Source organism: Arthrobacter sp. ISL-72, assembly GCF_018613755.1.
In the GTDB taxonomy this organism is placed as follows: Bacteria; Actinomycetota; Actinomycetes; order Actinomycetales; family Micrococcaceae; genus Arthrobacter.
Genome location: NZ_JAGGPP010000008.1, coordinates 56,057 through 113,727, shown reverse-complemented (window position 1 = coordinate 113,727; position 57,671 = coordinate 56,057). Strand labels below are relative to the sequence as shown.

The 57,671-nt window shown below is 66.4% G+C and carries 55 protein-coding genes and 1 pseudogene (2 of these 56 running past the window's edge); 45 read left to right on the top strand and 11 right to left on the bottom strand.

Annotation, left to right across the window (positions count from 1 at the left end):
* Both J7I92_RS08710 and J7I92_RS08705 read left to right on the top strand, forming a co-directional pair.
* Nucleotides 1-677: the final stretch of a sensor histidine kinase gene (locus J7I92_RS08710; protein ID WP_214840141.1), read on the top strand. Its footprint begins 931 nt before the window's first position; only the last 677 of its 1,608 coding nucleotides appear in the window; the start codon falls outside the window, past its left edge; its stop codon occupies nt 675-677.
* Complete coding sequence (locus J7I92_RS08705) at nt 674-1,360, top strand: response regulator (RefSeq protein ID WP_214839517.1); 687 nt, start codon at nt 674-676, stop codon at nt 1,358-1,360. The genes J7I92_RS08710 and J7I92_RS08705 overlap by 4 nt, the downstream gene beginning before the upstream one ends.
* A 27-nt stretch (nt 1,361-1,387) precedes the next feature.
* On the opposite strand, the gene J7I92_RS08700 is transcribed toward J7I92_RS08705, so the two are convergent.
* Nucleotides 1,388-2,851: a lipase maturation factor family protein gene (locus J7I92_RS08700; protein WP_214840132.1), complete on the bottom strand. Its 1,464-nt coding sequence runs from the start codon at nt 2,849-2,851 to the stop codon at nt 1,388-1,390.
* A 143-nt stretch (nt 2,852-2,994) separates the two neighbouring features.
* Between J7I92_RS08700 and J7I92_RS08695 the strand changes: the two genes are divergently transcribed.
* From J7I92_RS08695 to J7I92_RS08645, 11 genes are all read left to right on the top strand, one after another.
* A complete protein-coding gene (locus tag J7I92_RS08695) occupies nt 2,995-3,738 on the top strand; it encodes a sulfite exporter TauE/SafE family protein (protein WP_214839515.1) in 744 nt (247 codons plus the stop codon).
* A gap of 47 nt (nt 3,739-3,785) precedes the next feature.
* Nucleotides 3,786-4,970 carry a 1-deoxy-D-xylulose-5-phosphate reductoisomerase gene (gene dxr, locus J7I92_RS08690; RefSeq protein WP_214839513.1) on the top strand — a complete coding sequence of 395 codons (1,185 nt, stop codon included), beginning with the start codon at nt 3,786-3,788 and terminating at the stop codon, nt 4,968-4,970.
* A gap of 18 nt (nt 4,971-4,988) precedes the next feature.
* Nucleotides 4,989-6,320 carry an RIP metalloprotease gene (locus J7I92_RS08685; RefSeq protein ID WP_214839511.1) on the top strand — a complete coding sequence of 444 codons (1,332 nt, stop codon included), beginning with the start codon at nt 4,989-4,991 and terminating at the stop codon, nt 6,318-6,320.
* Nucleotides 6,321-6,413: 93 nt separating this feature from the next.
* The gene (locus J7I92_RS08680; RefSeq protein WP_214839509.1) at nt 6,414-7,088 is read left to right on the top strand and encodes a MarR family transcriptional regulator; all 675 of its coding nucleotides are present in this window, start codon (nt 6,414-6,416) and stop codon (nt 7,086-7,088) included.
* Nucleotides 7,085-7,687: a hypothetical protein gene (locus tag J7I92_RS08675; RefSeq protein WP_214839507.1), complete on the top strand. Its 603-nt coding sequence runs from the start codon at nt 7,085-7,087 to the stop codon at nt 7,685-7,687. The genes J7I92_RS08680 and J7I92_RS08675 overlap by 4 nt, the downstream gene beginning before the upstream one ends.
* A gap of 46 nt (nt 7,688-7,733) precedes the next feature.
* Nucleotides 7,734-8,027 carry a YciI family protein gene (locus tag J7I92_RS08670; protein WP_214839505.1) on the top strand — a complete coding sequence of 98 codons (294 nt, stop codon included), beginning with the start codon at nt 7,734-7,736 and terminating at the stop codon, nt 8,025-8,027.
* 49 nt (nt 8,028-8,076) lie between these two features.
* Nucleotides 8,077-9,243 carry a flavodoxin-dependent (E)-4-hydroxy-3-methylbut-2-enyl-diphosphate synthase gene (gene ispG / locus J7I92_RS08665; RefSeq protein ID WP_214839503.1) on the top strand — a complete coding sequence of 389 codons (1,167 nt, stop codon included), beginning with the start codon at nt 8,077-8,079 and terminating at the stop codon, nt 9,241-9,243.
* On the top strand, nt 9,206-10,093 hold the full coding sequence (locus J7I92_RS08660) for a DUF4081 domain-containing GNAT family N-acetyltransferase (RefSeq protein ID WP_214840131.1): 888 nt from the start codon (nt 9,206-9,208) through the stop codon (nt 10,091-10,093). The genes ispG and J7I92_RS08660 overlap by 38 nt, the downstream gene beginning before the upstream one ends.
* Before the next feature lie 424 nt (nt 10,094-10,517).
* Nucleotides 10,518-12,329, top strand: coding sequence for a proline--tRNA ligase (locus J7I92_RS08655; protein ID WP_214839501.1), 1,812 nt, complete (start codon nt 10,518-10,520; stop codon nt 12,327-12,329).
* Between the two features lie 15 nt (nt 12,330-12,344).
* Nucleotides 12,345-13,139: a TSUP family transporter gene (locus tag J7I92_RS08650; RefSeq protein ID WP_214839499.1), complete on the top strand. Its 795-nt coding sequence runs from the start codon at nt 12,345-12,347 to the stop codon at nt 13,137-13,139.
* A gap of 63 nt (nt 13,140-13,202) precedes the next feature.
* Complete coding sequence (locus J7I92_RS08645; protein ID WP_214839498.1) at nt 13,203-14,615, top strand: pyridoxal-dependent decarboxylase; 1,413 nt, start codon at nt 13,203-13,205, stop codon at nt 14,613-14,615.
* On the opposite strand, the gene J7I92_RS08640 is transcribed toward J7I92_RS08645, so the two are convergent.
* From J7I92_RS08640 to J7I92_RS24350, 3 genes are all read right to left on the bottom strand, one after another.
* Complete coding sequence (locus tag J7I92_RS08640; protein WP_214839496.1) at nt 14,612-15,649, bottom strand: aminoglycoside phosphotransferase family protein; 1,038 nt, start codon at nt 15,647-15,649, stop codon at nt 14,612-14,614. The two genes, J7I92_RS08645 and J7I92_RS08640, sit on opposite strands and share 4 nt — an antisense overlap.
* A 41-nt stretch (nt 15,650-15,690) precedes the next feature.
* A complete protein-coding gene (locus tag J7I92_RS08635) occupies nt 15,691-16,419 on the bottom strand; it encodes a VIT1/CCC1 transporter family protein (protein WP_214839494.1) in 729 nt (242 codons plus the stop codon).
* An 88-nt stretch (nt 16,420-16,507) separates the two neighbouring features.
* A complete protein-coding gene (locus J7I92_RS24350; RefSeq protein WP_214839492.1) occupies nt 16,508-17,692 on the bottom strand; it encodes a ferritin-like domain-containing protein in 1,185 nt (394 codons plus the stop codon).
* Between the two features lie 105 nt (nt 17,693-17,797).
* Here J7I92_RS24350 and rimP point away from each other — a divergent pair, with 105 nt between their 5' ends.
* The 5 genes from rimP to rbfA all read left to right on the top strand — a co-directional run bounded on the left by rimP (nt 17,798) and on the right by rbfA (nt 23,825).
* Nucleotides 17,798-18,415 (top strand): ribosome maturation factor RimP, encoded by a 618-nt coding sequence (gene rimP / locus J7I92_RS08625; protein WP_214839490.1) that lies wholly within the window; start codon nt 17,798-17,800, stop codon nt 18,413-18,415.
* Nucleotides 18,415-19,395, top strand: coding sequence for a transcription termination factor NusA (gene nusA, locus J7I92_RS08620; protein WP_214839488.1), 981 nt, complete (start codon nt 18,415-18,417; stop codon nt 19,393-19,395). The genes rimP and nusA overlap by 1 nt, the downstream gene beginning before the upstream one ends.
* 265 nt (nt 19,396-19,660) lie before the next feature.
* On the top strand, nt 19,661-20,002 hold the full coding sequence (locus J7I92_RS08615) for a YlxR family protein (protein WP_214839486.1): 342 nt from the start codon (nt 19,661-19,663) through the stop codon (nt 20,000-20,002).
* 152 nt (nt 20,003-20,154) lie between these two features.
* Entirely contained in the window at nt 20,155-23,070 is a 2,916-nt protein-coding gene (gene infB / locus J7I92_RS08610; RefSeq protein WP_214839484.1) for a translation initiation factor IF-2, read from the top strand.
* Nucleotides 23,071-23,315: 245 nt separating this feature from the next.
* Entirely contained in the window at nt 23,316-23,825 is a 510-nt protein-coding gene (gene rbfA / locus J7I92_RS08605) for a 30S ribosome-binding factor RbfA (protein ID WP_214839482.1), read from the top strand.
* 103 nt (nt 23,826-23,928) lie between these two features.
* On the opposite strand, the gene J7I92_RS08600 is transcribed toward rbfA, so the two are convergent.
* On the bottom strand, nt 23,929-25,044 hold the full coding sequence (locus tag J7I92_RS08600) for a ScyD/ScyE family protein (protein ID WP_214839480.1): 1,116 nt from the start codon (nt 25,042-25,044) through the stop codon (nt 23,929-23,931).
* Between the two features lie 183 nt (nt 25,045-25,227).
* Here J7I92_RS08600 and J7I92_RS08595 point away from each other — a divergent pair, with 183 nt between their 5' ends.
* Together J7I92_RS08595 and J7I92_RS08590 are read left to right on the top strand one after the other, a co-directional pair.
* Complete coding sequence (locus tag J7I92_RS08595) at nt 25,228-25,713, top strand: nucleoside deaminase (RefSeq protein WP_214839478.1); 486 nt, start codon at nt 25,228-25,230, stop codon at nt 25,711-25,713.
* A 107-nt stretch (nt 25,714-25,820) separates the two neighbouring features.
* Nucleotides 25,821-26,258, top strand: coding sequence for a thioredoxin domain-containing protein (locus J7I92_RS08590; RefSeq protein WP_214839476.1), 438 nt, complete (start codon nt 25,821-25,823; stop codon nt 26,256-26,258).
* A 62-nt stretch (nt 26,259-26,320) separates the two neighbouring features.
* Here J7I92_RS08590 and J7I92_RS08585 read toward each other — a convergent pair whose 3' ends face one another.
* On the bottom strand, nt 26,321-26,533 hold the full coding sequence (locus tag J7I92_RS08585) for a hypothetical protein (RefSeq protein WP_214839474.1): 213 nt from the start codon (nt 26,531-26,533) through the stop codon (nt 26,321-26,323).
* A 34-nt stretch (nt 26,534-26,567) separates the two neighbouring features.
* A complete protein-coding gene (locus tag J7I92_RS08580; protein WP_214839472.1) occupies nt 26,568-27,821 on the bottom strand; it encodes a pyridoxal phosphate-dependent aminotransferase in 1,254 nt (417 codons plus the stop codon).
* Nucleotides 27,822-27,985: 164 nt separating this feature from the next.
* Between J7I92_RS08580 and truB the strand changes: the two genes are divergently transcribed.
* The 5 genes and pseudogenes from truB (at nt 27,986) to J7I92_RS24545 (ending at nt 31,505) form a co-directional block, all read left to right on the top strand.
* Complete coding sequence (gene truB / locus J7I92_RS08575) at nt 27,986-28,921, top strand: tRNA pseudouridine(55) synthase TruB (RefSeq protein WP_214839470.1); 936 nt, start codon at nt 27,986-27,988, stop codon at nt 28,919-28,921.
* Between the two features lies 1 nt (nt 28,922).
* On the top strand, nt 28,923-29,276 hold the full coding sequence (locus tag J7I92_RS08570; RefSeq protein ID WP_214839467.1) for a hypothetical protein: 354 nt from the start codon (nt 28,923-28,925) through the stop codon (nt 29,274-29,276).
* A gap of 18 nt (nt 29,277-29,294) precedes the next feature.
* Nucleotides 29,295-29,747 carry a hypothetical protein gene (locus J7I92_RS08565; protein WP_214839464.1) on the top strand — a complete coding sequence of 151 codons (453 nt, stop codon included), beginning with the start codon at nt 29,295-29,297 and terminating at the stop codon, nt 29,745-29,747.
* Between the two features lie 74 nt (nt 29,748-29,821).
* Nucleotides 29,822-31,150: pseudogene (locus J7I92_RS24550) on the top strand (DUF222 domain-containing protein); the annotation flags it as partial.
* On the top strand, nt 31,047-31,505 hold the full coding sequence (locus J7I92_RS24545) for an HNH endonuclease signature motif containing protein (RefSeq protein ID WP_396020368.1): 459 nt from the start codon (nt 31,047-31,049) through the stop codon (nt 31,503-31,505). The pseudogene J7I92_RS24550 and the gene J7I92_RS24545, both read left to right, overlap by 104 nt.
* Before the next feature lie 886 nt (nt 31,506-32,391).
* Here J7I92_RS24545 and J7I92_RS24200 read toward each other — a convergent pair.
* Nucleotides 32,392-33,243, bottom strand: a complete 852-nt coding sequence (locus tag J7I92_RS24200; protein WP_214839460.1) for a DUF937 domain-containing protein — start codon at nt 33,241-33,243, stop codon at nt 32,392-32,394.
* Nucleotides 33,244-33,475: 232 nt separating this feature from the next.
* Between J7I92_RS24200 and J7I92_RS08545 the strand changes: the two genes are divergently transcribed.
* The 7 genes from J7I92_RS08545 to J7I92_RS08515 all read left to right on the top strand — a co-directional run bounded on the left by J7I92_RS08545 (nt 33,476) and on the right by J7I92_RS08515 (nt 41,637).
* The gene (locus tag J7I92_RS08545) at nt 33,476-34,459 is read left to right on the top strand and encodes a bifunctional riboflavin kinase/FAD synthetase (protein WP_214839458.1); all 984 of its coding nucleotides are present in this window, start codon (nt 33,476-33,478) and stop codon (nt 34,457-34,459) included.
* Between the two features lie 29 nt (nt 34,460-34,488).
* Nucleotides 34,489-35,343 (top strand): tryptophan 2,3-dioxygenase, encoded by an 855-nt coding sequence (kynA, locus tag J7I92_RS08540; RefSeq protein ID WP_214839456.1) that lies wholly within the window; start codon nt 34,489-34,491, stop codon nt 35,341-35,343.
* On the top strand, nt 35,340-36,581 hold the full coding sequence (kynU, locus tag J7I92_RS08535; protein WP_214839454.1) for a kynureninase: 1,242 nt from the start codon (nt 35,340-35,342) through the stop codon (nt 36,579-36,581). Before kynA ends, kynU begins: the two co-directional genes overlap by 4 nt.
* A 249-nt stretch (nt 36,582-36,830) precedes the next feature.
* Entirely contained in the window at nt 36,831-37,100 is a 270-nt protein-coding gene (gene rpsO, locus J7I92_RS08530) for a 30S ribosomal protein S15 (RefSeq protein WP_214839452.1), read from the top strand.
* A gap of 249 nt (nt 37,101-37,349) precedes the next feature.
* Nucleotides 37,350-39,590, top strand: a complete 2,241-nt coding sequence (locus J7I92_RS08525; RefSeq protein WP_214840129.1) for a polyribonucleotide nucleotidyltransferase — start codon at nt 37,350-37,352, stop codon at nt 39,588-39,590.
* 187 nt (nt 39,591-39,777) lie between these two features.
* On the top strand, nt 39,778-41,121 hold the full coding sequence (locus tag J7I92_RS08520; protein ID WP_214839450.1) for a pitrilysin family protein: 1,344 nt from the start codon (nt 39,778-39,780) through the stop codon (nt 41,119-41,121).
* Nucleotides 41,122-41,178: 57 nt separating this feature from the next.
* The gene (locus J7I92_RS08515) at nt 41,179-41,637 is read left to right on the top strand and encodes a DUF1579 family protein (protein WP_214839448.1); all 459 of its coding nucleotides are present in this window, start codon (nt 41,179-41,181) and stop codon (nt 41,635-41,637) included.
* Nucleotides 41,638-41,679: 42 nt separating this feature from the next.
* On the opposite strand, the gene J7I92_RS08510 is transcribed toward J7I92_RS08515, so the two are convergent.
* Both J7I92_RS08510 and moaA read right to left on the bottom strand, forming a co-directional pair.
* Entirely contained in the window at nt 41,680-41,946 is a 267-nt protein-coding gene (locus J7I92_RS08510; protein WP_214839446.1) for a MoaD/ThiS family protein, read from the bottom strand.
* Nucleotides 41,947-41,950: 4 nt separating this feature from the next.
* A complete protein-coding gene (gene moaA, locus J7I92_RS08505) occupies nt 41,951-43,087 on the bottom strand; it encodes a GTP 3',8-cyclase MoaA (protein WP_214839444.1) in 1,137 nt (378 codons plus the stop codon).
* Nucleotides 43,088-43,220: 133 nt separating this feature from the next.
* Here moaA and J7I92_RS08500 point away from each other — a divergent pair, with 133 nt between their 5' ends.
* From J7I92_RS08500 to J7I92_RS08460, 9 genes are read left to right on the top strand one after another with little or no spacing between them, the layout of a single operon-like run.
* A complete protein-coding gene (locus J7I92_RS08500) occupies nt 43,221-43,964 on the top strand; it encodes a response regulator transcription factor (RefSeq protein ID WP_214839442.1) in 744 nt (247 codons plus the stop codon).
* A complete protein-coding gene (locus tag J7I92_RS08495) occupies nt 43,951-45,210 on the top strand; it encodes a cell wall metabolism sensor histidine kinase WalK (RefSeq protein WP_214839441.1) in 1,260 nt (419 codons plus the stop codon). Before J7I92_RS08500 ends, J7I92_RS08495 begins: the two co-directional genes overlap by 14 nt.
* A gap of 40 nt (nt 45,211-45,250) precedes the next feature.
* Nucleotides 45,251-46,840 carry a molybdopterin-dependent oxidoreductase gene (locus tag J7I92_RS08490; protein ID WP_396020367.1) on the top strand — a complete coding sequence of 530 codons (1,590 nt, stop codon included), beginning with the start codon at nt 45,251-45,253 and terminating at the stop codon, nt 46,838-46,840.
* A 33-nt stretch (nt 46,841-46,873) separates the two neighbouring features.
* The gene (gene glp / locus J7I92_RS08485; RefSeq protein ID WP_214839440.1) at nt 46,874-48,199 is read left to right on the top strand and encodes a gephyrin-like molybdotransferase Glp; all 1,326 of its coding nucleotides are present in this window, start codon (nt 46,874-46,876) and stop codon (nt 48,197-48,199) included.
* Complete coding sequence (gene moaC, locus J7I92_RS08480) at nt 48,187-48,681, top strand: cyclic pyranopterin monophosphate synthase MoaC (RefSeq protein WP_214839439.1); 495 nt, start codon at nt 48,187-48,189, stop codon at nt 48,679-48,681. The genes glp and moaC overlap by 13 nt, the downstream gene beginning before the upstream one ends.
* Nucleotides 48,678-49,220: a MogA/MoaB family molybdenum cofactor biosynthesis protein gene (locus J7I92_RS08475; protein WP_214839438.1), complete on the top strand. Its 543-nt coding sequence runs from the start codon at nt 48,678-48,680 to the stop codon at nt 49,218-49,220. The genes moaC and J7I92_RS08475 overlap by 4 nt, the downstream gene beginning before the upstream one ends.
* Nucleotides 49,210-49,809 (top strand): molybdenum cofactor biosynthesis protein MoaE, encoded by a 600-nt coding sequence (locus J7I92_RS08470; protein ID WP_251039666.1) that lies wholly within the window; start codon nt 49,210-49,212, stop codon nt 49,807-49,809. The genes J7I92_RS08475 and J7I92_RS08470 overlap by 11 nt, the downstream gene beginning before the upstream one ends.
* Before the next feature lie 56 nt (nt 49,810-49,865).
* Nucleotides 49,866-50,624, top strand: a complete 759-nt coding sequence (dapB, locus tag J7I92_RS08465; protein ID WP_214839437.1) for a 4-hydroxy-tetrahydrodipicolinate reductase — start codon at nt 49,866-49,868, stop codon at nt 50,622-50,624.
* A gap of 5 nt (nt 50,625-50,629) precedes the next feature.
* Entirely contained in the window at nt 50,630-51,106 is a 477-nt protein-coding gene (locus J7I92_RS08460) for a hypothetical protein (protein WP_214839436.1), read from the top strand.
* A gap of 38 nt (nt 51,107-51,144) precedes the next feature.
* Here the strand turns inward: J7I92_RS08460 and J7I92_RS08455 are convergent, their stop codons facing one another.
* On the bottom strand, nt 51,145-52,380 hold the full coding sequence (locus J7I92_RS08455) for a heparan-alpha-glucosaminide N-acetyltransferase domain-containing protein (RefSeq protein ID WP_214839434.1): 1,236 nt from the start codon (nt 52,378-52,380) through the stop codon (nt 51,145-51,147).
* 169 nt (nt 52,381-52,549) lie between these two features.
* On the opposite strand from J7I92_RS08455, the gene J7I92_RS08450 reads away from it, so the two are divergent.
* The 4 genes from J7I92_RS08450 to J7I92_RS08435 all read left to right on the top strand — a co-directional run.
* On the top strand, nt 52,550-52,939 hold the full coding sequence (locus J7I92_RS08450) for a hypothetical protein (RefSeq protein ID WP_214839432.1): 390 nt from the start codon (nt 52,550-52,552) through the stop codon (nt 52,937-52,939).
* Between the two features lie 63 nt (nt 52,940-53,002).
* On the top strand, nt 53,003-53,911 hold the full coding sequence (gene dapA / locus J7I92_RS08445; protein ID WP_214839429.1) for a 4-hydroxy-tetrahydrodipicolinate synthase: 909 nt from the start codon (nt 53,003-53,005) through the stop codon (nt 53,909-53,911).
* A 41-nt stretch (nt 53,912-53,952) separates the two neighbouring features.
* Nucleotides 53,953-55,644, top strand: a complete 1,692-nt coding sequence (locus J7I92_RS08440; protein WP_214839426.1) for a ribonuclease J — start codon at nt 53,953-53,955, stop codon at nt 55,642-55,644.
* Nucleotides 55,645-55,853: 209 nt separating this feature from the next.
* Nucleotides 55,854-57,671: the 5' portion of a DNA translocase FtsK gene (locus J7I92_RS08435; protein ID WP_214839424.1), read on the top strand. It continues 1,122 nt past the right edge of the window; the window shows 1,818 of its 2,940 coding nt (coding positions 1-1,818); the start codon lies at nt 55,854-55,856; the stop codon falls past the right edge of the window.

Below are 57,671 nucleotides of genomic sequence, written 5' to 3'. Positions count from 1 at the left end.
CCTCCCTGGAACGTGAGCTGGGGGCCACCCGTAGCACAACGGACACGCTGCGGGCCCAGGCCCACGAATTCGCCAACCAGCTGCACGTCATCTCCGGCCTGATCCAGATTGGCGAATACGATTCCGTGGTGCAGTTCGTAAACGGCGCCAGCCTGGACAGGACCCGGCTCAACGACGAAGTGACGAGCCGCATCCACGATCCCGCGCTCGCAGCCCTGCTGATCGCCAAATCCAGCCTCGCCGCGGAACGCGGCGTTCCGTTGCAGCTGGACCCCGACTCGGCGTTGTCGGCCGTGGGGGACGAACTCTCCCGGGACCTCACCACCGTGGTGGGAAACCTCGTTGACAACGCGCTCGACGCCGTTACGGGAACCGCTGAAGCGGCGGTCCGGGTCCTCGTTGAGGACAGCCCCGGGGAAGTGGTGGTCACCGTGCGGGACACAGGCCCGGGCATTGACGCTGCAGCTGCGGATAAGATCTTCCGGCAAGGGTTCAGCACCAAACAACCCGGGCCGGCGGGAAGCAGAGGCTTTGGCCTGGCGCTCTCCCGCGTCGTCTGCCGGCGCACCGGCGGCGACCTGACCGTGGCCAACGACGCGGGCGCGGTGTTTACCGCGCGATTGAAGCGGGTGCCGCTGAAGCGGACGGCGGCAACAGGAAAGGTAACCCAGCCATGATCAACGTCCTGATCGTCGATGATGACTTCATGGTGGCCAAAGTCCACGCCGGCTTCATCCAGCGCACCCCGGGTTTCGCCGTCGTGGGCGTTGCACATACCGGGGCCCAGGCCATCGCCGAAACGGCCCGGCTGCAGCCTGACCTCGTCCTGCTGGACATCCATCTGCCCGACATCAACGGCCTGGACCTGATGGCGAAGCTGAGGGAAACGGCGCCGGAGCTGGACGTGCTGGTGATCAGCGCCGCCCGCGAAGTGGAAACCGTCCGCCGCGCCCTCCGCGGCGGGATTGTCCACTACCTCATCAAGCCTTTTTCCCAGACGGACCTGCAGGAACGGCTGGAGCATTACCGCAGCGCCTACCAGGGCCTGGACCTTGCCAAGGAGGTGGCAGAACAATCCGACGTCAACCGCGTCTTCGGGTTGGAAAGCGCCGAGCCCGGCGAGCGCCAGGAACCCCGCCTGCCCAAGGGATGCAGCCCCGAGACGCTCCGTCTGGTGGTCGACGTGCTGCAATCCGCCGAGGCGGACCTGTCAGCCGCCGAAGTGGCCGACCTCCTGGGCACGTCCCGGGTCAGCGCACGCCGCTACCTTGAATACCTGCACGACGAGTCGAGGGTCGAGGTGCGCCTGAAGTACGGCGCGGGCCGGCCCGAGCGCCGATACGCGCTCAAGCCGGTGTGACACCAGCCCTGCGTATCAGGTCGGACCTCAGCGCCCCCGCGGCAGGGACAGCGGCGGAATGGCCTCGTAGAGCCTGGTCCTGATCCAGCGCTGGCCGTTTTCGCGGTACTCGGCCCGGCTGGCGAAGCGGTACAGGTAGCTGTGGACGCGCACCCAGCGGGGGCGGGCGCCGTCGAACGGGTCCTTGCGCAGCAGCCGCAGCACGGCCCTGTCAGCTTCCAGCAGCTTGGCCAGGAAGGCGTAAAACCACTCCTCGTGCACGGTGCGCAGGGGCAGGAACCACATAAGCCAGTCCAGCCGGAGGTGGTACGGCGCCCACTGGCGCGGCAGCCGGCGTACGTCGCCGGGCTTACCGCGGAAGCCGTACTCTTGCCAGTCGGAGTCGTCGTCCGGCTCGTCGTCGAGGGTTCCTTCCACCACGATCTCGATCCGCATCTTTGTCACCGTGCCGAACGCCCCGTAGGTGTTGCCCAGCTGCCAGCGGTTGAAGCTCGCGTTCATCAGCTGACGGTGCTGGAGCAGGTTCCGTACGGGCCAGTAGCTGAGCACCACCAGGAGAACCGTCACGGCGAGTACGACGGCGAGCCACCACACCGGGGTCTGGCCGTCTTCGGCGCCTGCGCCCGTGGGATGCCAGTCCAGCGGGATGGCGGGCAGCACTGCGTGGGCCACCGGATCGCTGACCGCAGCGAAGGCCAGCAGGATCGCCATCCAGTTCAGCCAGGCAAAGTTCCCGCTCGCCACGAGCCAGAGCTGGGTAAAGATGACGATGCCTGCGGCAATGCTGGCCAGCGGCTGCGGCGCGAACAGGAAGAACGGAACCACCAGCTGTGCGAAATGGTTCCCGAGGACCTCCATCCGGTGCAGCGGCTTGGGGAGAAGGTGCGCCTGCCGGCTTAACGGCCCCGGCATCGGCTGGGTCTCATGGTGGTAGTACAGCGCAGTGAGGTCGCGCCACTCGCTGCCGCCGCGGATCTTGATCATGCCCGCGCCGAATTCCAGGCGGAACAGCAGCCACGCCAGCAGGATCAGGATGGTCCGCGGCGGGGGAACCTGGTCGGAGCCGAGGAACGCCACGATGAAGCCGGCCTCAAGCAGCAGCATCTCCCAGCCGAATCCGTAAAACGTCTGGCCCACGTTGACGATCGACATGTACAGCAGCCACAGGGCCAGGAACGCGATCATCGGGAGCCATGGCGGCCCCAGCTGGGGGAGTCCCAGGATGATCGTCGCCGCAATGGCCATGCCGCACCAGCAAACCGAATGCAGCAGTCGGTCGGAGTAGCGCCACAGGAACAGGCTGGGCCGGCGGCGGCGCCTGAAGCTGTCCAGATAGTCGGGGACCGGCAGGAGGCCGCGCTCGCCGAGCAACGCCGGGAACTGGTTGCGGCAGGAAAGGAACGCCACGAGGAAGATCGCGGCAATGCCACGCTGCAGCACCTGCCGGGCGAACTCATACTCCGGCGCGTCGAACCATGCGGCCCACTCCACGATGTTCACGTTACGCCTGCGGCGCACGGCGTCAACGCCCCCGGCGGCGCGGCTACCCGCCGCCGCACTGCACCAGCCCGGCGCGGCACTGTACCTATCCACCGCGGCACTGCACCCATCCGCCGCGGCACTAGGATCGAACCATGTTTGCTCTGGTGCTCACCGCTGTCGTCGCCGGAGCGTTGGCCCAGCGGATTGCCGGACTCGGCTTCGGCCTCCTGGTGTCACCGGTGCTGGTGGTGCTGCTTGGCCCCTTCGACGGGGTGATGATCATCAACCTCTGCGGCGCGGCTTCGTCCCTGCTGATCCTGACCAGGGTGTGGCGGCACGTCAACTGGCGGCGGTACGCCGGACTGGCCGCTTCCGCTGTGGCGGGAGTGGCGCCCGGCGCCTGGCTGGCCAGCAATGTCCCGGAGGCGCCGCTGGAGATCTGCATCGGTGTGCTGCTGATCATCGCCCTGCTCGCTTCGCAGCGGCTGACGCGGAGTTCGTGGCGCGCCACGGGACCGGTCCCCATGGTGTCCCTGGGCTTTTGCAGCGGCCTTATGAACGCCGCGGCGGGTGTCGGCGGACCGGCGATCACCGCGTATGCGATCGCCACGCGCTGGGACCAGAAGAGCTTCGGCGCCACCCTGCAGCCGTACTTTGTGACCACCGGAATGTCCTCGCTGCTGACCAAGTACTTCTTTTCCGGCGGGCATGTTCCGCCGCTGGAAGGCTGGCAATGGCTTGGCGTGCTGGCCGCCATGGTCACCGGCATCGTGGCAGGGGACCTGCTCTCGGGGCGCGTGCGGCCGGCGGCCGTCCGCCGGATCGTCGTGCTGATCGCCTACACCGGCGCCGTATCAACCATCACCAAGGGCCTGGTCGAGCTGGCCTCCGGGTAGGCGATCGAGGCGCGGGGCGGCCGGCGAACGTGCGGGATACTTAACGGATGCAGCCACGCAGAATCGTTCTCCTCGGATCCACCGGTTCCATCGGCACCCAGGCGATTGACGTCGTCGACGGCGCCCCGCACCTTTTCGAGGTGGTGGCACTCAGTGCCGGCGGCGGCAACCTGGAGCTCCTTGCCCGCCAGGCTGTCCACACGAAGGCGAAGGCCGTGGGTGCAGCAAGCGGCGACGGGGCTGTCCTGCAGGAGCTCATCGACGACGCCGCCCGCGCCGCCGGGCTCACCGGGTACCGCCCCGAAATCATTACCGGCCCGGACGCCTCCACCAGGATGGCGGAGATCGAGGCGGACGTCGTCCTCAACGGCATCACCGGCTCCATCGGGTTGGCACCCACGCTGGCTGCCTTGAAATCCGGCGCAACCCTGGCGCTGGCCAACAAGGAATCATTGATCGTCGGCGGGGCCCTCGTGAAGGCCGCCGCCCGGGAAGGCCAGATCGTCCCGGTGGACTCCGAGCACTCCGCCATTGCCCAATGCCTGCGGTCCGGAACCGCTGCCGAGGTGGACCGGCTCATCCTGACGGCCTCCGGCGGGCCGTTCCGCGGCCGGACCCCCCAGGAGCTGCACGGCGTTTCGCCGGAGGACGCCCTGGCGCACCCCACTTGGGACATGGGCCTGATGGTCACCACCAACTCCGCCAGCCTGGTGAACAAAGGGCTCGAAGTGATCGAGGCGCACCTGCTGTTCGACATCCCGCTGGACCACATCGACGTGGTGGTCCACCCGCAGTCCGTGGTCCATTCCATGGTCCAGTTCGTGGACGGCTCCATCATCGCCCAGGCCTCGCCCCCCGACATGCGCCTGCCCATCGCCCTCGGGCTGGGCTGGCCGGACCGTGTCCCGAACGCGGCCGCGCCGTGCGACTGGACGAAGGCCACCAGCTGGACCTTTGAACCACTCGACGCCGCGGCCTTCCCGGCCGTTGACCTTGCCAAGGACGCCGCCAGGCAGGGGAGCACGTTCCCTGCCGTCTTCAACGCCGCGAATGAAGAAGCCGTAATGGCCTTCCACTCCGGCCGGATCAGGTTCACCGACATTGTGGATACCATCGAAGCAGTGCTCAGCGAACACCCAGGATCTTCCGGGCTGACAGTTGAGTCCGTGCTGGATGCTGAAACGTGGGCACGAGCGCGCACCCACGAACGTTTAGCAGTGAGCAGTCTCTAGGAAGCAGCAGATCTACGCATGAGTCCCGTCATTCTTTTCATCCTCGGTGTCGTCTTTGTGGCGATCGGCATCGCAGTCTCCATCGCGCTGCACGAAGTGGGCCACCTCGTTCCCGCCAAGCTGTTCAAGGTGCGGGTTACCAAGTACATGATCGGCTTCGGCCCCACCCTGTGGTCCAGGCGCAAGGGGGAGACTGAGTACGGGATCAAGGCCGTCCCGCTGGGCGGTTACGTGTCCATGATCGGCATGTACCCACCGAACAAGGACGACGGCACGGTGCGTCCCTCCAGCACCGGAATGTTCCAGACGCTTGCCAGTGAGGCTCGTTCCATGGCCCACGAGGAAGTCGGCCCCGGCGACGAGAAGCGCGTCTTCTACCGCCTTCCCGTCTGGAAAAAAGTCATCGTGATGCTCGGCGGTCCGGCGATGAACCTGCTGATCGGCGTGGCACTGACTGCTGTATTGCTCATGGGATTCGGCATCAGTACACCCACCACCACCATCGCCGAAGTGTCGAAATGCCAGGTCAAGGCAGGGGAGACCGTGGATCCGGATTCCGCGGACTGCAAGCCGACTCCCGCGGCTGCAGCGCAACTCAAGCCCAACGACACCATCACGTCCTTTGACGGCAAGGCCGTTACTGACTGGGCGGAACTCACGGGCTGGATCCGCGCGTCCGCGGGCCGGGAAGTCAGCATCACCGTGGAACGCGCAGGTTCGCCGGTCAGCACCACGGTTACGCCCGTCCTCTCGGCACGGCCCGTCATCGGCGCTGACGGCCGGCAGGCCACTGATTCCAACGGAACCCTCCAGTATCAGGAAGTGGGCTTCCTCGGCATCGGCGCCCAGACAGCGCTGGTGGCGCAACCGGCGTCGTCCGTCCTGCCCATGGCCGGGGAAAACATCCAGCAGGTGGCCGGCGTCGTACTGAATCTCCCCGCAAGGGTGGCTGGCGTTGCCAAGGCAGCCTTCAGCGAAGAGCCCCGCGATCCGAACGGACCCATCAGCGTAGTGGGCGTGGGCCGGGTAGCGGGCGAAGTTGCCGCCATGGAACAGGTTCCGCTGCAATCCAGGCTCGCCGCCCTTGTCGGATTGCTGGCCGGCCTGAACTTCGCACTGGCCGTTTTCAACCTGGTGCCGCTGCTGCCACTGGATGGCGGCCACGTGGCCGGCGCCCTGTATGAGGGCCTCCGACGGCGGGTGGCCAAGCTGTTCGGGCGGCCCGATCCAGGAGCGTTCGACATCGCCAAGCTCCTGCCGGTGACCTACGTGGTGGCCGTGCTGCTGATGGGCATGAGTGCGCTGCTGATCTACGCCGATATCGTCAAACCGGTCAATCTCTTTGGATAGCCTCCCGCCCGCCACATCAGCGCAATCTGGCTGTTATTCATGAATCAGCTGAAAATGATTGATATCGCATAATCAGTCGATTATGTTTGCGGTATGTACGTACTTACCATCGACCAGCGGGGCAGCACGGGCGACAGGGACCGCGTGCCCGGCCTGCTGTCCCAGCTCGATGGAATCACCACCGGCGGACGATTCGAACGCTCCGTCGGGGACGAAGTCCAGGGCGTAGTGGAGCAGCCGGCAGAGGTGGTGGAAATAGCCCTTCACTCCCTGCGCAGCGGCCAGTGGTATGTGGGAATCGGCGTAGGTGCCGTTGATCTTCCCCTTCCCGCCAGCCCGCGGGAAGGGGCAGGTGAAGCCTTCGTCGCCGCGCGATTGGCCGTTGAAAAGGCCAAAGCTGCTGCCGGCCATGTGCCGTTGTCCGTGGTTGCCGGGGGCTTCCGCCGCGGCGGCGCACCGCCGGCCGGCGCCGAGCCGGGCATCAAGGCCTGTGCGAACGCAGAGGCCGTACTGCGCCTCATCGGCCGGCTGGTGCAGGACCGCACGGAAGCCCAATGGAAAGTGGTGGACACCCTCCGCGTACTGCAGCACGACGCGGCAGCCAAGCACGGCAGCCAGAAGCTCGCAGCCGCAAAACTTGGAATCACCGAGCAGTCGGTGAGCCGCGCGGTGCTGAGGTCCGGCTGGCAGGAAGAATGGGCGGCGAGGCCTGCCGCCGAGATGCTCCTGGCCTTTGCCCACGACGCAGTCCTGGAAGGACACAGGTGAACGCTCTCTGGATTACCCTCGCCCTCCTGACGGCCGGCTTCGCCGGCTGGCCTGTCACGGCGCTGGTCTTCCGGCTGGCGCGGACCATCGACGATAAAGCGGACGCAGCGAAGGCCGCCGAAGAACTTGCAGCCGAAGCCCGTGCCGCCGAAGAGCGGGCCAACGATCCCGCCGCCGATGTCACAGTGGACACGCCCGCCGCGGATGACCCTGCAGCGGACAAAGCAGCGGACCGGGCATCGGCCGACCGTGTGGCCGGCGGCGGCGCCGTCGACGGCGAGATCACGGTTGCTGCGGACGTTGCCTCAGGGGATGGAGGGAAAACGCCGGCTGCGGCGGCCGGTTCGCCGGCCCCCACCACACGGATCCTGCGCGGCGGTGCCATCATCGGGGTCCTGGAGAGGCTGGCTGTGTGCCTGGCCATCCTTGGCGGCCAGCCCGTGGCCATCGCCTACGTCGTGGCGATCAAGGGCCTGGGGCGTTTCGCTGAATTGAAGGAGACTCCCGTTGCTGCGGAAAGGTTCATCATCGGCACGCTCGCATCCATGCTGTTGGCTGCCGGAGTCGCCGCCCTCACCAAGATCCTCTTCCTCGGCTGACTGAACCGGATACGTACTACGGCGGGCAGGGCGATAGGGTATCCGTATGACTGTTTTTGCTGTTGAGTACGTATACGCCGCCGAGTCCACCGAAGCACAGAACGCCGCCCGTCCGGCACACCGGGAATGGACCGCAGGGCTGGCCCGTGAAGGCGCGCTCCTGGCCAGCGGACCGTATGGAGACGGAGCCGGCGCCCTGCTCATTTTCAAGGCCGCTGACGAGAACGCACTGAACGGTCTCCTCAAGCAGGACCCCTTCGCCGCGGCGAACGTCATCGCAGGCACGCGCACCACGGAATGGACTCCGGTGACCGGACTCCTGGCCGAGCACGCCGCCTAGCCTGCCGGAACAACACACCATCGATACAGCGATATAAATAGGAGTCCACGTGACCTCGGTCAGCCTGGGAATGCCGTCAGCACCGCCGCCCGTCCTTGCCCCGCGCAGGAAAACCCGTCAGATCAAGGTGGGTCCGGTGGGAGTGGGCTCGGATTCGCCCATCAGCGTGCAATCGATGACCACAACACCCACAACGGACATCAACGCCACCCTGCAGCAGATTGCTGAGCTGACGGCGTCCGGCTGCGACATTGTGCGCGTGGCCTGCCCGTCCGCGGATGACGCCGAGGCGCTGCCGATCATTGCCCGGAAGTCACAGATCCCCGTGATCGCTGACATCCACTTCCAGCCGAAGTACGTCTTCGCCGCCATCGAAGCCGGCTGCGCGGCCGTGCGTGTAAACCCCGGCAACATCCGCAAGTTCGATGACCAGGTCAAGGAGATCGCCAGGGCCGCCAAGGACCACGGCACGTCCATCCGGATCGGTGTCAATGCCGGCTCGCTCGAACCCGGAATCCTGAAGAAGTACGGCAAGGCGACCCCGGAGGCCCTGGTGGAGTCCGCGGTCTGGGAAGCGTCCCTGTTCGAGGAGCACGGCTTCCACGACTTCAAGATCTCCGTCAAGCACAACGACCCCGTGATCATGGTTGCCGCCTACGAGATGCTGGCCGAAAAAGGCGACTGGCCCCTGCACCTCGGCGTCACCGAGGCGGGCCCGGCCTTCCAGGGCACCATCAAGTCCGCAACCGCCTTCGGAGCACTCCTTTCCCGGGGCATCGGCGACACCATCCGCGTTTCCCTCTCCGCTCCTCCCGTCGAGGAAATCAAGGTGGGCAACCAGATCCTGCAGTCGCTGAACCTGCGCCCCCGGAAGCTCGAAATTGTTTCCTGCCCGTCCTGCGGCCGCGCACAGGTGGACGTCTACACGCTCGCCGAGCAGGTCACTGCCGGCCTTGAGGGCATGGAGATCCCGCTGCGGGTTGCTGTGATGGGCTGCGTCGTCAACGGGCCCGGCGAGGCACGCGAAGCCGACCTGGGCGTGGCCTCCGGCAACGGCAAGGGGCAGATCTTTGTGAAGGGCGAGGTCATCAAGACTGTCCCCGAGAGCGAAATTGTTGAGACACTGATCGAAGAGGCCATGCGTATCGCTGAAGAGATGGGGGAGGCCGATGGCGAAGATGCTGTCAAGGGTAGCCCCGTGGTTAGCGTCTCGTAAGGAGAACGGCGGACCCGGACTGTCAATCCGGGTCCTGTCCGGGCCGGATACGGCCACCCTGCGGGAACTGGCGCGGACGGACGTCGTGGCCAACGTCTTTATCCTGTCGCACCTTGCTGCAACGGGAACCGCGGCGCCCACCGCGGGTGGCGCCAGCATCTTTGGCGTGTTCGACGGCGATTCCCTGCTGGGCGCGTGCTGGGCGGGGGCCAACCTTGTTCCGGTCCAACTGGACCCGGAGCTGGCCGCCCTCGTGGCCGGGCATGCTTACCGCTCCGGCCGCCGCTTTGCCTCCATCTTCGGCCCTGCGGAGACGGTTCTGGCCCTGTACGAACAGCTGGAACAACTTGGGCAGTCCGCCCACGAGGTCCGGGCGGACCAGCCGCTGCTGACCATCGCCGGTCCGCCAGCCGTCCAGGCCAACACGGACCTGGGCTTCGGCCAGCTCGCCGACTTCGACAGGATCCTGCCCGCCTGCGCCGCCATGTTCGAAGAAGAAGTGGGCTATTCCCCGTTCCTGGGCGGCCGGGAGTTCTACAGCAGGCGCGTGGAAGGCCTGATCAGGCAGGGGCACTCGCTGGTGGACCTCGACGACGACGGCCAGGTCACCTTCAAGGCCGAACTCGGCGCCGTGACCCCCGACGTGACACAGGTCCAGGGCGTCTGGATGAACCCGTCCGTCCGCGGACGCGGACTCAGCGCCGGCTACATGGCCGCCGTCGTTGTACTGGCCCAGCAGTTCGCCCCGGTCACCAGCCTGTACGTCAACGACTACAACGAGCGGGCGCGGGCCACCTATAGGCGGGTGGGCTTCCGTCAGGTAGGCACGTTCGCCACAGTGCTGTTCTAGCGACGGCCGGACGCCGACCAAAAGTCAAGTGCGGAAAACCGCGTGACGAGCCTTGTAATGGTGCAGGGGATCACATACGTTCGACGTATGCCGCGCCGAGGGGCGTGTGCGGTCACAGGGGGAATCAGCAGATGGCGTTTAGTGTGTACTTTCCCAGCGGGTACCCGTAGCGCCTCCCCGGACTTCGGCCGGACGGGCCGTAAGAGCCACGCCAAAACAGGATGACCAGCCGGCAACGGCCAGGGGCTTCCTATAGTTCTGGCGTGGCTCTTCTCCGTTTGCCGGCGCTGAGATTACGGGCATCGCCTGCGGACGGCCGCCGCGGAGAACCCGGCACGCGCCGCGCCACGGTAGATTAGTACCCAGACGAATTTGCCCAGCCCGTCATCTGAACAGGCACCTCCCAAGAAACGGATTCCTACCCGTGGTCCTTCGACTTTCCAAGCTGTTCCTGCGCACCCTGCGCGAAGATCCCGCCGACGCCGAGGTGGCGAGCCACAGGCTCCTGGTCCGTGCCGGCTACATCCGCAGGGCGGCGCCGGGCATCTACACCTGGCTGCCGTTGGGCCTCAGCGTGCTGCGCAAGGTGGAGCAGGTCATTCGGGAAGAGATGGCCGCAATCGGCGCCCAGGAAGTCCACTTCCCGGCCCTCCTGCCCAAGGAGCCCTACGAGGCCACCAACCGCTGGACCGAATACGGCGAGGGCATCTTCCGGCTCAAGGACCGCAAGGGCGGGGACTACCTCCTGGCGCCCACGCACGAGGAAGTGTTCACGCTCCTGGTCAAGGACCTGTACTCCTCGTACAAGGACCTTCCGCTGAGCATTTACCAGATCCAGAACAAGTACCGCGACGAGGCACGTCCCCGCGCCGGCCTGCTGCGCGGCCGCGAGTTCATCATGAAGGATTCCTACTCCTTCGACGTGGACGACGCCGGCCTGGACGCCAGCTACAACGCCCACCGCGCCGCCTACCTGAAGATCTTCGAGCGCCTCGGCCTCGATGTGGTCCCGGTGGCTGCCACGGCAGGCGCCATGGGTGGCTCCCGGAGCGAGGAGTTCCTGCACCCCACCGAGATCGGCGAAGACACCTTCGTCCGTTCCGCGGGCGGCTACGCAGCCAACGTTGAGGCGGTGACCACCGTTGTTCCGGCGGAGATTGACTTCACCAATGCTCCGGGCGCCGAGATCAAGGACACTCCGAACACCCCCACCATCGAAACGCTGGTTGACGCGGCCAACCAGCTGGCCCCGCGTGATGAGAACGACGGCGGTGCCTGGACAGCCGCTGACACGCTGAAGAACGTTGTCCTCGCCGTCACCCTCCCCACCGGTGAGCGCCAGATCGTCGTCATCGGCGTACCCGGCGACCGGGGCGTCGACCTGAAGCGGGTCGAGGCCAACATCGGCGCCTACCTGCCGGTAGCCGGCGAAATCACCGTGGAAGCCGCGGGCGAAGAAGACCTTGCCCGCAATCCCCTCATCGTCCGGGGATACCTCGGACCGGGAATGTCGCTCGAGAACCCCCTCCTCGGCCTGGAAGGCGCAGCCAAGCTCCTGTACCTGGTGGATCCCCGCATCGTCAGCGGAACCTCCTGGGTGACCGGCGCCAACATGGCCGGAAAGCACGTCTTCGGGCTCGTCGCGGGCCGTGACTTCGGCTGGGACGGCGTCATCGAGTGCACCGAAGTCCGCGCCGGTGACGAAGCCCCGGACGGTTCCGGTCCGCTGGAGACCGCACGCGGCATCGAGATGGGCCACATTTTCCAGCTCGGCCGCAAGTACGCCGAAGCCTTGGAGCTGAAGGTCCTGGACCAGAACGGCAAGCAGGTTGTGGTCACCATGGGTTCCTACGGCGTCGGTGTTACCCGTGCCGTAGCGGCGCTGGCCGAGTCCAACCACGATGCCAAGGGCCTGATCTGGCCCCGGTCAGTGGCCCCGGCCGATGTCCACGTCGTGGCAGTGGGCCGCGGCGAGGAGATCTTCGCCGCTGCCGAGCAGCTGTCACTCGAGCTCGAGGCCGCAGGACTTGAGGTCATCTACGATGACCGCCCCAAGGTTTCCCCGGGCGTGAAGTTCGGCGACGCTGAGCTGGTCGGTGTCCCCACCATCCTGGCTGTAGGCCGCGGACTGGCGGACGGCGTCGTGGAGATCAAGGACCGCCGGAGCGGCGAAGCGGAGAATGTGGCTGTGGACAAGGCCGTTGACTACGTGGTCAACGCCGTCCGCAGCAAGTAACCGCCGGTCGAGGGAGTGATTTCGGCATTCGAGTCGCTCGAGCCCGCCACGCTGATCCTGATCATCGTGGCGGGCTTCGCTGCAGGATGGATTGACGCCGTCGTGGGCGGCGGAGGACTCATCCAGCTCCCGGCGCTGCTGCTGGTACCGGGCATCAGCCCCGTCCAGGCGCTGGCCACCAACAAACTGGGCTCCATTTTCGGGACGACCACCAGCGCGGTGACGTTCTACCGCCGGGTACGGCCCGACCTGCGGACTGCCATTCCCATGGCGGTCATTGCGCTGGCCGGCAGCTTCGGCGGCGCCGTGCTGGCCGCCACCCTGCCCGCGAGTGTTTTCAAGCCCATCATCGTGGCGGCGCTGGTCGCCGTCGCGCTCTTTACGGCTTTCAAGCCGAACATCGGCGACCTGACAAGCCTCCGCCACGACGGCAGGACGCACTACGTGGTGGCCTGCCTTATCGGCGCGGCCATCGGCTTCTACGACGGCCTGATCGGACCCGGCACGGGCTCGTTCCTCATCATCGCCCTCGTGTCCGCCATGGGATATGCCTTCCTTGAAGCCAGCGCCAAGGCGAAGATCGTCAACATGGCCACCAACGCCGGCGCCCTGATCTTTTTCCTTCCGCACGGCTCGCTGCTGTGGGGAGTGGGGCTGATGCTGGGGATTGCCAACATGGCCGGGGGCTACCTCGGCGCCCGGACAGCGGTGAAGCAGGGCAGCACGTTTATCCGCAACGTTTTCCTCGCCGTCGTCGGCGCACTGATCCTCAAACTGGGCCACGACATCTGGCAGGACACCTTCGCCTAAGCCCCTGCCTGGACCTGCCGCAGGCCCCTGCCGTCCGGGCCGGAGCGGGCGTACTCTACTCCTATGTCAAAAGGCGATGAACCCTACCGGGACGCCTTGGATGCGGCAGTACGGCATACGCATGAATGGCTGGGCAGCCAGCCGACCCGCCACGTTGGACCGCTGGCAACCGCAGGTGAGCTGGCAGCCGTTTTCGGCGGCCCCATGCCGGACCAGGGCATGCCTGCAGCCGAACTAATCAACTTCCTGGCCGCGTCGGCGGAGCCGGGGCTGATGGCGATGCCCTCCGGCCGGTTCTTCGGCTGGGTGATCGGCGGAACGCTGCCCGCCGCCCTGGCGGCTGACTGGCTGGTCAGCGCGTGGGACCAGAACTCCTTCCTGCGCGCCGCCACTCCGGCCACAGCGGCCATCGAGGAGGCGGCCGGCCGCTGGTTCCTGGACCTGCTGGGACTGCCTGGCGAGTCCGACGTGGGCTTCGTCACCGGAGCCACCATGGCCAACTTCACCGGGCTGGCCGCCGCCCGCTGGCGCATCCTTGCGGATGCGGGCTGGGACGTTGATGCTGACGGCCTTGCCGGAGCGCCGGCCATCCGCTGTCTGGTCGGCGAGCAACGCCACGACTCGGTGGACCTCGCCCTGCGGTACCTGGGCCTCGGACGGCCCATCGTGGTGGCATCGGACGAACAGGGGCGGATCAGCCCGGCGGAGCTTGACTGCGCCCTGGACCGGGCCATGATGGGGTCCGATGGATCATCCAGGGTCCCGCTGCTGGTCTGCCTGCAGGCCGGAAACCTGCATTCCGGAGCTTTCGATCCGTTCCAGGCTGCGATCGCCGTTGCAAAGGCACACGGGGCCTGGGTGCATGTGGATGGCGCTTTCGGATTGTGGGCGGCCGCCGTACCTGAACTTTCTGCCCTCACTACCGGGCTAAATGGTGCGGATTCCTGGGCCACTGATGCGCACAAAACCCTGAACGTCCCGTACGACTGCGGTGTCGTGGCAGTCCGTGACACCGAGGCGCTCCGTGCCGCGATGAGCATCAATCCCAGCTACATGATCCGCGACGCCGGGGCGGCAGCGGATCCGTTCCAGCTGGTGCCGGAGCTGTCGCGGCGGGCACGCGGCGTGCCCGTGTGGGCGGCGCTGAAGTCCCTGGGCCGCGAGGGCGTCGCCGCTCAGGTGCGCCTATTGATGGAGCGTGCCGCTGCCCTTGCGGGCAGGCTGTTGGAACTGGACGGCCTCGAAGTGCTCAACGAGGTGGCGTATACGCAGGTCACCGTGGCCTTCGGCGACGATGAAACGACGCGGGCGGTAACGGCACGGATCATTGAGGACGGCATGGTGTGGATGTCTGGCTCCCGGTGGCAGGGACGCGATGTCCTGCGCATTTCGGTGAGCAACTGGACCACTGACGACGGCGACGTCGAGGCGGCCGTCGGGGCCGTGCGGACCGCGCTGGAAGCGGTGCGCGGCTAGGAGGACGCCAGTCCGGCGGCTTCCCCTGGCGCCGGGAGATCACGGGCCGCGGGGAGATCGGCAAGTGTGCGTCCGGCGAGCGTGCTTGCCACCCACAGTGAGCGGGCGAGGTCGCCCCCGTGCCCTGGCCGCGACGCCGACCAGAGCGCATTTTCCACCTCACGGGCCAGGCTCCACTGCCGTGCGACCTCGGCGTCGAGTCCGGCAGCCTGGCTGAAGTCCCGGCAGCGGTCAAGTAAACCCCGTTCAGGAGCCGATCGCGGGAGGTCCTTGATTCGGTTCCACAGCAGCGGTGCCACGGCGAATTCGGCTTCACCGATCATTGGCTGCGGGTCAATGGCTGCAAATCCGTCCGCAGATCCCTCTGCAACTCCCTCCGGGCGGGAGAGGATGTTCAGGTAGTGGAAGTCGGTGTTGACCAGGACGTCAGTCCCGGCCCTGCGGCCGACAGCTCCGCGGGTCTGGCAGACCTCAAGGGCGGCCTCCAGGAGCCACCGCGGAAAAGGCCGGCCCAGCTGCTCCCAGTCCGCCGGAAGATCGTCACTCCAGCGTTCTGCCCGCACGGCCACATGCTCGAACTCCTGCCACTCCGGCCGGGAGTCCGGCGTGAGGCTCAACTCCCGCAGCAGGCTGCCCCAGACCGGGACGGCCGTTTCCAGCGGAACGTCCTGCAGGGAATGCGCAGCATCGAGACGCTCCAGCAACATCGAGCACGTTCCCGCATCGGATTCCAGGAGCCGGACTGCGCCGTGACCATCCCAGAGCCTGAGGGCGTGACGCTCCACTTTTGCTTCGTCGTGGGGGTAGGCAACCTTCAGCGCTGCCGGTGTGCCGGCCCGGAGCACCGGGACCACCATGCCGCCGTGGCCGTTCCACGGCAGCTGCCCGGGGCCGAGGTCGACCTCCAGCTGCCAGTGCTCCAGGCGTCCGCAGACCAGTCCGGGAAGTGATCCAAGCCAGGCGCGTCCCGGGCTGGTGCCGCTGTACCTCCGGATGAGGTCGGGCGGAATCGGGACTTCAGCTGGGCTGCTCATTGACTCCAGCGTAGTTGAGGGAGCGGTTTGCTGGGCGGAAGTCAGACGATGCCCGTGGCGCCCAGAAGATTGCCGATGGCGAATGTTGCGGCGAGCGCCAGGGCACCGCCCACCACCACCCGCACTGCTGCCTTTGCTTTGGAGCTGCCGCCGATCCAGGCGCCAACGGAGCCGGTCGCCGCCAGCGCGACCAATACGGCTGCGAACGTCAGCGGGACCCGGATGTTTTCCGGCGGCAGGAGGATGGCCAGCATCGGCAGGACGGCCCCGGCCACAAAGGCTATTGCCGAAGCGAAGGCAGCGTGCCAGGGGCTGACGATGTCATCCTGGTCGATGTTGAGTTCAGCCGACAGGTGGGCGGACAGTGCGTCATGTTGGGTGAGCTCCCTGGCCACGGCCTCGGCAGTGTCCTGGCTCAAACCCTTGCTTTGGTAGATTGCCGCGAGCTCGGCGAGCTCCTCTTCGGGCTCTTCCTCCAGCTCGCGGCGTTCCTTTTCAATCAGTGCCTTCTGGCTGTCGCTTTGGCTGCTGACGGAGACGTACTCACCCAGCGCCATCGAAATCGCCCCGCCCACCAGTCCGGCGGCGCCGGCGGCCAGGATCGGGCCGGTCTCGGCAGTGGCACCGGCCACGCCCACCACAATCGCTGCAACGGAAACAATTCCGTCGTTGGCGCCCAGGACGCCGGCACGCAGCCAGTTCAGTCTGTGCGCAATGTCATTGCCATGCGGCTCGTTCTCGTGCGGCGCAGGCGCTCCGGCAGTGTCCATGACTACAGCAAACCACCAGCGCGAAGGGCTTGCCAGTAATACGGGGCTAAGGAAGGCAAGGCAGGCTTCACCTTAGGGTGCCATGGCCTCAAGGTGCCGGGGCCGTGCCCGATCCGGGGGACTGCGGAGCCGGCCTGGTTTCCGGCAGCTCCGGAAGCCGTGCAGTGTCCACCACGATGCCCGGCAGGGGACCGGAATCGGCACCCCAGAGTGCGGCGCGCTGTGCCGCGGCCACGAGACCGGAAATAGCCCATTCCCGCGTACTGCCGTTACTGAGTGCTACCAGGTCCCCGTACACGGGCAGCGTTCCTGCTTCGAGGCTGGCCAGGCCGGCCGCCGGGGATTCGAGGAACAACGGGCCGAGCGTATAGCCTGCCTCCCGCGGCGGAATGTCCACACACTGCGCCCGGCCCAGCGCCTCGGCTTCGGCCAGGACAGTTTCATGCCGTGCCAGCAGCTCCGCTGCCGAGCCGGCGGCACTGCCGTCGAGGCGGGCAAGCGCCACCTGGTAGCCATAGACGGTTTCGGCTTCGGTCTTGACGGTCATCGCCAGGGCGGCCGCCGGCGTAGCCGACCCTTCAGGCGGGCCTGGTTGAGCCGTGGCCGACGGACATGACTCGTCCGGTGCAGCGGATGATTCCGCAGCCGAGGATGCGGGCAACGCCGGAGCGGCTGCTCCAACCACGGGTGCGAGGGACGACGCCTCAAGAAGCTGGGCGGTGCCGACGGCGGCAAGCAGCCGTGCCATGCCGCCGTCGGACGCTCCTGCATCCGCGAGCCGCTGCCCGCCGCTGGCGGACAACGCGGCGACGAGTTCGGCCGATGACTCCACCGGGGCTGCCTGCCCGTCAGCGGGGGAGGAGCTGCCCGAAGGAGCACCGCTTGCAGTGCCTGTGTCGCTGCCTGCGGCACCAGCTGTGCCGGTATCTGCGGCGGTGCCCGAAGTGCGGCCTGCGGCAGACGGCGACGGAGTCTGGTCGGGCCCGGTCAGCGCCCGGGCCTGGGTTGTCAGCAAAGTCACAGAGCGAAGCAGCGCCTGGCGCTCGGCACCGGAAACGGAGTCAGCCAGCCTGCTACCGGCCAGCCGCAACTGCATCGTTTCGGCAAGGGCGGCCGCCCGCGCCCGTTCGGAAAAAGCCGGTTCCGGCGCCTGCGGCGGCGGTCCCGGAGTCAGCGCCAGCCCGAGGCTGACGACCAGCACCGCCAATGACGCCAGGAGGCCGTACCGGAAATAGCGGCCCGGCCATCGTTTTTCCTTGGTGTCGTCTTTCACAACAGACCATGTTGTCATGTCCGGCAGCAGGCGGGTGCACCATGGCGCCCATAAAATCGCTACGCTAGTAGTCACAACATCATCTATCGGGAGGCGGCCGGCATCGTGAGCAATGCAGAAGCCACGACTTCATCAGACCGGACCGACGCGGGAAAGGCTGAACCCGCGGCTGTCCACAATCCCGAGGCTGAACGCCTCCGGGCTTTGCTTGAGCCGGTGGTCCTGGCGCACAGGCTGTACCTGGAAGATGTTGCCATCAACATCGCAGGCTCCAACCGCGTGGTCCACGTGGTGGTGGACCTGCCGCAGGAGGAAACCGGCGGAGTCAGCCTCGATGTCATCGCGGACATCTCCAAGGAACTTTCCGACGTTCTGGACAACGACCCCGGCACTGACAGCCGTCCCTATGACCTGGAGGTTTCCTCTCCCGGCGTGGGGCGTCCCCTGACGGAGCCCCGGCACTGGCACCGCGCCCGCGGCCGCATAGTGAACGTCAACGTCATCCAGGGCGACAACGTCACCGGCCGGATCCAGTCCGTGGACGACGCCGGGGTAACGCTAGTGCCGGAAATTGCAGTGAAAAAGGGAATGAAGCCCAAGCAGGGCGAGCCCGTGAAACTTCCTTTCGACAGGATCCGTAATGGAAAAGTCGAGATAGAGTTCAGCCACCTCGACGAGGTCGGTCTGGAAAATGAACACAATGGACCTTCTGAGGAGGCCTGATGGATATTGACATGAGCGCACTGAGACTTCTGGAGCGTGAGCGTGAAATTCCGCTGGATCTCCTGATTCCTACCATTGAGCAGGCGCTCCTGGTGGCCTACCACAAGTCTCCCGGTGCCTTTGAACGGGCACGCGCAGAGCTGGACCGCAAGAGCGGTCACGTGACCATCTGGGCAACGGAAATCGACGACGACGGCGCCCCCATCGGTGAGTTCGAGGACACCCCTGCAGGCTTTGGCCGTATCGCAGCAAGCACCGCCCGGCAGATCATCCTGCAGCGCCTGCGCGACGCTGAAGACGACAACGTCCTGGGCCAGTTCAAGGGCCGCGAGGGCGAGCTGGTGGCCGGCACCATCCAGCAGGGCAACAACCCCCACATGGTCCAGGTGAACCTCGGCACGGTGGAGGCGCTGCTGCCGCCGCCTGAGCAGGTGCCCGGCGAGAAGTACATCCACGGCAACAGGCTGCGCGCGTTCGTGATCGACGTTCACCGCGGCACCAAGGGCCCGTCCATCACGTTGTCCCGCTCGCACCCCGGCCTGGTCCGGAAGCTCTTCGAACTGGAAGTTCCGGAAATCGCCGACCGCTCGGTGGATATCGTTGCACTGGCCCGGGAAGCCGGGCACCGGACCAAGATCGCCGTCAAGGCCAACATGCCCGGCATCAACGCCAAAGGCGCCTGCATCGGTGAAATGGGCTCGCGCGTCCGTGCGGTCATGACCGAACTGAACGACGAAAAGATTGACATCGTCGATTTCAGCGAGGACCCGGCCACGTTCATTGCCAGCGCACTGTCGCCGTCGAGGGTGAATTCCGTCACCATCACCGACGAGGCAACGCGTTCCGCACGTGTTGTGGTGCCGGACTACCAGTTGTCGCTCGCCATTGGCAAGGAGGGCCAGAACGCCCGCCTGGCCGCCAAGCTCACGGGCTGGCGCATCGACATCGTCTCCGACGCCGCGGCTCCGCGCGAAGGCTGAGCTGACCGAAAAACCAATCCGGGCGGAACCCGGCCGGACGGAAACCAGGCCGCTCGGCGGAACACCCCCGGCTTGTCCGGCCCTGCTTCGACCCTTTGTTTCGGGGCCGGGGCACCTGAGGGGCTAGAATAGAGATTGACCGCGCCTGATGGCCGGTATTCGTGCGCCTTGAGCGTGCCCGCGGAATCCGCTTTCGTTTTTTGAATGCGGCGGAAACGGGTGTGTTCCGGGCGGCAGATATGTATGGGCAGGAAAGATACTCACCGTGGCATCAGTGCAACACCTTGAGAATCAGCCACAGCGTACCTGCATCGGATGCCGGAAGAAGGGCCCGCGGTCCGAGTTACTCCGGCTCGTCGCCGAAGGCAGCGGTTCCACCGCTGTCGTGGTGGACGAACGACGCCGGATGGCTGGCCGGGGTGCATGGCTGCACTTCAGCGAAACGTGCCTGGCGCTGGCGATCAAGCGGCGAGCATTCGGACGTGCCCTCCCGGGCGCAACCGGAACTGCCGCTGTGGAACGCCGGATAACGGCAGGCACGAATGCCGTGGACACTCCGGTGGCCGCAGCAACAACCGTCCAACCTGAAAGCGGGTCAGAAAACTGATGGAAACCCGATGAGTTCCCAGCGATGAGTGCGCAACGATGACAACTTTGTTGCGCTCTGCAATGGGCCTTTCAGCTGCTGTAGCGGCGAAGGTCCGCAGTAAGAAGTAGACGGTTCGTGCCTGGCTCGGTGCGGACCGAGACAGGAGAAATGTGGCCAAGGTCCGCGTACATGAGCTTGCTAAAGAGCTCGGTATTACTTCCAAAGATGCAGTAACCAAACTGCAGGAACTGGGCGAATTCGTTCGCTCGGCCTCTTCAACCATTGAGGCCCCCGTTGTGCGGAAACTGCGCAACGCCTACCCCGCCGCCGGCGCTTCGAAGTCCGAAGCTCCCGCTGCAGCCCCCAAGGCTCCCGCCAGCCCCGCGGCTTCCCGTCCGGCGGCCCCTGCGCCCGGCCCGGCAGCCCCCAAGGCTCCGGAACCCAAGGCTGAAGCCCCGGCACCCGCCGTACAGGCTGCACCTGCTCCGGCAGTGGCTCCCGCACCGGCAGCCCCGGCTGCACCGGCTCCCGCTGCTCCCGCAGCCTCGGCTCCGGCTGCACCGTCCACAGGCGCAAAGCCCGGCGCACGCCCGGCCCCCAAGGCTGAAGCTCAGGCTGCCCCGTCCCGCTCCGGCGGACAGGGCAGTTCCGCTCCCCGCCCGGGCGGCCCCCGTCCCGGCAACAACCCCTTCGCCACGTCCCAGGGCATGCCCCGGGGCCGCGGCGGCGACAACGAACGTCCTCCCCGTCCGGGCAACAACCCGTTCGCTACGTCCCAGGGCATGCCCCGTCCGGGCGGAAGCCGTACCGAGGGCGAACGCCCCGGCGGCCCGCGTCCGGCAGCCGGCGCAGGGGGTCCCCGTCCGGGTGCTCCGCGTCCCGGCGGCACCCAGGGTGCCCGTCCCGGCGCCCCGCGTCCGGCCGGTGCCCCCGGCGCACGCCCCGGTGCCGGCGGCGGAAACCGTCCTACTCCGGGCATGATGCCTAACCGCACCGAACGTCCCGCACCCGCTGGTGCAGGCCGTCCCGGTGGCGGAGGCCGCGGTCCCGGACGCCCAGGCGGCGCACCGGGTACCGGTGGCGCTCCGGGTGCCGGTGGCGGTGCTCCGGCAGGCGGCGGCTTCGGCAAGGGCGGCCGCGGTCGCGGCGGCACGCAGGGTGCCTTCGGTAAGGGCGGCGCAGGCCGTGGCAAGCAGCGCAAGTCGAAGCGGGCCAAGCGCCAGGAACTCGAGCAGATGAGTGCTCCGTCGCTGGGTGGCGTAAGCGTGCCCCGCGGCGACGGCAACACCGTTGTCCGGCTCCGCCGCGGCTCGTCCATCACGGACTTTGCCGACAAGATCGAGGCGAACCCCGCAGCACTGGTGACCGTGCTCTTCCACCTCGGCGAAATGGCCACGGCCACGCAGTCGCTGGACGAAGAGACCTTCGCCCTGCTGGGCGAGGAGCTTGGCTACAAGCTCCAGGTCGTGTCGCCGGAGGATGAGGAGCGCGAGCTGCTCAGCACCTTCGACATCGACTTCGACGCCGAACTGGAAGCCGAAGGCGACGAAGTGCTGGAGGCGCGTCCTCCGGTTGTCACCGTCATGGGTCACGTTGACCACGGTAAGACCCGCCTGCTGGATGCCATCCGTAACTCCGACGTTGTCGCGGGCGAACACGGCGGCATCACCCAGCACATCGGTGCCTACCAGATCACCACCGACCACGAAGGCATCGATCGCAAGATCACCTTCATCGATACCCCGGGCCACGAGGCGTTCACCGCCATGCGTGCCCGAGGTGCCAAGGTCACCGACATCGCCATCCTGGTGGTCGCAGCGGACGACGGCGTTATGCCCCAGACCGTTGAAGCACTCAACCACGCCCAGGCGGCCAACGTGCCGATCGTCGTGGCCGTGAACAAGATCGACAAGGAAGGCGCCAACCCGGACAAGGTCCGCGGCCAGCTGACCGAGTACGGACTGGTTCCGGAAGAGTACGGCGGCGACACCATGTTCGTTGAGGTCTCTGCCCGCCAGAACCTCAACATCGACGAGCTGCTCGAGGCCGTCCTGCTCACCGCAGACGCCGCCTTGGACATGCGCGCCAACCCGAACAAGGACGCCCGCGGTATCGCGATTGAAGCCAACCTGGACAAGGGCCGCGGTTCCGTGGCCACCGTCCTGGTCCAGTCCGGAACCCTGAAGGTCGGCGACACGATCGTGGCAGGCACGGCCCACGGCCGTGTCCGTGCGATGTTCGACGACGACGGCAGTGTCCTGACCGAGGCCGGCCCGTCCCGCCCCGTGCAGGTGCTGGGTCTGTCCAACGTCCCGCGTGCAGGCGACACCTTCTTCGTGACCGCTGACGAGCGCACCGCCCGCCAGATCGCCGAGAAGCGTGAAGCAGCTGACCGCAACGCCGCCCTGGCCAAGCGCCGCAAGCGCATCAGCCTGGAAGACTTCGACCAGGCCGTCGCCGAAGGCAAGATCGACACCCTCAACCTCATCCTCAAGGGTGACGTGTCCGGTGCCGTGGAAGCCCTCGAAGACGCGCTGCTCAAGATCGACGTCGGCGAAGGTGTCCAGCTCCGCGTTATCCACCGCGGTGTCGGTGCGATCACGCAGAACGACGTCAACCTGGCAACGGTCGACAGCGCCGTCATCATCGGCTTCAACGTCAAGCCCGCCGAGCGTGTTGCCGAACTGGCAGACCGCGAAGGCGTGGACATGCGCTTCTACTCCGTCATCTACGCAGCAATCGATGACATTGAGATGGCCCTCAAGGGCATGCTCAAGCCGGAGTACGAAGAAGTCCAGCTTGGCACCGCCGAGGTCCGCGAAGTGTTCCGTTCCTCCAAGTTCGGCAACATTGCCGGTTCCATCGTTCGCTCGGGTGTTATCCGACGCAACACGAAGGCCCGCATCAGCCGCGACGGCAAGATCATCGGCGACAACCTCACGGTTGAGACGCTCAAGCGCTTCAAGGACGACGCCACCGAGGTCCGCACGGACTTCGAGTGTGGTATCGGGCTTGGTTCGTACAACGACATCACCGAGGGCGACATCATCGAGACCTTCGAGATGCGCGAGAAGCCGCGTATCTAAGGTTCGTCGAGCGTTACAGGTGCGGGGCCGTTGGATTTTTCCGGCGGCCCCGCCCCTTCGCCGGACGGTTTTCGATCTTCGATCGCAAACCGCCCGGCTCCGACAGGCCCGATGCCACTCCCTGGCCGCCGGAAAAAACCCAACGGGGGTCCGTCGTAGACTCGCCTTAGTGCGTGGCAGAAAACTGAAACGTGCGTCGCAGCCCACAGGGCCGCCGTCGTACATCCAAATATTTAGGAGTGGAAATGGCTGATCCGGCACGCGCTGCCAAGTTGGCGCAGCGGATTAAGGTTGTTGTTGCTGAGGCCTTGAGCCGGAAGGTTAAGGATCCTCGGCTGGAGGGGGTCACTGTTACTGACTCGCGGGTGACCAATGACCTGCAGCACGCTACCGTTTACTACACGGTTTTCGGTGATGACGTGGCCCACGCCGATGCTGCCAAGGGCCTGGAGAAGGCCAAGGGCATCCTTCGGCAGGAGGTGGGGCGGAACATCACCGTTCGGCTGACTCCTACCCTGGAATTCGTGGCTGACCAGATTCCGGTCAACGCCTCCAACCTTGAGGAACTCCTCCGGGCCGCCAAGAAGCGCGACGCTGAGGTGGCTGCGCTGGCTGCCAGCGCCAAGCACGCCGGCGATGCGGATCCTTATAAGAGCGACATTCCCGAGGACGTCGAAATCGACGAGGACGACTTCGACGAAGAGGACGATGACCTCCTGGACGACGAAGAGTTCGACGAAGACGGCAGCAAATAAGCATCAGCGGCTTGTGAAGCGCCTTCTGGCATGAGTGTGGCCGGCCCCGGTTCGGGGCCGGCCACACTGATTTCCGAAGGCTCCTGTCTATTGGGAGCTCCCGTCAGCGGTGGGAATGCCCGCCGCGTTCCACGTACACCAGTTTGCCGTCGGGAGCCTGGTTCTCTGCCGGAAGGGCATCCACCGTGGCGTAGATCCTGGCGTCGCTGAGGGCAACATCGGCGGTGAGCTTGCCGGCAAGGACAACCCGCTGCCGGCCGGAGTCGCCTACCTTCAGCACGCCGTCGCCGAACAGCGACGCGACGTAGACGTCGCCGTCGTCATCCAGGGCCACGCCGGTGGGTGACAGGACCTCGTCAGCGAACAGCCTGACCCTGCCGTTGTCCGGATTGACCTTGTACACGGCTCCGCGTGCGCCAAGCCGTGGATCTTCCGGTCCGCCCGGGAGCGTGGTGACGTACAGCCAGCCGTCAGGTCCCACAGCCACGTCCGTGGGGACAGGTTCGAAGTCATACATCTCGCCCACCACGCAGGCCGGCAGTTGCACTGCCGCGGCAGCTTCCGCGGTGATGCTGTACGGCTGCGGCGGAAGGACAGCGACCGTTTCGGTGTCACCCGTCCGGACGTCCACGGAGACCACGCTGTTGGCGCCTGCATCGGCCACGTAGGCTGTGCGGCCGGACACGGCGATCGAGTATGGGTGGGAATCCACGTCTCCTGTGTACGAGGCGGGCGGCAGGCCGGCCGGGAGCTGGGCGGCGCAGGCATCAGGAAGATCGCGGAAGCCGTAGCGGACGTCGCCGTCGGCGTTTTCTTCAGTCTCCAAGGCAGCGAAGTCCCCGAACGTCCACTGGGTGCCGTCGTCGCTGATCGCCCTGATATGGCCTGCCAGCGCCCGGTCGTCCATCGGTCCGGCGCCTTGGCTTTCCAGGAAATAGAGCGTGGAGCGGCGGTCCGCACTGCCCGCCACGTCCCAATCAGGCGACGAGTAGACGGTCGACTTGGTGCCGTCGGCGAGAACCCGGGTCAGCCGTCCAGCGAATTCCTCGCTGACGATCACCGAGCCGTCCCGGTCCGCGTTGACGTGCAAAGGACCCACAAGCCCGCTTGCGAGGACAGTTGGCGTTTGGTCCGCCGGTGCAGCGCTGGCCGTCGTTCCGGGGGCCAGAATCACGGCGACAACGGCCGCGGACGCAAGCACCCGAAGTTGATTCCTCATGGTTCTCTCCAATGGCTTTTGATGATTATCAAGAGCCTCGAGACCACGGATTGGCTACCGTACTGCACGGCTGCCCCCCACAGCGCACATTCTATTTCTTCGCGTTCGGCTAAGTCGATGGCTTCCGCAAACTACTGGTGTCCGGCTGGCTGGAACCGGGCGTCGGCTGGCTATGATCGGAGCATGAATGCCCAACCCTCAGCCGCCGATATCCAGGAGTTCCTCAGCCAGGCCGTCGGCCTCGCCGTCCGGAATGTGTCCGACGGCGGCGGCCCCTTCGGCGCGCTGGTGGTGACACGCGACGGGAAGCTGCACTTTGGCGTCAACCGGGTCACCCGGGACAACGATCCGACCGCCCACGCCGAAGTTGTGGCAATACGGACGGCGGCAGCCGAATCCGCCAACTTCGACCTCAGGGGAGCGGTCCTCTATACGAGCTGCGAGCCGTGCCCGCTGTGCCTGGCTGCGGCGTTGTGGGCCCGAATCGACCGCGTGTACTTTGCTGCAGACCGGCACGGGGCAGCGGCAGCCGGGTTCGACGACGCCCTCTTCTACCAATACTTTGAAGGGGCCCGTCCCGAGCTGATGCCGGTCAGCCACACTGACATTCCGACGTCGAACGCTCCCTTTGAGGCGTGGCGCGACAACCCGGACCGCACCGAATACTGACTGGCACCGAATACTGGCTGCGGGGGACCTTCGACTCTATGCTCGTCCGGCGCTGAGGCGTGCGATTAATCCATGACTTCGGCTCGACTGGAAGGCAGCAAGGAGCCGTGGAAGCAAGATTCGTCAGATGCCCGGGCTGCGGGAAAACCAACAGGATTCCCACAACGGATTACGGGCGCCCCCATTGCGGCAGCTGCAAACATGACCTGCCGTGGATCGTCGACGCCGTTGACGCGGACTTCAAACGGATCGTGGAGCAGTCGAGTGTTCCCGCGCTGATCGACTTTTGGGCGGTCTGGTGCGGCCCCTGCCTGCTGGTAAGCCCTGCCCTGGAACAGCTCGCCACTGAAAAGGCGGGCCGGATCAAGCTGGTCAAGGTGGATGTGGACCGCGCTCCGGGGCTTTCCTCAAGGTTTGCCGTTCAGGCGATCCCCACGCTGCTGGTGGTTGTCAGCGGTATGGTGATCGCCCGCCAGTCTGGTGCGGCCCCGGCGCCCGAGCTCAGGATCTGGCTGGACCATGCCCTGTCTTCGAGCCTGAGCTGACCGCCCTGGGCTGGCTGCATAGCCGTTGCCTGTGCTCGCTGCCTGTGCTCACCGCTCACGGCCTACACCCGCCGGGAACGCCGGCCGGCGCGGGCACCGAAGCCACCGAGCAGCGGCGATCCCATGCCCAGCAGGAAGCCGAAGTCATACCAGTTTCCGGCCCTCCCGGTGTTGTAGAAGGGGAATTCCTGCCAGGCGCCGAACACGTGCGCGATGAGCACGATCCATGCCGTGATTCCGTTCCAGATGCCCCACAGCAGGTCCTGCCACCACATGATGTTCCTCTCCGGCGCCGCCCCTCCGGCCAGACTAGGGTTCGGCAGGCCTCTGCACCAGGGACTCTTTGCCCCACTTGGGCAGTTGTTCCCGCTGGACTTCCTGTTCCCCCTGCATTGGTTCCCCTGGCGGCGTCAGCCGCGCGGGAAGCCGGCCCACACCTTCCACGAGCTCCTCCGGGGCCCCGCAAAGTGCGATCCGGATCCAGCCTTCGCCGATGGAGCCGAAGGCAGTGCCGGGCGCAAAGGAGACTCCGGATTCGGCAAGGAACTGCCGTACCCATGACCGGACATTGCCGCCACTGACATGCGAGACATCGGCCCACAAATAGAAGGCGCCCTGCGCAGAGAGGTATGGAATCCCTTTGGACGCCAGCACCGCCGAGGCGGCATCCCGGTTGGCCCGGTAATGGGCATACGTCTCGCGGACATAGTCCTGCGGTCCCGTCAAAGCGGCGATTGCCGCGTACTGGGACGGGGACGCGACGCAGGAGACGATCGACTCCATCACGTTGTTCATCTTCTTCTCCAGCCCGGGAGGGCAGACCAGTGCTCCGATCCGCAGCCCGGTCAGCCCGTAGGTCTTGGAGAGCGTCAGGGAAGTAAAGACCCTGGCCTCGCCGGGGGCGTCACTGTCAAACCTGACCGGGCTGACATGGGGGACATCGTAGGTGAAGGCCTCGTAGCATTCGTCCGAGATGATCCACAGGTCATGGCGCCGGGCCAGCTCCACCAGCCTTCGGGTCAGGTCCTCGCCCAGCACCGCGCCCAGGGGATTGGAGGGTGAGTTCAGCATCAGCACCTTGGTCTGCGGCGTGACTAGTGCCTCGATGTCCTCGATCCTCGGCTGGAAGTCGTACTGCGGGTACAGCGGATACCCCACGGGAACGGCATGCAGCAGCCGGCTGGTCATGGCAAACGTGGGATAGCCGGGGTTGGGGATCAGGATTTCGTCGCCCGCGGAGAGCAACAGGCTCATGGCGAGGTGAAGGCCTTGCTGGGCGCCAGCCACTATATAGACCCGCTCGGCTCCGACATCAACGCCATGTTGCTCACGGAACCTGTCCGCAAAGGCCTCCCGAAGTGCGGGGACTCCGGCGTTCGGCGTGTAGTTGGTTTCGTCACGGTCCAGGCACGCCATTCCAGCCTCCAGGACGTGCCGGGGGAGCGCGAAACCCGGTTCGCCGATGCTCAGCACTATGGCGTGGGGAATGCCCCACGCAGCTTCGGTGATCTCGCGGATCTGGTTGACGGGAACATCGCGGATGTGTGCGGCAAGGTCGGGCATGTCAGCCATCCTAGCCGCCGACGTCGGGCACCGGCAGAGCTGCCTCCCGCCGTCGGACTGGTGCCGCCGCCGCCGTGACCGCGCCGTCGGACTGGTGTCCCGCCGTCGGACGTGCTGCCCTGGGGCGAAAAGTGAGAGCCGCACGCGCGGATATACTGGGAGGCGTGCTTTCTGGACTGGTAATAGTGGACAAGCCGCAAGGATGGACCAGCCACGATGTGGTTGGACGGATGCGGCGGCTGGCCGGTACCCGGAAAGTGGGGCACGCCGGAACCCTGGATCCTATGGCCACAGGCGTGCTCGTCCTCGGTATAAACAAGGCCACCCGCCTGCTGACGTACATCGTCGGAACGTCCAAGACGTACACCGCCACCATCCGGCTGGGTGAGTCCACAGTGACGGACGACGCCGAAGGCGAAGTGGTCCGCAGCCAATCCGCTGCAGGAGTCACCGAGGCAGCCATCCGGGCCGGCGTCGAATCCCTCACCGGCGAGATCCAACAGGTTCCCAGCAGCGTCAGCGCCATCAAAGTCAACGGCGAACGCGCATATGCCCGTGTCCGGTCCGGCGAAGACGTCAAGCTCGCAGCGCGTCCGGTCACCATCCACCGCTTCGACGTCCATTCGGTCCGGCCGGAGCGTGACGGCGAAGTGCTCGACGTCGATGTCACCGTGGAGTGCTCCTCGGGAACGTATATCCGCGCCCTGGCCCGGGACCTCGGCGAAGCGCTGGGGACCGGCGGCCACCTGACGGCCCTTCGCCGGACCCAGGTTGGCCCCTACACCCTGGACCAGGCCCGCACGCTGGAGCAGCTGGCCGAAGAACTTCAAGTGCTGGAGATGTCCCAGGCGGCTCGGGCGCTCATGCCGAACCGCGAGCTAAGTGCAGACGAAACCACTGAAATCTCCTTTGGCCGGCGGATTGCCGCAGGACCGGCTGCCGGAACGCCGGACGCCGCCACCGCTGACAAACCTGCCGCGGCCTTCGCGCCCGACGGCTCCCTCGTGGCATTGCTGGCTGATGCCGGCGGCTACGCGAAGCCGGTGCTCGTCTTCGCTCCCAGCAACGAAAAGTCCGGCAACGAACAGCAGGCCGGGTAGCGTGGACGCCTATTTCTACATCATCCTCGTCGTCGGGCTGCTTTCCACGATCATCTGCGCCGCCGCCGGGATCATGAAAAAAGCTCCGAATGACGCGACCATCCTGTCCGTCGCCGCCGTAGAACTGGCGCTGCTGGTTTACCTGGTGGGATCGATCGTTCGCGTTGCGGCGGGGGAGCAGATGGCCGGCGAAGCGTGGGAGTTCTGGGGCTACCTGGTCACTGCGCTGATCCTGCCCGTTGGCGCCGTGTACTGGTCCATCCTGGAACGCACCCGGTGGAGCAATTTTGTCCTGGCTGCCGTGGGTGTCACCGCCCTTGTTATGGCCGCCCGCATGAACCAGATCTGGTACTAAGTGAAAGAAAGACACGACGTGACTCCGCAAACCCCCGTCAACAAGACCGAGAACACGACGGCCCCGCAGCCGACCGACACCAGGAATACCGGACCCGGCCGGCTCCTGATTGCGGTCTACGCGGTGTTCGCGATCTCCGCCACGGCCCGGGCCGGGTACCAGATACTCACCAAGTTCTCCGAAGCTCCGCTTGCGTACCTTCTGTCGGCGTTCGCGGCACTCGTGTACGTCGTGGCGACGGTTTCGCTCGCAAAGCCCGGAAGGACCTGGTTCAAGGTGTCCGTGGCTGCCGTCCTCGTGGAACTCGTGGGAGTGGTAGTGGTGGGCGCACTGAGTATTTTCGACGCCGTCAGCTTCCCGCATGAAACAGTGTGGTCCCTCTTCGGCCGCGGCTATGCATTTATCCCGCTTCTGCTTCCGATCCTTGGACTCGTCTGGCTGTACCGGCGGCGCCCTGCACCCCGGGCTTAGCGGCGCTGAAGGCGGGCCGTCGGGCTGACGGCATCCGGCCCTATTTTGTCGTACCCCTTTGACAGAGTTATCCCATGGAAGCCATGGGGGAACTTGCAGCAGGCGGGACGTTGCCGTGGGCAGGATCGCCTGCCGCTGCCCACGGCTTGCGCAGTGTCTCTGCAGATGTTCGCCCGTCGGTTTTGGCGTCCGACGGCGGTGGTTCCGGTGGTCTTTCCCGGTGCCTTGAGCTGCTGAGGAGTGCGGGTTCGACGGCGGTGGCGGACGTTGCGCTGTTCGGTTTCCGTGAGGCTGTTGATTTCGCCGCCGAGGTGGAGGAGATTTCCAGATCTTTGGAGTTCCTGCAGGTCGTCGCCGCAGGGGCCGTAGACCGGACCCGCCGGCAGGCCGTGACGGCGGGCAGTTCAGCTGCGGCGGCCGGCTGGACCACGGGCTGGGGCACAGAGGCGGAAACGGTGGACCCCGCCACATCGGGGTGCCCGGTGCAGGGGTCCACGGCGCAGGCCTCATCGGCGCCAAACCCGGCGGATGACGGGTGCCGGAACGCCGCCGAAGTCCTGCGCTCCCGGCTGCGGATCGGCGCCGGCGAGGCCAAGCGGCGGATCGCACTCGCCGAGGCGGTACTGCCCCGCACCGGTTTCACCGGGCACGAAGAACCCCCGGAACGGCCCGAGCTCGGTGCCGCCCTCGCCGCCGGGACCGTCGGCTCCCGCGCCGCGACAACCATCACCCTCGCGTTGGACCAGGTCCGGCACCACGCTTTGGAGGACACGAGTGCCCTGATGGAGCACGCCCTGGTCAGCACCGCGGCCGAGGACCACGCGGACTTCCTGTCCCGCATGGCCAGGCGCTGGATTGACGCGATCGACCAGGACGGGACCGAACCGTCCGAGGAGGAACTCCGCCACCGGCAGGGTGCGTTCATCCGCCGGGCCCGCCGCGGACTCCATCATGTCGAGATCTTCGCGACCCCGGACCAGTACGAACACCTCCTGACCGTCATGAACACCGCCACCAACCCCCGCACCCGCCCCGGCGAAGCCAGCGAGGACAACGCTGGCGGCGATGGCGGCAGGGAGCCGGCGAGCCTGGATGAATCCTTCAAGGACGGTGCCGGGACACCTGATCCGGAGCTGGACCTGCGCACCCTCCCGCAGCGGCGCCTCGACGGCCTGGTCAGCGGCTGCAAAGCGGCCCTGGCCAGCGGAAAACTCCCGGCCGCGGGAGGACTCCGCCCGCAGGTCATGGCCACCATCGATTACCGCGACCTCCTGAACCGCCTCGAACACGCCACCGAAGATCAAAGCGGCACCGGCCCCCTCGACAACCCTGGCATTCCCGGCACCGGAACGTTCACGTTCACCGGCCCGGTCACCGCCGCCACGGTCCGCAAGATCGCCTGCGACGCAGACATCATCCCGGTCCTGCTCGGCAGCGAGGGCCGCGTCCTTCGGCCGCACCACCAGGGTCTTCCCGCCGCACATCCGCAAAGCCCTCACCGCCAGAGATCAGGGCTGCGCCTTCCCCGCCTGCACCATCCCCGCCCCCTGGTGCGAAGCCCACCACATCACCTACTGGTCACACGGCGGCACCACGAGCACCGAGAACGGCACCCTGCTCTGCTCGCATCACCACCACCTCATCCACAAAGAACAGTGGACCATCCAAGTCAAAGCCGGCGTCCCGTGGTTCATCCCGCCGCCCCACATCGACCCGCGCCAAAAACCACAACGAAACAGATACTTCAGACTCGAATGATGCGCGGCGGGGCGCGCCCTTCCGGTGAGCTCTGCAGCCCCCCACAGCTCAGCCGGCGGTGTCGTATTCAAATGGGCGCGATGAAACCACACGCCGAGCCAACGATCCGGCCGGGTGCTATCGTGACAGATCGCCCCGTGCGGTGTTCAAAACGTGGCAATGCCGAGGCGAAGCAGGGCCCAGGGGAAAAGCTGTGCGCAAAGGAATGGGGAGTGCCCGTGAACCAGACACTGAAGTCGGTCCCTGCCACCCCGTCCCGCGTCCTCTTCTATGGTGTGACGGGTAGCGGAAAGTCTTCGGCGGCCCACGCCTATGCAGCAGCTTCCGGGCTTCCGGGGTGTTCAGCCGACGATGATATCGGTTGGCTTCCCGGCTGGCAGCAACGCAGCGTGGATCAGCAGCGGCTGATCGCGGCGGATGTTGCGGGACGGGATCGCTGGGTCCTGGATAGTGCCTACGGCCTGTGGCGCGACATCATTGTTCCGCGGGCGGATCTCATAGTTGCCTTGGACTATCCGCGCTGGCTTTCGCTCTTCCGGCTGCTATGCCGATCACTCCAGCGGATCATCACAAAACAGCCCGTCTGCAATGGAAACGTCGAAACGCTCGGCCGCCTTTTGACCAGGGACTCAATCTTCTACTGGCATTTCAGTTCCTTCGCCCGGAAGAAGCGCCTATTCACGGAGTGGCAATCCAATCCGGACATGCCGCCGGTGATCGTGTTCCGCAGGCCAAAGGACCTCAACGACTGGCTTGCCCAAGTCACACCAGCCGTGGCAGGCCAAACAGATGTCGCAGATCAGGCAGCCGCGGAAGACCGCCATAGTCCCTGACAGGCCGCGAGCCCGGGCCGGGACCAGCCCGCGCCCCCGGCGGCGCCAGGAACCTACTTCTTTCCGAAGAGTCCGCCCAACAGACCGCCCAGGCCGCCGTCGTCGTTCCTTTTCTCTTCCGGCCGCTCATCGGCGCGGTCAGCGGCACCGTCTGAGGGACACCCGCCGGGGAGGTCGACGTCGACCAGCTCGCCCGGGACGGGCGCACTGCCCTGCACCGTCGACTGGCCTAGGGGCTCTGCCAGAGGATGCAGTGTGGAGTCGCCGGCCTCCGGAACTACTGCACCACGGGAATGCTGTCCGCCCTGTGCGCCTCCACCGAGAATGCCGCCGAGGATGTCCCCAAGGCCGCCTCCTTGCAGGCCGCCCCTGCCCTGGGAGCCGCCGCCAAGAATGCCACCCAAGATGCTGCCGAGATCGATTCCGCCGGGACTGCCGGCGTTTTGGCCCCCAACACCACCCGTTCCAGCCCCTCCGGCCGAACCGCCGGAACCCTGCCCGCCGAGTACCTTCTTCGCCAGATAGGACATCACGATGGGCGCCAGGATTGGCAGGAGCTTCCTGACCAAGTCACCCCCGACACCGCCGAGGTTGGCCGAACCTGCCAGCTGATTTGCCACCTGGTCCTGTTGTCCGCCAAAAACATGGCTCACGATCTTTTCGCCGTCTGCAGTATCCACCTGCGAGACGTCCACCCCGCCGTCCACCAGCCCGTTGTGGTGCTGGACGAGTGCGGATTCAAGCGACGCAGCCCCGGCCGGCTCCTGTGCGTTGCTCTGCATACCGGCAAGGAGCGTGGGAACAGCAGCCTCAACAGCAGCCCGGGCAGACTCGGTATCAGTGCCAAGCAGGCCCGCAATCTGGTCGACGGGTACTTGTTCCAAGATCTCGCGGATGTCAGTCATTGCACTCTCCTTCAGCCCTGCGTGCTGCCACGGGCATCGTTGGACGCGCGCAGTGCTGCGCCGCCGGATGCTGCCCTTGCATCCTAACCGGGCATACAGACCGGCGAAAGGCGGGGAACCGGGATGGCTGCGGCGTCGGGTGCCCCGGACAATTCCGGGTAATCTTAGAGAGTTCCGGGGCCCGGCCCGGCTCTCCGGACGAGTCAATGGCAGGCAGTAAAAGGCGAGGTTGATGGTCCACATCTGGAACGATCCGTCCGAGGTCCCCGCGGACTTCGGCCCTACCGTTGTCACTTTCGGCAATTTCGACGGAGTGCACCGCGGGCACCAGCAGGTGCTTTCACAGCTCATCCGCACGGCGCGTCTCAATGGCGCGCGGGCAGTAGCCGTCACCTTTGATCCCCACCCCGCGCAGGTCCACCGGCCCGAATCCGCTCCCGAGATGATTATGGGGCTGGAGGACAAGCTCGTTGCCCTTGGCGAGCTGGGGCTGGATGCTGTCCTAGTCATGAAGTACTCCCTGGAGCTCGCCAGCCTGACACCGGAAGAATTTGTGGCCGGTGTCCTCGTCGGCAGCCTCAAGGCCAGCCATGTGGTGATCGGCCACGACGCCCGCTTCGGCCGCGGCAACTCCGGCGATCTGACCACGATGCAGGAACTCGGCGAAAAATTCGGCTTCACCGTCCAGGTCATCAGCGAGTTCGGCTCCGAAGGCTTTCCCATCCACGACGACGCCGGCGAGGACCGCCGCTGCTCGTCCACTTGGGTGCGTGAGGCCTTGAAGGACGGCGACGTCTCCACGGCGGCCGCCGTCCTGGGCCGTCCGCACCGGATGCGGGGCGAGGTGGTCCACGGTGCCGCCCGCGGTCGGGCGCTAGGTTTCCCCACGGCGAATCTGGCCTCCGAGGCCAGCGGCTACATTCCGGCCGACGGCATCTACGCCGGCTGGCTCGTTGACCAGGCCGGCACCAGGTGGCCGGCCGCCATTTCCGTCGGTTCCAACCCGACGTTCGACGGCGTCAGCCGGCAGGTTGAAGCACATGTCATCGACCGCCCGGAAGAGCCGTTTGAGAACTTCGATCTGTACGGCCAGACAGTAGTGGTGGAATTCGTGGCGCGGCTCCGTGGCATGGTGGCGTACCGTGGTCCCGAGGCGCTCGTCGAACAGATGGCCCTGGACGTCGTCCAGGCCCACGACATCTTGTTCCGGCGCTGACCACAGCCACTGGCAAGGAAGGCACTGCTGTGTCCGTTGAGAAGAACACGAGGCGACTGGAGAAGGACATCGTCCGGGATTTCAGTTCGCGGATGAGCTACGCGTCCTATCTGCAGCTGCCTACGCTGCTCAGTGCGCAGCAGCCGGTCAGCGATCCTGAACACCATGACGAACTGTTGTTCATCATCCAGCACCAGACCACGGAGCTGTGGCTGAAGCTGGTCCTCCACGAGCTGCGCAGCGCCGCGGCTTGGCTACGCAGCGACGACCTGGGCTCAGCCTTGAAGGCGATTGCGCGGGTCAAGCACATCCAGAAGACCCTGACCGAGCAGTGGTCCGTACTGGCTACGCTCACGCCCACCGAGTACTCCCAGTTCCGCGGCTTCCTGGGTAACTCCTCCGGGTTCCAGTCCAGCCAGTACAGGGCCGTGGAATTCATCCTCGGGAACAAGAACCGCAAGATGCTTCCGGTGTTCGAGTCCGATCCCGAGGCCTACGAACAGTTGCGCCACGTGCTGGAAGCACCGAGCATTTACGACGAATTCCTGACGTACCTTCACCGGCAGGGCTTCGACATTCCGTCGTCCCTGCTGGAACGTGACGTCACCAAAGCGCACGAGTTCTGCCCGGAACTGGTACCGGTGTTCAAGCACATCTACGAAAACGCTGCGGACAACTGGGGCGCCTACGAGGCATGTGAGGAACTGGTGGACCTGGAGGACAACTTCCAGCTCTGGCGGTTCCGGCATCTGCGGACGGTGCAACGGACCATCGGCATGAAGTCAGGCACCGGCGGATCCAGCGGTGCGGCGTTCCTGCAAAAGGCACTCGAACTGACCTTCTTCCCCGAGCTTTTCGCCGTGCGGACGGAGATCGGCAAATGACCGCAACAGAAACCACAGACGCCCTCCGGCAGCGCGCCGTCGAACTGGACGCCGCGGACCCGCTGGCGCACTACCGCGGGCACTTCATCGGAACGGACACCGAGCTGTCCTACCTGGACGGGAACTCGCTGGGCCGTCCGCTCAAACGGACAGCCGCCGACATCAACAGCTTCATCCAGCACGGCTGGGGCGGCCGGTTGATCCGCGGCTGGGACGAGGAATGGCTCCAACTGCCGGAAGCCATCGGCGACCAGCTGGGCCGCGCAGTGCTCGGCGCTGCCAACGGTCAAACCATCATCGCCGACTCCACCACCGTGGTCCTGTACAAGCTGATCCGCGCCGCCCTCGCTGCGGTTACTGACTCCGCCCGAACAGAGATCGTGCTGGACACGGACAACTTCCCAACCGACCGCTACCTCCTGGAAGGCATCGCCCGCGAAGAAGGCCTGACACTGCGATGGATCGAAGCCGATCCCGCGGCCGGGGTGACCGTAGACCAAGTGCGGGCGGCCGTGGGGCCGGCCACCGCCGTCGTGGTCCTCAGCCAGGTGGCCTACCGCTCGGGGTTCCTCGCCGATCTTCCGGCAATTACCGCTGCAGTGCACGACGCCGGCGCGCTGGTGGTCTGGGACCTCTGCCATTCGGCCGGGTCGGTAGAGCTGGAGCTTGATGCCGCCGGCGTCGACTTCGCCGCCGGATGCACCTACAAATACCTGAACGGCGGCCCGGGGTCGCCCGCCTTCGCGTACATAAACTCGCACCACCTCCCCGGGCTGAACCAGCCGATCTGGGGCTGGATGGGCCGCAAGGACGCCTTCGAGATGGCGGCGGGTTATGAGCCGGCCCCGGGAATCCGCGGCTTCCTGAGCGGAACCCCGGCAATCTTCGGCATGATTGCCATGCAGGGCACGCTGGATCTGATTGAAGAAGCCGGAATGAGGGCCCTCCGGGAGAAATCCCTGAAGCTGACGGCCTTCGCGCTCGAACTGCATGATGCGTGGCTGGCCCCGCGGGGTGTCGTTCTGGCCACGCCGCGGGATCCGGGACGCCGGGGGAGCCACATCACCGTGGACCACCCGGACTTCCGGGAGATGACGGCGAAGCTCTGGGAACAGGACGTCGTCCCCGACTTCCGGGCACCGCACGGGATCCGGATCGGGCTCTCACCGCTCAGTACATCCTTCGCGGAGGTCTACCGCGGTGTCGCCGCCATCCGCGACCTGTTGGCGCGTGCCTAGGATGCACGTGGCGCCGTAGCCGCTGCCTCTCTGCAGCCGCTCTGCGGGCGCGCGGTGCGGCCGGCCGCGCGGCGTGTTTCGACAAGATTGCGGCCGGGCCGGTAAACTAAACGTTGGATCCGGCTGCAGTCCGTGGCGGCTGGCTCTTGTTGTGTGCGGGACTTCCGGGTTAAACCGGGATCCGCGGCACAGGCACACCCGGCAGTGAGTTACTGATTCGGGCCTCACGGCACATCTCTAGGAGTTATTGTGGCACTTGACGCCGCTGTAAAGCAGTCCATCATCAAGGAATACGCAACCACCGAAGGCGACACCGGTTCACCCGAGGTCCAGGTTGCAGTCCTGACTCAGCGGATCAAGGATCTCACTGAGCACATGAAGGAGCACAAGCACGACTTCCACACCCAGCGCGGTCTGCTGGCCATGGTTGGTCGTCGCAAGCGCATGCTCACCTACCTCAAGAACACTGACATCAACCGCTACCGTGCGCTCATCGAGCGCCTCGGCCTGCGCCGCTAGTCAGCCCTAAGGGGCGGCCCTTTCCCTCCGGAACGGGCCGCCTCCTTCAGTACAAAAAAACTAAACAGGAGGATCAACCGCATCACGCATTCGCGGTCCTCGGTAGTGACTCCCGGGAACGGTTTCGATGAACGAAGCCCGGCCCGTGGGTCTCGATCGATGACCGGGTGCAGTGCAGGCCAGTAGACAGATGCTGGACTGGGTTGATGCGGCTGGACTTCCGTTAACCATGAAACGGAGGTGACTCTCTTGGAGGGTCCCGAAATCCAGTTCTCAGAAGCCGTCATTGACAATGGCCGCTTCGGCAAGCGTGTAATCCGCTTCGAAACCGGCCGCCTCGCCAAGCAGGCAGCCGGCGCAGCCATGGTGTACATCGACGAAGACACCGCGCTGCTGTCCGCCACCACCGCCGGCAAGCACCCGCGTGAAGGCTTCGACTTCTTCCCGCTGACCGTTGACGTCGAAGAGCGCATGTACGCCGCCGGCCGCATCCCGGGCTCGTTCTTCCGCCGCGAAGGCCGCCCGTCCACCGAAGCCATCCTGGCCTGCCGCCTGATGGACCGTCCGCTGCGTCCGGCCTTCATCAAGGGCCTGCGCAACGAGGTCCAGATCGTCGTCACCGTTCTGGCGATCAACCCGGACGAGCTCTACGACGTCGTGGCCATCAACGCCTCCTCGATGTCCACCCAGCTCTCGGGCCTGCCCTTCTCCGGCCCGATCGGCGGCGTCCGCGTTGCCCTCGTTGCCGACGAGAACGGCTCGCAGTGGGTTGCTTTCCCGAAGCACTCCCAGCTCGAGAACTCCGTGTTCAACATGGTCGTAGCCGGTAGGGTTGCCGGTGACGACGTCGCCATCATGATGGTTGAAGCCGAAGCCACCGACAACTCCTGGAACCTCATCAAGGAACAGGGCGCCACCGCCCCGACCGAAGAGGTTGTTTCCGAAGGCCTCGAGGCTGCCAAGCCGTTCATCAAGGCCCTCTGCGACGCCCAGGCCGACCTGGCTGCCCGTGCCGCCAAGCCGACCGTCGAATTCCCGGTCTTCCTCGACTACGAGGACGACGTCTACGCCGCTGTTGAAGCCGCCGCCGCTGAGAAGCTGACAGCCGTCTTCCAGATCGCTGACAAGCAGGAGCGTGACAACGCTTCGGACGCCCTGAAGGACGAGGTCACCGCTTCCCTGGCCGGCCAGTTCGAAGGCCGCGAGAAGGAGCTGTCCGCAGCATTCCGCTCGGTCACCAAGCACGTTGTGCGCCAGCGCATCCTGAAGGACCAGATCCGCATCGACGGCCGCGGCCTGACGGACATCCGCCAGCTCACCGCCGAGGTCGAGGTTCTGCCCCGCGTTCACGGTTCGGCCATCTTCGAGCGCGGCGAGACCCAGATCATGGGTGTCACCACGCTGAACATGCTGAAGATGGAACAGCAGATCGACTCGCTGTCGCCCGTAACGCGCAAGCGCTACATGCACAACTACAACTTCCCGCCGTACTCCACCGGTGAGACCGGCCGCGTGGGCTCGCCCAAGCGCCGCGAAATCGGCCACGGCGCCCTGGCAGAGCGCGCGCTCGTGCCGGTGCTGCCCTCCCGCGAGGAATTCCCCTACGCCATCCGCCAGGTGTCTGAGGCTCTCAGCTCCAACGGTTCGACGTCGATGGGTTCCGTCTGCGCCTCCACCCTGTCGATGCTGAACGCCGGTGTTCCGCTCAAGGCCGCCGTTGCCGGCATCGCCATGGGCCTGGTCTCCGACCAGGTTGACGGCCAGACCCGCTACGCCGCCCTGACCGACATCCTCGGCGCCGAAGATGCCTTCGGCGACATGGACTTCAAGGTCGCCGGTACCTCCGAGTTCGTCACGGCCATCCAGCTGGACACCAAGCTCGACGGCATTCCGGCCTCCGTCCTGGCTGCTGCCCTGAAGCAGGCACGCGAAGCACGCCTGCACATCCTCGAGGTCATCAACTCCGCGATCGACACTCCGGACGAGCTCTCCGAGTTCGCACCGCGCGTGATCGCGGTCAAGATCCCCGTGGACAAGATCGGCGAGGTCATCGGGCCCAAGGGCAAGATGATCAACCAGATCCAGGAAGACACCGGCGCGGACATCTCCATCGAGGACGACGGCACCGTTTACATCGGCGCAACCAACGGCCCGTCCGCCGACGCCGCCCGTTCCGCGATCAACGCCATCGCCAACCCGCAGGTTCCGGAAATCGGCGAGCGCTACCTGGGTACGGTCGTCAAGACCACCACCTTCGGTGCGTTCATCTCCCTCACCCCGGGCAAGGACGGCCTGCTGCACATCTCCGAGCTGCGCAAGATCGCCGGCGGCAAGCGCGTGGACAACGTCGAGGACGTCGTCTCCGTAGGCCAGAAGATCCAGGTCGAGATCACCAAGATCGACGACCGCGGAAAGCTCTCCCTGTCCCCGGTCATCGCCGAGGAAGAGGCCGCTGAAAGCGCCGAGGTCGCCGAAGCAACCGCAGAGTAGTCTGCAGCGCACTTCGTAGTCCAAGCAGGAACGGCGGGGCCGGTGGCACATCCACCGGCCCCGCCGCCGTTAACCCCCTAACCCTGCCTTTGTGCCGGGCAATTGCAGGGCCGTTCCCGAGCGTCGGGGGAATGGTCCGCTGGTACGATTGCAGGCAGATTTCGCGCATGTTTATTGAAAGGCCTTGATGACTGTCGTACCCCTGCCGCTGGTGCAGAACCATCCCGGAGACACCCTGATCCACGGAGCCGACGGCGGGTCCGTGGTCCGGCGCTCGGTGCTCCCCGGCGGCGTGCGCGTACTGACAGAGGCCATGCCCGGCCAGCGGTCTGCGACCATTGGCTTCTGGGTGGGAGTGGGGTCGCGGGATGAAGCCCACGGGCAACACGGGTCCACCCATTTCCTGGAGCACCTGCTGTTCAAGGGCACCAAACGGCGCACCGCGCTGGAAATCGCCTCCGCGTTCGACGAAGTGGGCGGCGAATCCAACGCGGCCACGGCGAAGGAAAGCACCTGCTACTTCGCCCGCGTCCTGGACACTGACCTTCCCATGGCCATCGACGTCATCGCGGACATGATTACCGGCGCCGTCCTGGACCCGCAGGAGATGGAGCAGGAACGCGACGTCATCCTGGAGGAGATCGCGATGGACAGCGACGACCCGACGGACGTCGCCCATGAACACTTCGTCGCGGCCGTGCTGGGAACCCATCCGCTGGGACGCCCGATCGGCGGAACACCGGAAGCCATCCGGGCCGTCGCCCGGGATTCGGTCTGGGACCACTACCGGCGCTACTACCGCCCTGATGAGCTCGTCATCACCGCCGCGGGCGGACTGGACCACGACGTCGTCTGCGGACTGGTGGTGGATGCGCTCCACCAGGCGGGCTGGACGCTGGAACCCGGTGCCGCTCCGGTGGAACGGCGCTCCACCGAGCGTGCCGACATCACCGGAACCGCCGGACTCCATGTGGTCAAACGTCCCGTGGAGCAGGCAAACATCATTATGGGTTGCCCCACCATCGTCGCCACGGACGGGCGCCGCTACGTCATGAGCGTGCTGAACGCGGTGCTGGGCGGCGGCATGTCCTCGCGGCTGTTCCAGGAGGTCCGGGAAAAGCGCGGCCTGGTGTACTCCACCTACTCCTTTGCATCGTCCTACGCCGACGCCGGTTACTTCGGCATGTACGCCGGCTGCACTCCGTCAAAGGTCCGCCAGGTCCTTGGGCTGCTCGGCGTTGAACTGGACAAGCTCGCCGAGCACGGCATCTCCGGTGACGAACTCAGGAAGGCCGTGGGCCAGCTCTGTGGCGGCATTGTGCTGGCGCTCGAGGACACCGGATCCCGGATGTCGCGGCTGGGCCGGGCCGAACTGGTCTCCGGCGAATACCAGGACATCGAAGAGACGCTCCGGCAGATCAAGAGCGTCACCGTCGAACAGGTGCAGGAGCTGGCACGCGAGCTGGCAGCGGCGCCGCGGACGGTCACGGTTGTGGGTCCGTTTGAGGAAGGCGAAACCTTCGGCCTCTAAGCTGGACAACGTTACCGGCGGGCGTGATGATGAAGCCGGGGCCACACTGGAGGAGCAATGGACCGTCCGCACCCGGGCACTGCCGAAGAGCTCAAGGTTTTCCTCGGGCACTGGACGGGGACTACCCGCATAGAGGCCACACCCCGCCGGCCCGCCCGGACTGCAGCGGCCGAACTGACGTTCACCGCGGCCGCCGCCGGCTATGCCGTCCTGCAAAGCTACCGGCACACCGAAAGTGACGGCATCCGTTTTGAACGGCACGGCATGTTCACCGTGGATCCCGACCACGCTGATACGGTCTGGTACCACGTGGACAGCGTGGGACAGCCCCGGGAAGCTCCGACGCGGTGCAGCTGGCACGGCGGAGTCCTCACTGTGGAGCGGCACACCGGGCGGGACACGTCCCGGCACACGTTCCGGGTGGACGACGGCGTGCTGACGCACACATCCGAGGTCCGGCTGGCCGACGCCGCGGCGTTCGCTCCGTTCATGACCTCTGTCTGCCGCCGCACCTGAAAGCGCGAACGGACAGTTGCGGCCCCTGCACCGTCGGGCTAGCTACCCGCCGGCGAACGGCGGCAGCACGTCCACAACGTCGTCCGGAGCCAGCACCACGGACCGGTCGCGGACAGCCACTTCGTTGAGGAGGAAACTGCTTCGCGAAAGAAGCCTTGCCAGGGGAGGGGTGCCGGCAGGCGGAGCCGGCCGGTCGACGTGGAGCACAGCGTTCAGCAGGGCCTCCATGGTGGAGCCCGCCGGGAGCTCAAAGCGTTCCTCTTCCACCCCTGCCGCGGCGCGTGCGGCAGCGAAATAACGTACGTTCAAGTGTTCAGCCTCCGATGGCGCTCATGCTGCGGTCCGGCTGGACGAAGTCCGGAGCGTCCAAACCGACGTGGTCCATGCCGTGGGCCTTTGGCTTGATCCACATGGCGTCCTGCCATCGTTCGGCGAGCTGCTGGTCCGTGGCGCCCTCACGCAGCAGCCCCAGGAGGTCGACTTCCTCGCGTGAGAACAGGCAGCTCATGATCTTGCCCTCGGCCGTGATCCGGGTCCGGCGGCAGTCCGAGCAGAACGGTTCGGTGACGGAAGCGATGATTCCTACGGTTCCCAGCACGGGGCCGCCGGCCGCGGCGGAACCCGGAACCCGACGTCGTACTTCGAAGCGTTCGGCGGGGGCGCCGTCGCGGTCCCTCGGATCAGCGCCGAGCACATAATCGATGGACAGCAGCTCCCGGATTTCAGCGGCGGTGATCATGTTCCGGCGGGTCCAGCCGTGGTCGGCGTCAAGCGGCATCTGCTCGATGAAGCGGAGTTCGTAGCCCCGGTCCAAGGCCCACGCCAGCAGAGCGGGGGACTCGGCGTCGTTGATTCCCCGCATCAGCACGGCATTGAGTTTTACCGGACCGAGTCCCGCGGCCCAAGCGGCGTCAACGCCGGCCAGCACCTTGTCCAGGAACGGCCTGCGCGTCAGTTTGGCGAACGTCTCCTCGTGCAGGGAATCCAGTGAAACATTGATTCGGGAAAGGCCGGCCGCCTTGAGCCCGGCTGCCTTCTTGTCCAGGCCGACGGCGTTGGTGGTCATGGAGATCGGCAGCTGCGGGTGGGCTTGGCGCAGGGCGGAGATGATGTCCAGGAGGTCGGCGCGGACCAGGGGCTCGCCGCCGGTGAGGCGCAGTTCGCGCACTCCGAGCATGTCAACGCCGATCCGCACGATCCGGACGATTTCCTCGGCGGACATGACGGCCTGCTTGGCCAGCCATTCGAGGCCTTCGGCCGGCATGCAGTAGGTGCAGCGCAGGTTGCACTTGTCGGTCAGGGACAGCCTCATGTCGGTGGCGCGGCGTCCGTAGCGGTCCAGCAGGCCCGCCGGCATGCCCGCAGGGCGCAGCGGCAATGATGATGCGGGAAGTCCCGGAGCGGAACCGGCGCCCTCCCGGGGTTGCGGCATGCCAAGCTGAACACTCATAAAATCAGGCTACGCCACGTTGGGGCCAAGCATCACGCCCGTGACAGTTTCCGGATCTTACGGAATCCGTACGGATCACCGCAGCAGGCCGCAAACCCGTCTCGAGGGCCGGCCCCGAATCTATGCTGGAGGAGTGAATAAGTCCCAGCCGGCACCGGTCCAGGCTGCCGTCGGCAACCGGCGGATACTCCTCGTCGAAGATGAACAGACCATCGCCGGGGTGGTCCGTGACTACCTCGTGCAGGCGGGCTTCCAGGTGGATCTTGCAATGGACGGATTCACCGCCCTTCGGTTGGCCGCCGAACGCCACCCCGACCTTGTCCTGCTGGACCGCATGCTGCCCGGCCTGGACGGCGTTGAAGTCTGCCGCAGGCTCCGCGGGACCATGAGCGTGCCCGTCATTATGCTGACCGCCCTGGGGACGGAGGATGACAGGATCCTTGGGCTGGAAGTCGGCGCGGACGACTACATCACCAAGCCTTTCTCGCCCCGGGAGCTGGTGCTCAGGGTGCGCTCGGTGCTGCGCCGCAGCCTGCAGGAGTTCAGCCCCGAACCCGCCGTCGAAGTGGCCGGCTTCGAGCTGAACCCCGCAGCCCGGACCGTGACGCACAACGGGGCTCCGCTCGCTCTGACCATCAGGGAGTTCGATCTGCTGGCGTTCCTGCTGCGCCGCCCCAACCAGGCATTCAGCCGCGAAGAGCTGATCAAGGCCGTGTGGGGCTGGGACTTCGGCGACCTGTCGACGGTCACCGTCCACGTGCGTCGGCTGCGCGAAAAGATCGAGGCCGACCCGAACCGCCCGACGCTCCTGAAGACGGTCTGGGGCGTGGGCTACAGGCTGGACACGCCGGACGGGGCATCCGGTGCAAACCTCTGAACTCGTCACCATCGTCGCCTGGGCACTGCTCTGGGCCGTTGTCATCGGCGCCGTGTCCCTGCTCCTGCTTAAGCCCCTCCGCCGGGCGTCCATCGCCGTCCAGATCTGTGTGGTGGTGCTGTCCACGGTGGCGGTCCTGACTGCCGGCATGGTGAGCGCATTCAACGCGATGTACATCTCCGCACGGGACCTGGAAGTCATGTGGTACGTCCTGGCCGTCGCGTCCGCCGTGGCGCTGGCGATTTCGCTGATGCTGGGGTCACGGGTCTCAGGCAACGCAAAGCTTCTGGCGGCCGCTGCGAGGAGCATCGGACGCGGTGAAAGCCCGGGCCTGCCCGCGCCGCTGATGAGCTCTGAACTCTCCGATCTCGCGGACGAACTGGAGCGCAGCAGCCGCATGCTGGCCGAGTCCAGGGAGCGGGAGGCCGCCGTCGAGAATTCCCGCCGGGAACTCGTCAGCTGGATCTCCCACGACCTGCGCACCCCGCTGGCAAGCATGCGTGCCATGGCCGAGGCCCTCGAGGACGGGATGGCGGCCGACGTCAGGGCCTATTACCGCAAGATCATCAGCCAGACGGACCAGATGGCGGTAATGGTCAATGACCTCCTGGAACTCTCCAAGATCCAGGCGGGGACTCTCCGCCTCAGGGCCGAGCCGCTGGACCTGTATGACCTCGCCAGCGATGCCATCGCGGACCTCGCTCCGCTTGCAGCCCGCCGGGACATCACGCTCGACGGCGGCGGCGTACGGGAGTGCCTTGCCCTCGCCGACGGTCCCTCGCTGGGACGTGCGCTCCGCAACGTGGTCCTGAACGCCATCCTGTACAGCAAGCCGGGGTCCGGGGTGAATGTGGAAGTCCGCAGGGAACGGGACGAAGCGGTGGTTTCCGTGACGGACGGCTGCGGCGGAATCCCGCCGGAGGACATCGGGCACGTTTTCGAAACCGGATGGCAGAAGAACCCCGCCCGGAACCGGTCCGGCGGATCGGCACCCGGCGTTGAGACTGAGACGGCCGGCTACAGCGGTGCAGGAATCGGGCTCAGCATGGTGGCCGGAATCGTGCGGGCCCATGACGGCAGCGTGATTGTGGAAAACGTCGACGGCGGCTGCCGGTTCTCGCTGCGGCTCCCCGCCCGGAGTGCTGCCGGGAATCCGCAGGACCACGGTCCGGAAAGCCCGCCGCCGTCCTGGAGCGCAGCCGCACACCAGGACATGACCGACCCGGAGGTACCCCGTGGGCATTGATCAGCACCGAAAGCCATCCACCCCAGTGCCGTCCACCGCAGTGCCTGTCACCGCCCCGGGCGCAGTGCCCGTCAGCGCTCCGGGGACCGCACCCCTCCGGTGGGCGGCTGCCGCCGGCATCGTGGCTGTGGCCGGGGGAGTGGTCCTCGGCGAACTCCTCGCTGCCTTCGTGAGCCCCACGCTTTCGCCTCTGACGGCCGTCGGCGGAGCCGTGATCGATGCCGTTCCGCCGGCAGTCAAGGAATGGGCGATCGCGGCGTTCGGCACTGCTGACAAGCTGGCGCTGCTCGCCGGCATGGGACTGGCGATAGCTGCGCTGGCTGCGCTCGCGGGAATCATCGAGTGGCGGCGGCGTTTTGCCGGCTTTGCAGTCATCGCGGTCTTTGGCGTGGTGGGCCTGGTGGCTGTCCTTGGCCGTGCCCAGGTGACCGGCAACGCCGTTGCACTGCCCTTGCTAGCCGCCGGCACCGGAATCGTGGTGCTGCGCTGGCTGATGATGCGCCTCAGGGCCTGGGACAGGTTCGACGGCGAAGCAGCCTCCGCCTCTCCGACCACCGCGCCGGACCGCCGCCGTTTCCTGCGGACGCTGGGCGGAAGCGCCGTCGTCGTGAGCGTTGGCGGCGCGCTTGCCGCCGTGCTGCGCGGAGCAGACGCCGGGGTGAGCGAGATCCGGAACAAGCTTGCTTTGCCGTCCCCGTCATCGCCTGCACCGCCCCTTCCGGCGGGCGCGGAGCTGGGACTTAGCGGCCTGTACCCGCTGGTGACGCCGAACGCGGATTTCTACCGGATCGACACGGCACTCGCTGTTCCGGCGGTGGATCCGGAGCCTTGGGTGCTCAAGGTGACGGGCCTCGTGGAGCGGGAGATCGAACTGGATTTCGCCACGCTTCTTTCGAAGCCCATGATCGAGCGCCACGTGACCATAGCCTGCGTGTCCAACGAGGTGGGCGGGGACCTCATCGGCAATGCCCTGTGGCTGGGCTGGCCGGTCCGGGAGCTGCTGGCCATGGCGGGGCCGAAGAGCGGCGCAGACATGGTGCTGTCGCGGAGCAAGGACGGCTGGACTGCCGGCACGCCGCTGGAAGTCCTCACCGACGGCCGGGATGCACTGATCGCCGTGGGCATGAACGGCGAGCCGCTGCCGTTGGAGCATGGTTTCCCGGTGCGGCTCATCGTGCCCGGACTGTACGGCTATGTTTCCGCGACCAAGTGGCTCACCGAACTGAAAGTGACCCGGTTCGCGGACGACGTCGGGTATTGGACACCCCGCGGCTGGAGTGAGCGCGGGCCCATCAAAACGTCGTCGCGCATCGATGTTCCACGGGCAGGGCGGCCGCAACGGGCCGGAACCGTGGCGTTCGGCGGTGTCGCCTGGGCACAGCACAGGGGCATCGGCAAGGTGGAACTGCGCGTCAACCGGGGCCCCTGGCTGGCTGCCGACCTCGCCCCCGGCATATCCCGGGACACCTGGTACCAGTGGCAGCTGTCCGTGCCGCTGACACCCGGGCAGTACGAGATCCAGGTCCGCGCCACTGACCTCCGTGGCGACCCGCAAATCGAAGCGCGCTCACCGGTGGCTCCTGACGGCGCCACCGGATTCCACACCATTAGAGTTGAGGTGACGCCCTAGCAGGCAGCACGCCCGGACCTAGGTAAGGAACGCATGCACCGCACCGACAACAGGCACGCCCCCGGCGCGAGCCACAACCCCCGCGCCAGCCAAACCCACAGCGGCGGTTCCGACACCGGCCATCAGAGCCCCGGCCATCAGGGCGCCGGGCATCAGGCCCGCAGCGTGGAGGCCCACCGGGAGTCCGTGCGGGAGTTGCTGGCGGATCTGGCCGGGACCGGCCGCACGGAACAGCTGCCGCTTCGGGAGGCGCTGGGTCGCGGGCTGGCTGCGGACATCACTGCACCGGTGGACCTGCCCCCGTTCGCCAACTCCCAGATGGACGGCTTTGCCGTCCGCAGCACGGACATCCCCGACGGCGGCACGGACCTCAGGGTGGTGGCCCCGATACCGGCCGGTGCCGTGGCAGCGCCGCTGCAACCCGGCACGGCTGCCCCCATCATGACCGGAGCCATGATTCCTCCCGGGGCCGACGCCGTCGTACCGATTGAGAAAGCCGTTCCCGATTCCTTTCCCCGTCCGGGCAGCACAGCATCGGTCCGGCTGCCGGCAACGGAAAACGGTATGTACGTCCGCACTGCGGGCAGCGACGTCCGCGCCGGGGAGCCGGCGCTCGCCGGCGGAACCAACCTGGGCCCGGGCCAGCTGGGACTCCTGGCTGCCCTGGGGATCACCCAGGTCACGGTGCACCGGAACCTCAAAGTGCTCCTTGCCACCACCGGGGACGAAGTCGTGGAGCCCGGCAGCCCCTTGGAACCGGGCAAGATCTACGACGCCAACGGCACGCTCCTCGAAGCAGCGATGCGCCAGGCCGGCCTGGAGGTCCTGCGGGCCGCGATCTCAACGGACAATCCGGAAGAGCTCACGGCGATGCTTCGCAAACATGCCCCTGCCGTGGACCTGATCGTCACCACAGGGGGCGTCAGCAAGGGTGCGTATGAAGTGGTCCGGCAGGCCGCCGGGGGACAGGACATCGAATTCCTGCACGTCGCCATGCAACCCGGCGGCCCGCAGGGAATCGGAAAATTCGACGGTGTCCCGTTCGTCGGGTTCCCTGGGAACCCGGTCAGTTGCCTGGTCTCGTTCGAAATGTTCCTCCGCCCGGTCCTCAGCGCATTGTTCGGCGCGCCGGCTCCCCGGCCGGCCATCCGGGCCAGATTGGCGGAGCCTGTGGAGTCGCCGGCAGGCAAGCACCAGGTCCGCCGCGGCACGGTCCTTCCGGACGGCACGGTCCGGCTGGAAGGCGGCCCGGGGTCGCATCTTGTCCATGCCCTGGCCAATTCCAACGCCTTGATCCATCTCCCGGCGGGGACCTCCGCGCTCGCGGCCGGCGCAGAAGTGGAAGTATGGACGCTGTGAACAATGAAGACAACGCTGCCGGCCTGACGCATCTGCGCCGCGACGGAACAGCGCAGATGGTTGATGTATCCGGCAAAGCCGAGACGACGCGGGAGGCGACAGCGACCGCCACGGTCCGCACCACGGCCGAAGTGCTCGCGCTCCTGGGCGCGGGGGACCTGCCCAAGGGCGATGCCCTGGCGGTGGCCCGCGTCGCCGGCATCATGGCCGCGAAGAAGACGCCCGAACTCATTCCGCTGTGCCATCCCTTGCCCATCTCGAAGGTCACCGTTGACTTCGAACTGGGCACGGATGCCGTCGCCGTGCTGGCCACTGTAAAGACCAGAGGCGTCACCGGCGTTGAAATGGAAGCACTCACCGCAGCATCCGTGGCCGCCCTGAGCGTCTACGACATGATCAAGGCAGTGGACAAGCACGCCGTGTTGACCGATATCAGGGTTCTGGCCAAAAGCGGCGGCAAAAGCGGGGACTGGACAGCATGAGCAGCGTTGGACAGCGCCCCGAACCGCACCGGCACCCCGAACCGCACCGGCACGGAGAGGCCACCGGCCGGAAGGCCGGCGTCGTGATTGCCTCCAACCGTGCGGCGGCCGGCATCTATAACGATGAAACCGGGCCGGTGATCACCGACTGGCTGACGGAGCACGGTTTCGAAACGTTCCCGCCCATGGTGGTGCCCGACGGCGAGCCCGTGGGCGCGGCGCTCCGTGCCCTGCTGACACAGCACCCCGCCGTGATCATCACCAGCGGCGGTACCGGACTCAGCCCGGATGACCTCACCCCGGAGATGACGGTTCCCCTGCTGGACCGCGAGATTCCAGGGATCATGGAGGGCATCCGGCAGGCCGGACTGGCCAAGACGCCCATGGCGATGCTGAGCCGCGGGCACGCGGGCGCGGCCGGACGGACATTCATCGTCAATCTTCCCGGATCACCCAAGGGCGTCATGGACGGCCTGAGCGTGCTGGACCCGGTCATCAGTCATCTTTGCGACCAACTGGAGGGCAACCATGGACACTGAAAAAGACGGTGCAACCGTCGCTGCAACCGTCGCTGCAGCCGGGACGGCAACGGGCACCGCGGCCCGAACTGAAACCGGCACCGCACCAGACGGGGAATCCGGGTTCCAGATCGTGAACGCGGTGCTGAGCGCGGAGCCCATCTCCGTGGCGCAGGCGATCGCGGCGGTGGAATCGGACACAGCCGGGGCCGTGGTCAGCTTCAGCGGCGTGGTGCGAAACCACGACGGCGGGAAGCCGGTTGAGCGGCTCAGCTACAGCGCGCACCCCACCGCCCACCAGGTGATGGCCGACGTCGTGGCGCAGCTCGCGGCAGAACATGCCGGCCACGCTGTCGATGCTGACGCTGTCGGTGCTGACGCTGGCGGTACCGCCGCAGGCGGGGAGCCGGTACGCATCTGGGCCGCCCACCGGGTGGGCATGCTCGAAATCGGCGATCCCGCGCTGGTGTGCGCCGTCTCGGCCTCGCACCGGGGCCAGGCATTCGAGGTGTGCTCGGAGCTCGTTGACCGGATCAAGGAGCAGGTGCCCATCTGGAAGGAACAGTACTTCAGCGACGGTACAGTCGAATGGGTCGGCGCCGGGGCATAGGGTAACCTGCCCGCCCGGTTCAACCGTGCTGCAGGCCCGACGGTAGGGTTAAGTCCATGACTGAACAACTTGCCGTCGCCGTCCTGGGCGCGAACGGGCGCATGGGCGCCGAGGCCGTAAAAGCCGTTGAAGCGGCCGCCGACATGAAGCTCGTTGCGGCCCTCCGGCGCGGTGATTCCCTGGATGAGCTGGTTTCCGCCGGTGCCCGGATCGTGGTGGACCTGACCGTCCCCGAAAGCACCGAAGCCAACGTCCGGTTCGCCGTCGAACACGGCATGCACGCCGTCGTCGGCACCACCGGCTGGGACGCCGGCCGCCTTGACGGCCTTGAGGAACTGCTGGGCCGGAACAACGGTGTGGGCGTCCTGATCGCCCCCAACTTCGCGCTGGGCTCCGTGCTTGCCTCGGCTTTTGCCGCCAAGGCGTCCCGGTACTTCGAATCGGTGGAGGTCATCGAGCTGCACCACCCGGACAAGGTGGACGCCCCTTCGGGCACTGCAGTCCGCACCGCGCAGCTGATCGCGGCCGAACGCGCCGAGGCCGGCATCGGCGCCAGCCCGGACGCCACCACCACCGAACTTGCCGGCGCCCGCGGCTGCGATGTTGACGGCGTCCGCGTACACAGCGTGCGGCTCCGCGGCCTCGTGGCCCACCAGGAAGTCCTGCTCGGCGGGCCGGGGGAGCAGCTGACCCTGCGGCACGACTCCTTCGACCGGGCGTCCTTCATGCCCGGCGTGCTGCTGGGAGTCCGCAACGTGGCCGGCCACCCGGGGCTGACCGTGGGCCTGGACGGCTACCTGGACCTCGGAGTCTGACGGCCGTGGGCAATATCCTCGCCGGCCTCAGGAAGAACCGCACCAAGATCTGGGTCGGCGCGGTAACGCTCCTGCTGGTTTTTTACCTGGTGGTGTCCTTCCAGCGCTCGGTGCTGCTCCTCACGGACGCCAACCCCGTGGCCAAGGCAATTGGCGCTGCCTACCTGATCCTGCCCGTTATCGGCGCGTGGGCGCTGGTGCGTGAGCTGTTGTTCGGTGCCCGGACGGAGCAAATGGCCAAGGTCCTCGAGGCCGAAGGCGGCCTGCCGGTCGACAACCTGCAGCGGACACCCGCCGGACGGATCGTGCGGGAATCCGCGGACGCCGAATTTGAGAAGTACCGGGCCGAGGCGGAGGAAGCACCGGACGATTGGCGTTCCTGGTTCCGGCTCAGCTGCGCTTACGACGCCGCTGGCGACCGCAAGCGCGCACGGGCATCCATGCGCGATGCCCTCAGGCTGTTCCGCGAGCGCGGGAACTAGCGGACACCGGTTAGCGGTTCCCGGCTAGCGGACACCCGTTAATGGACACCGGCACGCTGGTACCTGCCAACCTCGCTAGCGGCGTGGGCCACCCATTCCAGCGGCCCCCGCCAGTGGAGCGCGGCCATGGATCCTCCGATGAGGACGGCAGTCAGGGCCTGGGCTGCATAGATGCCTTCCTCGGTCCACCCGGCGGGCAGCGGCTGCAGGTACATGGCAGCGACCAGGCAGACATGGCCCGTGTACAGGCTGAGCGTCGTGGCACCGGCGCCCCGCAGCGGCAGCAACAAGTCCAGGCTGAGCCATTCACCCAGGCGCCCCACGAGCAGGCACGCGCCCACGACGACGGCCGCTACGGCTGAGGTGTGGAGCAGATCCAGGGTGGTGCCCGAATGCGGTGCGCTGCCCGCGAGCCACCACCAGGAGCCGGTCTGTTCGACGCCGGCAAGATTCACCTGCAGGAGGCTGTCCAGCGGGTAGGTGGGGTCGGCCAGCCGCGCCTGAAGTGCCTCCTTGCCGCCCAACTGGTCCATCATCACGATGCCCAGCCATTTGGCCGCCACGGCCATCACAACGCCGCCGGCCAGGAGCAGGACCTGGACGGCCATCTTCGTCAGCGCCAGCCGCCCGATGACCAGTCCGATCAACAGGTAGCTCAGCCACTGCAGGACAGGGTAGTAGCCGGTCAGGAAGATATCCCCAAGCAGCCGCCCGGGGGTGGCAAGGTCGTCCCAGTTGGGATTGTGGCCGAGCTTCAGCGGCGGCGACGGCGCCAGGAGCCACGGCCGCAGCAAATAGGCCAGCACCGGCGAACCCAGAACCCAGCCCGCCGCCAGGGCACAGAGCGGCCTGATGTTGAGCCCGATGAACGGAAGGATGCACAGGAACAGGACGGCGTAGTGGACCAGGATCACCGCGACGTTCACCTCCAGCCCGCCCAGGAAGAGCCCGACGACGGCGATCACCAGTGCGCGCAGTGCTATCCCGCGGCGGGCGCCGCTCAGCTCGGCACCCTGCAGGGGACGCTGCTTTCCGGTAGACAGGGCGAGCCCGATCCCGGCCAGGACGGCGAACAGCGCTGCCGCCCGCCCCGAGAAGGTCAGGCCGATCCACGTGGGCGTCAGCTGCGCGTCGGCCTCGAACGTGGGCAGCAGATGCGTCGCCATCATTCCGAGCAGCGCCAAACCCCGCGCGGCGTCGATTCCGGTAAGTCTCGTTGTCTTGGCCGGGCCTTTGGCGGCGCGCGAAGGTGCAGCAGTGCCACGTGAGGTCATGAGCCGATGGTCTCATATCCAGCCGGGAGCTCTTTGAACGCGGAGGCTGTTTCAGCCGGGCCTGTTTCAACCCGGGGGCTCTTGTATTCGAATATATGTTCGAATAATATCGCTCCATGAGCAACCCATCAGACCGCAGTATTTCTGGCCGCAGTATTTCCGGGCGCAGATGCCTCCCGCGCAGTTGCCTCCCGCGGACGCGGGTGTGCTGAAGGCGCTGAGCCCCGGAGTGGTCGACTATCTCTTCCGGCAGCTGGTCACCGGCAACCCGGCCGAGGATGTCCAGTGGGGGAGTGAAGGAATAGCGCTCTCGGCCCAGCCGCCCGGTGCGGAACTTGCTCGAAGGCTGTCCGAATGCGACCTTGAAGCGCTCACTCCGGTGGAGCTCTTCCACTACGTCCGCGCGGCGCAGCGGCTTGCCTCGTGGGCGGAATCGCTCCGTGAGGACGCCGTCAGCCGGTACTGCGGTGCACCCTCGCCGGGAACCAGCGCCGCGTCGAAAGGGCGCCGGCGGGGAACGGTGTCAAACTCCCTGAAAAGTGACGCTGCCGGCCTCTAATTTGACGATGATCACGCCGCCGCCATTGTCCTAACAAGGCGGGAACAGGGTAACGTTTTTCCTATGGCTGAAACTTCCGCGAATATCCCTGCTTTTGGTACCCTCCTGACCGCCATGGTCACGCCGTTCACCGAGGACGGCAAAGTGGATTACCAGCAGGCGGCGGAACTGGCGGTGAAGCTTGTCGACGACGGCTGCGACGGCCTCGTTGTCACCGGGACCACGGGCGAAACCTCCACCCTCACCGATGAGGAAAACCTGGGGATGTTCCGTGCCGTCAAGGAAGCCGTCGGTGGCCGTGCCGCGATCATCGCCGGCACCGGCACCAACGACACTGCACACTCGGTGCACCTTTCCCGGCAGGCTGCCGAGCTCGGCGTCGACGGGCTCCTGATCGTCACGCCTTACTACAACAAGCCCAGCCAGGCCGGCGTGCGCGCCCACTTTGAGACGATCGCCTCCTCCACGGACATGCCCGTGATGCTCTACGACATCCCCGGCCGCTCGTCCATCCAGATTGCGCCGGACACCATGATCCGCCTCGCCGAGCACCCGAACATCGTTGCGGTCAAGGACGCCAAGGCTGATTTCGCTGCCGCCACCCGCGTCATGGCAGAGACCGACCTGCTCTTCTACTCCGGCGACGACGGCCTGACCCTGCAGTGGATGGCGCTGGGCGCCGTCGGACTCGTGGGCGTCACCACCCACGTTGCCACCCGCCGGTTCCGCGAACTCATTGACGCCGTCAACGCCAACGACCTCGGCACCGCGCGCAAGATAAATTTTGAACTCGAACCTGTTGTCCGGGCGACCATGACCCGCGTTCAGGGGGCCGTTGCGGCCAAGCAGATTCTTAAGTGGCAGGGAATCCTGCCCAACTCGGTTGTCCGTTTGCCCCTCGTGGAGCCGGACGAAGCTGAGATCGCAACCATCCGCGAGGATTTGGCGGAAGCAGGCCTGGTCTTTTCCTGATCGGCAAAGACCCCACTGTTCCGCCCGGAAAGTAGTGCACTATGACCCAAACCGCCCTTCCCGGCCTTGTCACGCCCCCGAAACTGCCCCAGGGCACCCTGCGGATCGTGCCGCTTGGCGGCCTGGGGGAGATCGGCCGCAACATGGCCGTCTTCGAAATCGAAGGCAAGCTGCTCATCGTCGACTGCGGCGTCCTCTTCCCTGAGGAAACCCAGCCCGGCGTCGACCTGATCCTGCCCGATTTCTCCTACATCGAGAACCGGCTTGACGACATCGTGGCAGTCGTCCTGACCCACGGCCACGAAGACCACATCGGTGCTGTGCCGTACCTGCTCCGCCTGCGCAGCGACATCCCCCTCGTTGGCTCCCGGCTCACCCTCGCCCTGATCGAGGCCAAGCTGCAGGAACACCGGATCAAGCCCTACACCCACACGGTGACCGAGGGGCAGGTGGAGCACTTCGGTCCGTTCGAAACCGAGTTCGTCGCGGTCAACCACTCCATTCCGGATGCCCTGGCCGTGTTCATCCGCACCGCCGGCGGCACCGTCCTGCACACCGGCGACTTCAAAATGGACCAGCTGCCGCTGGACGGCCGGATCACCGACCTCCGGCACTTCGCGAAGCTCGGTGAAGAGGGCGTTGACCTGTTCATGTCGGATTCCACGAACGCCGATGTTCCCGGCTTCACCACGGCCGAAAAGGAAATCGGCCCCACCCTGGACCGGCTCTTTGGCCAGGCCAGCAAGCGCATCATCGTCGCTTCCTTCTCCTCGCATGTCCACCGCGTGCAGCAGGTGCTGGACTCCGCCGCCAAACACAACCGCAAGGTTGCCTTCGTTGGCCGCTCCATGGTCCGCAACATGGCCATCGCTGAGAAGCTTGGCTACCTTGACGTGCCGGACGGCATCCTGGTGGACATCAAGAATATCGACAACCTGCCGGACAACCGCGTGGTGCTGATGTCCACCGGTTCCCAGGGTGAGCCGATGGCCGCACTGTCCCGGATGGCAAACGGCGACCACCGGGTGGTGGTGGGCCAGGGAGACACGGTGATCCTGGCCTCCAGCCTGATTCCCGGCAACGAGAATGCGGTCTTCCGCATCATCAACGGCCTGCTCAAGCTGGGCGCCGACGTCATCCACAAGGGCAACGCCAAGGTGCACGTTTCCGGTCACGCCGCTGCCGGCGAGCTGCTCTACTGCTACAACATCCTCGAGCCGCTCAACGCCATGCCCGTACACGGTGAGACACGGCACCTGATCGCCAACGGCCGGATTGCCCTCGAATCGGGAGTGCCCGACGAAAGCATCCTCCTGGCGGACAACGGCACCGTGATCGACCTCCGCGACCACCAGGCGGACATCGTGGGCCAGGTCGAGGTCGGCTTTGTGTACGTTGACGGCTCCAGCGTGGGCGAAATCACCGACGCCGACCTCAAGGACCGCCAGGTCCTCGGCGATGAAGGCTTTATCTCCATCATCACGGTCGTCCACCGTGCCACCGGCAAGGTTGTCTCCGGGCCTGAGATCCACGCCCGCGGTGTGGCCGAAGACGATGCCGTTTTCGACGAGATCATTCCCAAGATCAACGCCGCACTCGAGGAAGCCGTGCAGAACCACACGGGCCACACCACCCACCAGCTCCAGCAGGTTGTCCGCCGCGTTGTCGGCACTTGGGTCAACCGCAAGCTGCGCCGCAAGCCCATGATCATTCCGGTGGTGCTTGAGGCCTAAGCGCCGGGGATTGTCGGACGGGACCCTCCCCGCTGTCAGCGAGCCTTCGGGACGCTGACTGGGGGGAGGGTCCCGTTGCTGTTTCCTCGAAATCACCGGCTCGTAATCCGGCGGGGGTTCCTGCCGCGGGCTGTTCCCGTGGGCAACATGCGTCCCGGACTGCCCCGGAAATCCGGGGTTTTGGGCTGACTTCGGGTACCGTGGCGAGTATGGCGACACGTACCTCCTCCGCGCCTAGAGGCAACTCAAGCGGCAAGTCAGGCAGCTCAGCGGGCAGGGCCTCCGGCTCCGCTGCGTCCAAATCCAGCCGGACCGGGGGATCCTCAGGCACGGCACGCACCCGGCAGATGCCCGCCGTCGAAGCCCGGCAGCCGTGGCTCGTGCGGGTGGCCGCAGGTGCATGGCTCGGCATCGGCCACGTCGTCGGCGGCGGTGTCCGCCGGATCGGCCACGACGTCAGCGACCTTGCACCCGAGGACCGCCGGGACGGCGCCGCCCTGTTCAACCTCGCCCTGGGCGTGTTCGTTGCGACCTTTGCGTGGTGGGGCCTCAAGGGATGGTTCCCCGACGCGGTCTTCGCGGTGGTGAACGGCACTTTCGGCTGGATGTCCCTGCTGCTGCCCCTCATGCTCTTCGTCTGCGCCTTCCGGCTGTTCCGCCAGCCGTCGGACGGGCGCGGCAACAACCGGATCGGCATCGGCTTCCTGATCATGACCTTTGCCGGCTGCGGCCTGGCCCACATCATTGGCGGGCAGCCCACTGTTACAGATGGTTTCGACGGCCTGCGCCGGGCCGGCGGGATGCTCGGCTTCCTGGCGGCCTCGCCGTTGGCAGCCCTGCACATCGCTGTGCCCGTGGTCGTTTACGGACTGCTGGCCTTCACGTCCCTGCTGATAGTCACGGCCACTCCCTTCGGTGCGATTCCGCGGCGGATCAAGGATGCGTATGAGCACCTCATGGGCATCGACCTGCAGGAGCAGGGCGACGCCCACGACCGCAGCTACCTGTACGAAAACTCCGGCCAGGCAGCGCCCCGGAAGAAAAAGCGCAGCCGGCTATTCGGCAAGGACCCGGAAACAGACCCCCGCCTGGAAGGCTACGTGGGGGACGAGGCCTTCGAACATGCCGTGGTCGACGACGACGATGCAGCCGAAGGTGCCAAGGGCGCCAAGGGTTCCGGCCCGGCGCCCGGCGTGCGCCGGCCAACGCAGGCCGAGATCGCCGTCGAAAAGATCAAGGCAGCCCAGGGCCTGGGCTCGAAGGGCCCGGTCGCCGAGGGCGAAAACGCCACCGAAGCCATTCCCCTGGTGACCCCGGGGATGGTGGCCGCCGGTTCCCTCAACGCCGGCACAGGCGCGGCCGCCACCGGCACGGGGGCAGCAGCAGCCCCCCAGGTTCCGTCGCGGCCGGTCGCCCCGGCCCCGCTGCCCACACCCATCCCGCAACGCACGGAGCAGCTCTCGCTTGCCGGCGACGTCACCTACACCCTGCCGTCCTCGGACGTGCTGACTCCGGGCTCCATCCCCAAGGAGCGCACCGAAGCCAACGACGCCATTGTGGCGTCCCTGACGGAGACCATGAACCAGTTCAACGTCGACGCGCAGGTCACCGGCTTCAGCCGCGGACCCACCGTGACACGGTACGAAATTGAACTTTCCCCCGGTACCAAGGTGGAACGCGTCACGGCGCTGTCCAAGAACATCTCCTACGCCGTCGCCTCCAGCGACGTCCGCATCTTGAGCCCCATCCCCGGCAAGTCCGCCATCGGCATTGAGATTCCCAACACGGACCGCGAGACTGTCTCGCTCGGCGATGTGCTCCGCAGCCAGAACGCCCGCCGGACGGACCACCCCATGGTGATGGGTGTGGGCAAGGACGTCGAGGGCGGCTACGTCGTGGCCAACCTCGCCAAGATGCCCCACCTGCTGGTGGCCGGCGCCACCGGTGCCGGTAAGTCGTCCTTCGTGAACTCCATGATCACCTCCATCCTGATGCGCGCCACCCCGGACGAGGTCCGCATGGTCATG

Coding starts and splice junctions, on each gene's coding strand:
- J7I92_RS08705 (WP_214839517.1), top strand. CDS start 674: ATGATCAACGTCCTGATCGTCGATGATGACTTCATGGTGGCCAAAGTC.
- J7I92_RS08695 (WP_214839515.1), top strand. CDS start 2,995: ATGTTTGCTCTGGTGCTCACCGCTGTCGTCGCCGGAGCGTTGGCCCAG.
- dxr (WP_214839513.1), top strand. CDS start 3,786: ATGCAGCCACGCAGAATCGTTCTCCTCGGATCCACCGGTTCCATCGGC.
- J7I92_RS08685 (WP_214839511.1), top strand. CDS start 4,989: ATGAGTCCCGTCATTCTTTTCATCCTCGGTGTCGTCTTTGTGGCGATC.
- J7I92_RS08680 (WP_214839509.1), top strand. CDS start 6,414: ATGTACGTACTTACCATCGACCAGCGGGGCAGCACGGGCGACAGGGAC.
- J7I92_RS08670 (WP_214839505.1), top strand. CDS start 7,734: ATGACTGTTTTTGCTGTTGAGTACGTATACGCCGCCGAGTCCACCGAA.
- J7I92_RS08660 (WP_214840131.1), top strand. CDS start 9,206: ATGCTGTCAAGGGTAGCCCCGTGGTTAGCGTCTCGTAAGGAGAACGGC.
- J7I92_RS08645 (WP_214839498.1), top strand. CDS start 13,203: ATGTCAAAAGGCGATGAACCCTACCGGGACGCCTTGGATGCGGCAGTA.
- J7I92_RS08640 (WP_214839496.1), bottom strand. CDS start 15,649: ATGAGCAGCCCAGCTGAAGTCCCGATTCCGCCCGACCTCATCCGGAGG.
- J7I92_RS08635 (WP_214839494.1), bottom strand. CDS start 16,419: ATGGACACTGCCGGAGCGCCTGCGCCGCACGAGAACGAGCCGCATGGC.
- nusA (WP_214839488.1), top strand. CDS start 18,415: ATGGATATTGACATGAGCGCACTGAGACTTCTGGAGCGTGAGCGTGAA.
- rbfA (WP_214839482.1), top strand. CDS start 23,316: ATGGCTGATCCGGCACGCGCTGCCAAGTTGGCGCAGCGGATTAAGGTT.
- J7I92_RS08600 (WP_214839480.1), bottom strand. CDS start 25,044: ATGAGGAATCAACTTCGGGTGCTTGCGTCCGCGGCCGTTGTCGCCGTG.
- J7I92_RS08595 (WP_214839478.1), top strand. CDS start 25,228: ATGAATGCCCAACCCTCAGCCGCCGATATCCAGGAGTTCCTCAGCCAG.
- J7I92_RS08585 (WP_214839474.1), bottom strand. CDS start 26,533: ATGTGGTGGCAGGACCTGCTGTGGGGCATCTGGAACGGAATCACGGCA.
- J7I92_RS08580 (WP_214839472.1), bottom strand. CDS start 27,821: ATGCCCGACCTTGCCGCACACATCCGCGATGTTCCCGTCAACCAGATC.
- J7I92_RS24200 (WP_214839460.1), bottom strand. CDS start 33,243: ATGACTGACATCCGCGAGATCTTGGAACAAGTACCCGTCGACCAGATT.
- J7I92_RS08545 (WP_214839458.1), top strand. CDS start 33,476: ATGGTCCACATCTGGAACGATCCGTCCGAGGTCCCCGCGGACTTCGGC.
- kynU (WP_214839454.1), top strand. CDS start 35,340: ATGACCGCAACAGAAACCACAGACGCCCTCCGGCAGCGCGCCGTCGAA.
- J7I92_RS08520 (WP_214839450.1), top strand. CDS start 39,778: ATGACTGTCGTACCCCTGCCGCTGGTGCAGAACCATCCCGGAGACACC.
- J7I92_RS08515 (WP_214839448.1), top strand. CDS start 41,179: ATGGACCGTCCGCACCCGGGCACTGCCGAAGAGCTCAAGGTTTTCCTC.
- moaA (WP_214839444.1), bottom strand. CDS start 43,087: ATGAGTGTTCAGCTTGGCATGCCGCAACCCCGGGAGGGCGCCGGTTCC.
- glp (WP_214839440.1), top strand. CDS start 46,874: ATGCACCGCACCGACAACAGGCACGCCCCCGGCGCGAGCCACAACCCC.
- moaC (WP_214839439.1), top strand. CDS start 48,187: ATGGACGCTGTGAACAATGAAGACAACGCTGCCGGCCTGACGCATCTG.
- J7I92_RS08475 (WP_214839438.1), top strand. CDS start 48,678: ATGAGCAGCGTTGGACAGCGCCCCGAACCGCACCGGCACCCCGAACCG.
- J7I92_RS08470 (WP_251039666.1), top strand. CDS start 49,210: ATGGACACTGAAAAAGACGGTGCAACCGTCGCTGCAACCGTCGCTGCA.
- dapB (WP_214839437.1), top strand. CDS start 49,866: ATGACTGAACAACTTGCCGTCGCCGTCCTGGGCGCGAACGGGCGCATG.
- J7I92_RS08455 (WP_214839434.1), bottom strand. CDS start 52,380: ATGACCTCACGTGGCACTGCTGCACCTTCGCGCGCCGCCAAAGGCCCG.
- J7I92_RS08450 (WP_214839432.1), top strand. CDS start 52,550: ATGCCTCCCGCGCAGTTGCCTCCCGCGGACGCGGGTGTGCTGAAGGCG.
- dapA (WP_214839429.1), top strand. CDS start 53,003: ATGGCTGAAACTTCCGCGAATATCCCTGCTTTTGGTACCCTCCTGACC.
- J7I92_RS08440 (WP_214839426.1), top strand. CDS start 53,953: ATGACCCAAACCGCCCTTCCCGGCCTTGTCACGCCCCCGAAACTGCCC.